This is a genomic window from Caballeronia sordidicola (assembly GCF_001544455.2).
In the GTDB taxonomy this organism is placed as follows: Bacteria; Pseudomonadota; Gammaproteobacteria; order Burkholderiales; family Burkholderiaceae; genus Caballeronia; species Caballeronia sordidicola.
Genome location: NZ_FCOC02000010.1, coordinates 114,694 through 170,927, shown reverse-complemented (window position 1 = coordinate 170,927; position 56,234 = coordinate 114,694). Strand labels below are relative to the sequence as shown.

Below are 56,234 nucleotides of genomic sequence, written 5' to 3'. Positions count from 1 at the left end.
AGCCGATGTATGCCGGAGGAATACTGTAAGCAGTCCGGTTTCGATACCTTGCTCGCCGATCCAATTACGGGTCTCGCGGGTGATTTCGTGCAGACCGCGCGTGCGCGTGGTCACGCTCAGGTGATGGAGCGCCTGTTTCATACGGATGTCTCCAGAGGAAGGTGCGTTCGCCTCTGGAGTTTACCGGTTCATGCGAAGTGGCACAGGCGAGGCCGCTCATTCAGTGACCGAAGTAGACCGGTTTTGCCGCGTCACGAGCAACGTCAGCCCGTGCGCCCGACGCCGATGTGCTGCCTGTAGACGATCCATACGAACGCGTCGCAATGCCTTGTTGTTCCCAGACTTTCTGCTCGGCGGCCTGAATGTCCTGCGGATAGTTCACGTCTTCGCCGCCCGGGCTATAGCCGGCCTTTTCGAGTTGAGCGAGTTCGGCCTTGACCTGCGCGCGCGTCACGGGGCCGTTGCTCTGGGCGAACGTGAAAGCCGGTGCTGCCAACGCCGACGAGAGAACCAGTGCGGAGATAAGGAATTTTTTCATGATGACCTCAATAAAGTTAGTGATCCGATGTATTTAGCCAACTGCTAAACATGTTTTTCGATGCCTGGGCTCAAGGGCTCAATATGGGCGCGCGAGCGTTAGTTGGTTTCGCTGGCGCTTGCCGGCGTTGTGTTTGCCACTGCGTTGTTTGCCCGCTCTTGAGCAAGGCGCGTTTGCTGTTGCTCGAGTTGATGCGCGAAGATTGGATTGACGTCGGGGTAAGAGGTGTCCGTCACAAAATCGCGGCCGTCTTTCTGTGCCTGAATCAATTCCTGATAGACCTGCGCGCGGGTCTTGGTCTGTGCGAATGCGCTAGCTGAAGCAATAGTTCCAAGGGCTACGAGAGCGATGGCGAGGACTTTCATGTTCTTCTCCAAAGAGATTAAAAGGGTTAAGTGTTTTTGCGCTGTGTGCATTGGAGAGAACCCGGCAAAAGCCCGCGATATTCCCGACAAAGCCGATTATTTTCATGAACGGAAAAATTTGAATTTGACGGGAATAAGCCGTGATGGATTGTGTTTACGCGCTCAGGGACGCTTTTCTTTTCCGGCTGGCGGGGTGTTCTGGCGCGTAGCCTGAGGCCATGCGCAAACGGAATAAATCGCTTCATACTGTGTTCGCCTTATACCGACAGCAATTTTCCAATCAATCATGTCCATAGCAAAACCACCTTCGGAATCCAGGCTCTCCGAGTCCGATGTCCAGGCTTACGCCGACGGCATGCTCGATCCGAAACGCGCGTCCAGCGTCCAGCGCTACTTGCAAAAGCGGCCTGACGAGGCGCATCGTGTAGCGTTCTATGGACGGCTCAACCAGCAAATGCAGAATGCCTTTCACGAACCTGCCGACGAATCGCCCCCGCGCAAATCTGCTCCTCCGGCGCCAAGAAGATCGATCAGCACTGCGCTGATCGCCGCTGCAGCCGCGCTGGCGCTCGTCGCAGGCGGACTGTTCGCCTTCGACATCTCGGATTCCGCGCTCGACAATGCGTCGATCATGGCGCTCGAGCAGGCGGTCGCGTCGCAGGACATGGCGACCGGCGCGAGCGGTTATGCAAGCTCGGCGAAGGCGCTGGCGGACGCGCCTAACTTATATGTCGTAGGATTTCATCCGGCTGCGCGCCGCGACATGTCCCTGGGGCCGTTTGCCTCGGCGTCAGAGTATGTGTACCGGAATGCGGCGGGCGACGCAGCGGTCCTGCTGGTTGCGCCCGGGATCATGGCAAAACCGCAGCCGCAGTGGCGGGCGCATCGCATAGGTGAAACGCGCCTGCTCGAGTGGACTGCGGGCGGAAAACGCTACGTGCTGGCCGGGCGCGCGAACACGCGCGGTCTGATGCGCGCTGCGGACTTGATGACGGGCAACTAAAAAAGACGCGAGGAAAGGGAATAACCCGCAAAACGCGGTGTTAGCCCGATCATTCACAGCGGCGTTTTTTGCTCAGCGCCGGCACAAGCTTACAAAATGAAGGAAGGCCGATGGGCGTCCGTGACGAGTTAATGGAACATGTACCGCGATTACGCCGCTACGCGCGAGCGTTGATCAATAATCGCGACCTTGCCGACGACCTGGTTCAGGACACGCTCGAACGCGCGCTCCGGCATACCGAGAAATTCCAGACTGGCACCGACATGCGCGCGTGGCTTTTTACCATCATGCATAACGTATTCGCGAATCAGGCGCGCCGCGCGGGCGTGAAGGCGGTGCATGTTTCCGTCGATGACGAGAATATTTCCGAGCGCGAGTTCGCCGTGGCCGGCACGCAAACGCAGTCGCTTGAAATGCGCGATCTTGATTTCGCGCTGCAGCGGCTGCCGCTCGATCAACGCCAGGTCGTGCTGCTGGTTGGGCTGGAAGAAATGAGTTATTCCGATGTCGCGCAGGCGCTGGAAATTCCCATAGGGACCGTCATGTCGCGGCTTTCGCGCGGACGTGAGAGACTGCGCGCGCTGATGGCGGGCGCGCAACCCGGCGCTAAATTACAGGTGGTGCGATGAGCGAACAACAAACACCGATTACCGAAGACGAAATCCACGCCTACGTGGACGGATCGCTGGCCGAGCATCGCCGCGATGAGATCGATCGGCTGCTGGAACACGACGAAGGACTCGCCACCAAGATCAGCGACTATTTTTCGTTGAACAGCATGTTCCACGACCGCTACGATCGCGTGCTGAGCGAACCCGTGCCGCAACGGCTGTTGCCGCCCGAGCGCCGCCGCTGGCGCGACGCTGCAAACTGGCCGCAGTTCGCCGGAATGGCGGCGGCGCTCGTAATAGGCGTGGGCATTGGCGTGGGCGGCATGATGAGCAACGTGGGCGGTCGTGCGTTGATGCCGGGCAGCGGTGGCAGCGGGCATGTGGAACGCGCGAGCTTCACGCCCGGCGAATCGTTCGCGCGCCAGTCTGCCGTTGCGCACGTGATGTATGCGCCCGAAGTGATGCGGCCCGTCGAAGTTGGCGCCGATCGCGAGCAGGAACTGGTGACGTGGGTCTCCAAGAGGCTTGGCACCGACGTCCGGCCGCCTGTGCTCACGCGTGTCGGTTTCGAACTGATGGGCGGGCGCCTGTTGCCCGGCGACGATGGTCCGGTCGCGCAGTTCATGTATCACGACGCGAAGGGCGAACGCATTACGCTATGCATTTCGCATAGAAAGATCAGCTCGGACACGACCGCGTTCAAGCTGTATCAGGATGGCTCGGTGAATGTGTTCTATTGGATCGATGGCGACTTCGGCTATGCGGTTTCGGGCGCGATCGACCGCAAGGTATTGCTCGAGCTTTCGCATGACGTCTATTCGCAGTTGACACAGATGGGCGACGTTAAGCCGCGGACGTCCACTCAGTAAAACTTCTGGCTGACTCCGGCGTGATGCGCCGGAGTCGCCGTCGACATCAAAGTGAAATCCTGGTCCATCAGGATATCGAATCAAAAAATCAGCCATGAACAAACATCCTCCCCCTTCGGACCGGCATCGCTCACGGCAATCCATTCCGCTATTCCGGCTGGCGGTCATAGGCGCGGTTGTGGCTGCAATGGGCGGCGCTTTTGTGTATGCATCGGGCTTCGCCGCGCCCCAGCGCCTGACGCCGCAACGTATTGTCAATACGTTCGAAGCGAATGCGGGCGTTCATCCGGGATTTCGCCGCAATCACGCTAAAGGCGTTTGCGTGGAGGGGTATTTCGAAGGGAACGGGCAAGCGTCGGATATATCGAGTGCAAGCGTGTTCACTGCAATGCGTACTCCGGTTGTAGGCCGTTTTGCGATTCCCGGAAGCAATCCCTCCGCTCCGGATGCCAGCGTTCCGGTGCGCAGTCTTGCGCTTGATTTCAAGCTGCCCGACGGCCAGCAATGGCGCACCGGCATGAATAATACGCCGGTGTTTATTGTCAATACGCCGCAGGCTTTCTTTGCTCAACTGGTCGCATTGCAACCGGATCCCGCGACCGGCAAACCCGATCCCGCCAAGCTCAAGACGTTTTTTGCCGCGCATCCGGAGACCCAACCGTTTCAGGCATGGGTGAAAAACCATCCGCCGTCATCGAGTTTTGGAAACGCCGCGTACTACGGCATCAATGCGTTTCGCGCTATTGATGCAAGCGGCAAGACGCATTTCATCCGCTGGTCCATGGTGCCCGAGGCGCAGTATTCGCCGGTCACTGCCGACCAGAAGGGCGAGCACGATTTCCTCGATGCCGAATTGCGCGGCCGCCTGGCAAATGGCCCGTTGCGCTGGCATCTCGTGCTGACTGTTGCCCAACCCGGCGACGTGACCAACGACGCAACCCAGGCGTGGCCCGAAGACCGGCCGCACATTGACGCGGGTACGCTTGTGATCGAACGCGAAACGCCGCAAGCCGATGGCGATTGCCGCGATATCAACTACGATCCGACCATTCTTCCCACCGGCCTGAAACCGTCCGACGATCCGCTACTGGCGGCACGCTCGTCGGCCTACGCGGTCTCTTATAATCGCCGCACGCATGAGGAAGCGCGTGCTCAGGTATCCGCTCAGGCGTCCTCTCAAGCATCGACACGGAATCCCCAATGAGCGCCGAACATCGACATTTCAGTCCCGCCGCGCGTTTTTTCCACTGGCTGATGGCGCCGCTTGTCATAGCCATGTTGTTCATTGGCGTGGGAATGGTGGCCACGTTGTCTTCATGGCATCAGACGCTGATTGCAATCCACAAGCCGCTCGGCATTGCAATCCTCGTGCTGGTGAGCATGCGGTTCATCGTTCGATTGACGCACCGCACGCCGCCTTTGCCCGATGACATGCCGCGTTGGCAGCAGCACATCGCCCATCTTTCGCACTGGGTCTTTTATGCGCTGTTGTTCGCCATGCCGCTCGTCGGCTGGTCGATGCTGTCGGCGGGCGGCTTTCCAGTCCATCTGTTCGGATCGGTCTACTTGCCGCCCATCGCGCCACAAGACGTGCGGCTCTACGCGTTCTTGCGCTCGGCGCATACGACCCTTGGGTTATTGCTGTTCGCGACCTTCCTCGCGCATTTGGGCGCGGCCATGTTCCACGGCCTGATCAAACGCGATGGCGTGTTTTCGAGCATGGCGCGAGGCCGCGCGCGAGGTCACGAGTAAGCGGGCGGCTTCATGACATAGGGTCATGCAGCCTGCTCGACAGGCGTGACCTCCAGCTCGAGTTTTTGCGCGCCGCGCAGCACGGTGACGTTCACGACGCGGTCAATACGCGTTACATCCAGGCTCCGCTGCAAGCTGTCGACGCTGTCCACGGGCAACGCGTCGATAGCGACAATGCGGTCGCCCGTGCGCAATCCGCCGGTTGCTGCGGGACTTGCTTTCACCACTTCCATCACATGCACGCCGCTGGCCGAAGGCAAGCCGAAGTAGCGCTGCACGCGTCGCGAGATGGGCGACGTTGTCCCCGCTACGCCTATGTACGCGCGCCGCACGCGTCCGTGAGCGAAGAGCTGCATGATGACCCACTTGGCGGTGTCGATGGCGGTCGCGAACGAAATGGCCTGCGCGCCCGCGATGATCGCCGTGTTCACGCCAATGACCTGTCCCGCCGAGTTGATCAGCGGACCGCCCGAATTGCCCGGGTTCAGCGCCGCGTCGGTCTGGATCACGTCGTAGATCATGCGTCCGGAATTGGATCGCAAGGAGCGGCCGAGCGCCGAGACAACGCCGGTCGTAACGGTCTGGGCGAGGCCAAGCGGATTCCCCACGGCAATCGCGATCTGTCCAACGCGAAGCTTGCCGGATTCACCGAGTTCGACATGCGGCAATACTTCGGCTGAGCCGATGCGCAGCACCGCGAGGTCGCTGTCGGGGTCGTCGCCGACCAGATCGGCGTCGAACGTACCCCCGTCGGCGAGCGTGACGCGAATATGCGTCGCGCCGTGCACGACGTGGCTATTGGTCAGGAGATAGCCGTCGGGTGTGAAAATGAAACCCGATCCGGTTCCACCTTGCGTACCGCGTGGATTGCGGCCATTGGCTCCGCTAGCCACGTGCCGTTCGACTGAGATGAACGCAACTGCTTGCTGCACGCGTTCAAGCGCGCCGATGACCGTGCGCGAGTATGCGTCGAGGAGCGCTTCGTCGCCGAGGGGAGTCGAAAGGGCGGCCTCGGCGGCGCCGCGCGACATGTCATCGATAAATTGGGGACGGCTTCCCATGGTCGTGCTCCGGATAAATGGAACTTGAGATGCGGGATCAGGCCGCCGATTTCAAGCGGTGACCAGACAGCTTCCGTTTGGAAAGCCACCGTCAGCATTTTCGATGCAATCGATATCAGGAATGATCGTTTAGTCGCGCCTGCGTGCATTGCTAACATCATCGGCTGGCTTCCTTTCCTGCTCGTCTCCATGAAAATCCTTAACCGCCTTGCCGCCTGCGTTGCAATGGCGTTATTGGCTTCCTTTGCCATTAACGCGGTTGCGCAAACGCCATCGGGCGACCCCGTCAAGCTGCGCATCGGCTTTCAGAAATCGTCCACGCTGATTGCAATCCTCAAGGCGCGCGGCACGCTGGAAAAGGCGGTCGCACCGCTGAACGTGCGAATAGAGTGGAGCGAGTTTGCAAGCGGATTACCGCTTACGGAGGCGCTGAATGCCGACGCCGTGGACGTTAGCGCCGACGTGGCTGACACGGTTCCAGTCTTCGCGCAGGCGGCGAACGCCAATTTTGTTTATGTCGCGCAGGAAACGCCGTCGCCTTCGGCGCAGGCAGTAATTGTTCATCGCGATGCACCCATTCATTCGCTCGCCGACCTCAAGGGCAAGCGTATTGCCGTGACCAAGGCGGCTGGCGTCCACTATCTGTTGCTGTCCGCGCTTGCCCGCGCGAAGCTGACGCCCGCCGATGTCAAGATCAGCTATCTCGCGCCCGCCGACGCGCGAGCGGCTTTCGAGCGCAATGACGTGGACGCGTGGTTCGCATGGGACCCGTACGTGGCTTCGGTGGAACTGGATCCGGGCGCACGCATTCTGATCCGTGGCGATGGCCTCGCGTCCTATCAGCGCTATTACCTCGCATCGACTCCGTTCGCGCAAAAGTACCCGCAGATCGTCGATATCGTCTTCAAGCAACTGGTCGCGGCCGGTGTCTGGACCAAGGCGCACCCGCAAGATGCGGCCAGGATTCTAGCGCCGGTGTGGGGACTCGATCAGGCGACGGTGGAGCGCGCCAATTCACGCCGCACGTATGCAGTGCGCGCGGTTGCGGCGAAGAATTTCGGCGAGCAACAGGCCATAGCCGACAGTTTCTACCAGGCGAAGCTCTTGCCAAAGCCCGTCGATACCGCGAGCGCACTCGTCTGGGACTTTGCATCGCGCAAGGCGGTTGCGGCGAATACGGCAACCAGCGCCAACGTCGCCGCGGAAGGTGTTGTCAAACAACCTTAGCGAATGACCAATCGACAAAGCCGTGTTCCCAAAACCGCCCGCGCTTGCAGGCGGTTTTGCTTCAAGTGAACCCGGCTTTCCGACCACACCGGCCTGAGCATTCATTCATCCAGGGAGGCATTCCCATGCCCGATAAAAAATCACTTGCCATTGCATCGCGTCGTAAAGCATTGCTCAAACTCGCGGCGCTTGGTGCAGGCGCAACCAGCGCGTTGACCGGAACCGCGGCGCTCCTTACCAGCCAGAACGCGGTTGCCGACGGTTCGGAAAAGGTGTTTCGTATCGGCTATCAGAAGTACGGCAACTTCGTGGTTCTGAAAGCCCGCGGCACGCTCGACAAGCGGCTTGCCGCGCAGGGGATCACGGTGCAATGGCTTGAATTCCCGGCGGGTCCGCAACTGCTCGAAGGACTCAATGCAGGCGCGGTCGATGCAGGCACGGTCGGAGAAACGCCGCCTATTTTCGCGCAGGCAGCGGGCGTGGATTTTGTCTATGTGGGCAACGAACCGCCCGCGCCGCAGGGCGAGGCAATCGTCGTGCAGCAGGCTTCGCCAATCCGCTCCGTAGCGGATCTGCGCGGCAAGAAAGTGGCTTTGAACAAGGGTTCGAACGTCCATTACCTTCTTGTTGAAGCATTGAAGAATGCCAAGCTTTCCTACACCGATATCCAGCCGGTCTACCTGGCTCCTGCCGACGCACGCGCTGCGTTCGTGCAAGGCAGCGTGGATGCATGGGTGATCTGGGATCCGTATCTCGCCGCCGTGGAACGGCAGGCAAACGCGCGGGTGATCGCGGACGGCACGAATCTCGTGCGCAACACGCAGTATTACCTCGCGACGCGCAAGTTCGCGACGGCCCAGCCGCTTCTCGTGCGCGCGCTACTGGAAGAACTGGATCACGTCGATCAATGGGGCCGGGACAATATCCCCGATGTCGCCAAACTTTTATCGCCGCTGGTCGGGCTAGACACACCCACGCTCGAACGCGCGCTGAAACGTACGGCCTATGGCGTGCAGCCGATCACGCCGGAGACGATTGCGTATCAGCAGCAAATCGCCGACGTATTTACGGACCTTAAGCTGATTCCGAAAAAGCTGGCCGTCGCCGATGCACGCTGGAACGTCGGCTAATGCGTTCACGGAACCATCGCTAAGGCGTCACTTGAGACGCGTAAGCAGAATTGGCGAGAACCTTAGCTCAAATAAATCGTTCATGGGAAAAGTGCGCGTCGCTAAGATGATTCATCGGAACGGGCGCGGGTCCGGCGCATGCACTCGCATTTACGGCTACTCATTTCCGCTTGGCGGATAGACCGCACGGCACGCGCTGAACCTCGATTCAATAAGCAAGGCAGGAGCACGACAATGAATGTTTTCTGGTTCATTCCGACGCACGGCGACAGCCGTTATCTCGGCACGACCCAAGGCGCGCGCGCCGCGGACTATGACTACTTCCGCCAGATCGCGGTAGCTGCCGATACGCTCGGTTATGAAGGCGTCCTGCTGCCCACGGGCCGTTCGTGCGAAGACGCGTGGGTCGTGGCGTCGAGCCTGATTCCGGCAACGAAGCGCCTCAAGTTCCTGGTGGCGATCCGTCCGGGGCTGAGTTCGCCGGGGTTGTCGGCGCGCATGGCGTCCACGTTCGACCGCTTGTCCCATGGGCGTTTGCTGATCAATGTGGTGACGGGCGGCGATCCGGTCGAACTGGCGGGCGACGGCGTGTTCAATGATCACGATACGCGCTATGAAGTCACGGACGAATTCCTGAGCATCTGGCGTGGCTTGCTGGAGTCGTCGCACGAAGGCGGTTCGATCGATTACGAAGGCAAGCATCTGACGTCGAAGGGCGGCAAGGTGCTTTATCCGCCCGTGCAGAAAGCGCATCCGCCGCTGTGGTTTGGCGGTTCCTCGCCGGCAGCTCACGAGATCGCGGCCGATCATATCGATACGTATCTGACCTGGGGCGAGCCGCCCGCGGAAGTCGAAAAGAAGATCAGCGACATTCGCCGCCGCGCCGCAGAAAAAGGCCGCACGATCAAGTTCGGCATCCGCCTGCATGTGATCGTGCGCGAGACGGAAGAAGAGGCATGGGCGGACGCGGACAAGCTCATCAGCAAGCTCGACGACGAAACCATCCAGCGCGCTCAGGCGTCGTTCGCCAAGATGGATTCGGAGGGCCAGCGACGCATGGCGGCGTTGCATGGCGGCCAGCGCGACAAGCTCGAAGTCTATCCACACTTGTGGGCCGGCGTCGGTCTCGTGCGCGGTGGCGCGGGCACGGCGCTTGTCGGCAATCCGGAGCAGGTCGCGGGCCTGATGAAGGAGTACGCGGCGCTTGGTATCGATACGTTCATCCTGTCCGGCTATCCGCATCTTGAAGAGTCGTACCGGTTCGCCGAACTCGTGTTCCCGCTGCTGCCGCGCGAGCAGAAAGAGCGCGCGGCGGGTCCGTTGTCGGGACCGTTCGGCGAGATCGTGGGCACGTCGTATCTGCCGCGTGCATCGCAGAGCTGAAACAGGGAAGCACAATGAACGGACTTCCATTTCTTCGTCGTGCCGGCGTGCAGGCAGCGCCATGGCTCGTGCCCATCCTGATCCTCGTTGCATGGGAACTGGCGGCGCGAACAGGCGGCCTGTCGTCGCGTGTCCTGCCTGAACCGCTCGCGGTCGTCAAGGCCGCCTGGGAACTGATCCAGTCCGGCGATATGTGGGCGAACGTGAAGGTGAGCGCGTGGCGCGCGTTGACGGGTTTTGCGATCGGCGGCGGCATTGGTTTTGTGCTCGGACTGGGTACGGGTCTCTTCAAACCGGCCGAAGTCGCGCTCGACTCGACCGTGCAGATGATCCGCAACATCCCCGCGCTCGCCATGATTCCGCTGGTGATCCTGTGGTTCGGGATTGGCGAGGAAGCGAAGCTGTTCCTCGTTGCGCTTGGCGTGTTCTTTCCGGTTTACACCAATACATATCACGGCATTCGTTCTGTCGATGCAGACCTGATCGAGATGGCGCGCAGCTACGGACTCTCGGGTTTCTCGTTGTATCGCGACGTGATACTTCCGGGAGCGTTGCCGTCCATTCTCGTGGGCGTGCGTTTCGCGTTCGGCCTCATGTGGGTAATGCTGATCGTGGCGGAAACCATCTCGGCGCAATCGGGGATTGGATACATGACCATGAACGCGCGTGAGTTCCTGCAGACCGACGTAGTGGTGGTCGGCATCTTGCTGTACGCGTTGCTCGGCAAGCTCGCCGACATGCTCGCAAAATCCATCGAGCGCGCGACGCTGCGCTGGCATCCTGCTTATCAGAAGGGAGCAAAATCGTGACATCGGTTCTTTCATCGGGCAACGTCGCGTTCGCCAATGACCAACCGCGGGTCGTTGCACGCGAGCGCACGCCGGCGTCTCCTTCGCCGCGTTCGAATCCCGCGGACATGGCCGTCGCGCTCCAGGGCGTCGATAAACATTTCGGCAGCCGCAAGGTGCTCTCCAATTTCGATTTCGCCATTGAGCGCGGCAGTTTCGTGTCCATAGTCGGACGCAGCGGTTGCGGCAAGTCCACGCTGCTGCGCCTGATTGCCGGGCTTGAGAAAGCCACGGGCGGTGTCGTGCGCCGCAACGCGGCTGAAGGTTCGAGCGAATTGCAGACGCGCATCATGTTTCAGGACGCACGTCTGTTGCCATGGAAAAGCGTGCTGCAAAACGTGATGCTGGGCTTGCCGAAATCGTCGCGTGAGGACGCGCGGGCTACGCTTGCGGAAGTTGGCTTGAGCGCGCGCGAGGGCGACTGGCCGGCGCAATTGTCAGGTGGCCAGCGTCAACGCGTGGCGCTTGCTCGCGCGCTTGTGCATCGGCCGGATTTGCTGTTGCTGGACGAACCGCTTGGCGCGCTCGATGCGTTGACGCGCATCGAAATGCACGCGTTGATCGAGCGGCTATGGCGCGAGCATGGTTTTACGGCGCTTCTGGTCACACACGACGTTCAGGAAGCCGTGGCGCTGGGCGAGCGCATCGTGCTGATCGAAGAAGGCAGGATTTCCTTCGACGCCGCCATCACGCTCGCACGTCCGCGCACGCGCACGGCGGAAGGTTTTGCAGAGCTGGAAGAACAGGTTCTGTCGCGCGTGCTCAAGCATGGCGTGCAGGTTGCCTAGGTCATGGTCGATTAAGCCATGGCAACACTTTGCCGATGTCGACCGGCCCCGGCATGACTCGTTAAAAAAGGGAGCATCACATGGGCATCACAGCAATCAACGTACGCAACCAGTTCAAAGGCCACATCAAGGAAATCATTCGCGGCTCGGTGGTATCCGAGGTCGATGTGGAGACGCCGCATGGCATTGTGACGTCGGTGATCACCACGCGCTCGGTCGACGAACTCGAGCTCAAGGTGGGCAGCGAAGTCATCGCGTTCGTGAAGTCGACGGAAGTCTCGATTGCACGGCTCTAATGCAAACGGGGCGAACCTTGGTTCGCCCCGTTTTACTTGACCCCCGTTCAGATCAGAAGGCCGGAATGATGGAACCTTTGAACTGCGTATCGATGTAGTTCTTCACATCGGGCGACTCATAGGCCGATACCAGTTTCTTGACCCAGGGTGCATTGCGATCCTTCTCGCGAACGGCGATCAGGTTGGCGTACGGGCCCTTCAGGTCTTCAATGGCGATAGCGTCTTTGGTTGGCTGCAAGCCGGCCTTCACTGCGTAGTCCGTGTTGATCGACGCAGCGGTGAGGTCGTCCAGCGAACGCGGCAACTGAGCCGAATCGAGTTCAACCAGCTTGATACCCTTCGGATTTTCAACCACGTCGAGCGGCGTTGCATTCACGCCGTCCTTGCCCACGCCCGCCTTCAATTTGATCACGCCGTTCTTTTGCAGCAGCAATAGCGCGCGATTGCCGTTCGACGGATCGTTCTGGATACCGACCTTGGCGCCTTGGGGCAGGTCCTTCAGCGACTTGATCTTCTTTGAGTAGAAGCCCATGGGCGCGACATAGGTCAGGCCCACGTTGACGATCTTGTAGCCGCGCTGCTTGATCTGGCTATCGAGGAACGGCTGGTGCTGGAAGCCGTTGGCGTCCAGGTCGCCCGCGTCGAGCGCCGCGTTGGGCTGGATGTAATCGTTGAATTCGATCACCTTGATCTTGAGGCCTTCACGGGCCGCGACCTTCGACACCTCGGTCCAGATCTGCGCGTCCGGGCCGCTCATGGTGCCGACGCGCAGGGGCGCGTCTTCCGCATGGGCCGTGCCGAATACTGCGCCAAGCGCGGCGAACGCGACGCTTGCAATGATAGTTCTGCGATGCATGTGGAAACTCTTTCTGGTTAGCAGGGCCGCATCGTCTCACGACTTTCGCGGTGTTGGAACGAATCTGTTTTCATGTCGTTATGCAAATTTGAAAGGATGCATGGAAGCTCGCATCACGCACGCGACAAGCGCCGGTTATCGATCCACATGCGCGCCCAGCGCGCCGCGTAGGCCACGGCGAGGTCGGATTCGAAGAAGTAGTCGAGCGCGTCGAAAACATAAGCGCGTTTTTGCAGCGACGCTTCGTCCTGAATGACCAGGTTGGCGGCGAACAGACCGCTCGGCAGCGGTTGTGCGGCGGGAGCGACTTCATAGCCCTTGTAGTGCATGCTTGTTTGACCTCCGGTATTCGATGCAGTGAATTGCACGCACCCAGATTAGCCAGCGCCGCTTGACAAGGGAAACAAGCAATTGGCAGAAGCAAAGCCGCTCGAAGAGGGGATTGGAAAGAAGCAAATGTGGTGAAGGCGATGCGCAGGACGCAAGCGTTCAATCCGGACGCCACTGCTTTGGATAACGAACGTAGGCCACGGTATCCCGGCCTTAGCTACAGAATGATCGGCAGATATGCAAATGAATAAAAGATGGTATCCGCACGATTAACTTTCGCCTACCTTATAAATGCGGTGGCCGGAGCGCGCCGCGCCGGTCAGGCGTTCAAGGAGAACAGCGATGTCCGAACAGAAAGCCATCTTCAGGAGCTGGGGCAGTGAGGTGCTGCGTCAGTGGCGTGCACGGCGCGCTGCGGCCGCCAGTCTCGCGCGAGAAACAGCGCGCGAGCCGTATCATCTCGAACGCATCGCCACATGCGCGTGCAGCGGGTACTTCCATATGGGATATGTGGTCGACTCCTTTGTATTTACCCCGGAATTGCCGTTCAAGGACTAGTGCCACCGGCGTGCATCCTGAACAATGATCAGACTTTTATGCCCCGAGACTCATTTGATCGATGTATGAAAAAGCGCTGTGACCTGGACCGCCTGCTTTCTTCCGTTCCGACTCGCGGGAACGCGTTCCAATGAAGTTGGATGATATCGAGGCATTTGTCGCGGTCGTACGTTGCCAGTCGCTCACGCTTGCGTCCGAGTGGCTTGAAACAACGCAGCCCGCCGTCACACGGCGCATCCAGAGCCTGGAAGAAGCGCTCGGCGTTGAACTGCTCGACCGCAGGACCAAGCCTCTGAAACCGACATCGGCGGGGCGCGCGCTCTACGAGCAGTGCCGGGTGATCGTTCGCGAATCTGGCGTGTTGCGCGGATTGGTCGCGAGCAACGCGCCGCTTGCCGGCCCCTTGCGTATCGGCGTGGTGCAAACGGTCGCGGAACTCGCATTGGTCGATGCCCTGCGTGAACTCAAGCGCGTGCATCCCGATCTGAAAGCCCGCGTCTCCACCGGTTGGGGCGGTCAGTTGCTTCAGCAAGCGGAAGACGGCGCATTCGATGCGGCTGTCATGCTGCTGCCTTCCAATCAGCATTTCGCAGCGCCGCTCGCGGCACGGTCGCTAGGCCGTATCGAGGTGGTGATCGTCGCTCAGAAAGGTGCGTTGAAACCGCGCGTGCATCGCCTGAAGGATCTGCATCAGCATGGCTGGGTGCTCAATCCGGACGGTTGCGGTTTTCGTGCCGGACTGCAAAGGACGCTTGCCGCGCAGGGTCTGCCGCTCAAGATCAACCTGGAAACGCTCGGGTCCGAGTTGCAGCTCGGACTTGTTGCCGACGGCGTAGGCCTGGGTCTCGTACCCTTGCCGTTGCTCGAAACAAGTGAACACGCCGGGCGCCTAGAAGTTGTGAAGGCGGCGGATTTCGACCCGGCCGTCGACATCTGGCTGGTCCAGCCGTATGAACCGGGGAAGCTCCAGGCTGCTGTCGACGTATTGGCGTCAAGCATTCAACGCAGCTTCGACGCCGCCCGGATCACGCGAATGAGTCTGCCGGAAACCCGTTCGGTCGCTTGAGAATTGCGGCGCCAAAAGCAAAAAGGCAAAAGGCAAAAAGCAAAAAGCCTGGCGCGGTGAACGGGCCAGGCGTTTGTGCTTTCGTCGCGCAGCAAACTCAACGCGCCGTATCGAGTTCGGCGATTGCCTCGCGGGCATTGAACGCCAGCGCGAATTGCGCAGCTTGCCGGCCTACGGTTGCGAGTTGCTCGGCGACCTTCGGATCGGAGCAGGTATCGATGGTCTCAAAGCGTGTTTCCAGCGAGTTCACGGCCGCGCCATAGGGCGTCGGCCAGCCGCGCAGCGCATGGACAATGGAACGCAGGGATGTCAGCACGGCACCGCCGCCTTGCCATCCATACGCCGTCACCACGCAACCAACCGCCCGGCCGTCGAGATAGGGGCGCCGGTCGTTGCTAAGCTCTTCCAGCGTGTCCAGCGCGTTCTTGACGAGCCCCGAGACCCCGCCGTGATATCCCGGAGTGCCGATGATCACCGCGTCCGCTTCACGAACGGCTTCGATCAGTTCGACCTGGGCCGCGCTGCGTTCCTTGTGCTCTGGTGCGTAGTGCGGCAGGCTGTGCAGGAAGGTGCCGCCGAACAGGCGCGTGCGCGCGCCCTCGGCCTCGGCGCCGAGCAATGCAAGACGGAGTGCGCGTTCGGTCGATGAAGCCGCGCGGGTCGTGCCGCCAATGCCAACCACGAGCGGGCGGCGAAATTCGAAGCTCTTCAACGAAATACTCCCAGGAGTGCGGTGGGGCTGCGGCCGGCCGAAACAAAGCGAGCCAAAGAAACGCAGCGGATCATTTCTTCATCTTAGCGACCGATTTTCTCCGATGGAACCGAGCTTTGCTTGAATCGATATGCATTTTGCGTATTTCAACGCACATTTCTCCCCTGCCAAGCCTCGCCGCAGGGCACTCATACGCTTAAGTAATTAGCGCTTCGCAATTGATTATTAAGGCGATCACACCGGTTACGTTAAACTTTCGCCTCTCTAGAACCAGGGATGAACGGCGGCCGGCTTGCCCGAGCGATGTTGCTCAATGGGGAGTTCGTCGCTTTTTTTCGTTTACATGATCGAAATACGCAATCTGTCGCAACGTTTCGCAGGCCCACGAGGCTGGATCGAAGCATTGCATAACGTCAACTTGACGATACCGCCGGGCGAAGTGTTCGGCATCATCGGGCGCAGCGGCGCCGGGAAAAGCACGTTGGTGCGCACCATCAACCTGCTGACGCGGCCGAGCGAAGGCAGTGTGATCGTGGACGGCCACGACCTCACCACACTCTCGGCCGCGCAGTTGCGCACGGCGCGCCGCGATATCGGCATGATCTTCCAGCATTTCAATTTGCTGTCGTCGCGCACCGTCTTCGACAACGTCGCGCTGCCGCTCGAACTGGCCGGCATGAAGCGCGGCGAGATTGAAGCGACCGTGTTGCCGCTGCTGGATCTCGTCGGCCTGACGACGCAAAAGGACCGGTATCCGGCGCAGATCAGCGGCGGCCAGAAGCAGCGCGTAGGCATTGCCCGGGCGCTCGCCAGCAAGCCGAAGGTGCTGCTCTCGGACGAAGCCACCTCCGCACTCGACCCCGAGACCACGCGTTCGATTCTCGATCTGCTGCGCAAGATCAACAAGGAACTCGGCCTCACCATCGTTCTGATCACGCATCAGATGGACGTGATCAAGCAGGTCTGCGACCGCGTTGCCGTGCTTGACGCAGGCCGCGTGGTGGAGGAAGGCAACGTGGTCGATGTCTTCATGCAGCCGCATCATGAAGTCACGCGCGCGCTGATTGGCGATGTCATTGCGCACGAGCTGCCGCCCGCGTTGAAAGCACGCGTGGCCGAGCGCCTGAAGACCGGCGGCCATTTGTTGCGGCTCGCGTTCACCGGGTCGGGCGTGGACCAGCCGATTCTCTCCGAGACCATCCGCCGCTTCGAACTCGATTTCAATATCCTGCACGGGCAGATCGACGAGATCCAGGGCCAGGCGTTCGGCTCGCTTGCCGTGCTCGCGGGCGGCCAGCCGGCGAACGTGGCCGAAGCGATTGCGTACTTGCGTGAACAAGGTGTGGTGGTGGAGGAGATGTCCCATGTTGAGTGAAATGTTCGATATGTTCGTCCAGTCGTTCTGGGAAACGCTCTTGATGGTGGGCATTTCCGGACTCGTCGGCGCGGCGCTGGGCGTGCCGCTCGGCATACTGCTTTATCTCACCGACCGCGACGGCGTGTTGCGCAATCTCGGCGTGAACCGTGTCATGGGCGGCATTGTGAACGCCGTGCGCTCGACACCGTTTATCATCCTGCTGGTCGCGGTGATTCCGTTCACGCGGCTGGTGGTCGGTTCGTCCATTGGCACCATGGCGGCCGTCGTTCCGCTGACCATCGCGGCCGCGCCGTTTGTTGCGCGGCTCGTTGAAACCGCGCTGCGCGAAGTCGATCGAGGCTTGATCGAAGCAGCGCAAGCCATGGGCGCCACGACAAGCCAGATCGTATTCAAGGTGCTGCTGCCGGAGTCGTTGCCGGGCGTGGTCGCGGGATTGACGATTACGTTCGTGTCGCTGGTCGGTTATTCGGCGATGGCGGGCGCAATTGGCGGCGGTGGTCTCGGCGACCTGGGGATTCGTTACGGTTACCAGCGTTTCCTTCCAGAAGTGATGCTGACGGTGGTCGTAATCCTGATTGTGTTCGTGCAACTGGTGCAGTCATTCGGCGACTGGCTCGTGCGTCGTCTTAGTCATAAATAAGTTTTCATATAAAGCTCAGGGGTTGGTAATGCAACGTCGATTCATCTTCAAGCTGGCCGCCGTGATTGGCGCAGCAGCGCTTTTCGCCAACGTCGCTCAAGCCGACGAAACCATCAAGGTCGGCGTGACCGGCGGTCCGCATGCGCAGGTCATGGAAGTAGTCAGGCAAGTGGCCGCGAAGAATGGCCTGGACATCAAGATCGTGGAATTCGCGGACTACGTGCAGCCGAACGCGGCGCTGGCATCGGGCGATCTCGACGCCAACAGTTATCAGCACGCGCCATATCTGGACGCGCAAGTGAAGGACCGCGGCTACAAGATCATCAAGATTGCGGATACCGTCACGTTCCCCATGGGCATCTATTCGAAGAAGTTCAAGTCGCTCTCGGCGTTGCCCGCGGGCGCGCGCATCGCGGTGCCGAACGATCCGACCAACGGCGGCCGCGCTTTGTTGCTGCTGCAGAAGAACGGCTTGCTGAAATTGCGCGCGGACGCCGGCTTGAAAGCGACACCGCTCGATATTGTCGAGAATCCGAGGAAACTGAAGATCGTTGAACTCGATGCCGCGCAAATCCCGCGTTCGCTCGCCGACGTCGACGCAGCCGCGATCAATACGAACTTTGCGATGGAAGCGGGGTTGAAGCCCAAGCAGGACGCAATCGCAATTGAAGATCCGAATGGCCCGTATTCGAACATCATCGCCATTCGCGCCGCCGATAAAGACAAGCCGTGGGTAGCAAAGCTCGTCGCGGCTTATCACTCGGCGGAGGTCAAGCAGTTCATCGAAGGGAAGTACGCGGGTGCGGTGATCGCTGCCTGGTAATCAACGTATCGACGTATCGACGTATGAAAAAAAACGCGCGGCCATGACGGCCGCGCGTTTTGTTTCAACTGAAAGCGGGTCTTGCGCCTCAGCTCTCTTCGGCCCACGCCATGTTTTCCCGTGCCATCAAGGCCGACGACGCCGCCGGTCCAAACGTGCCCGCCGTATAGGTACGCGGACGATCGTTCAGTTCTTTCCAGCCGTCGAGAATCGGTTCCACCCACGCCCACGCCGCTTCCAGTTCATCGCGACGCATGAAGTGCGTCAGCCGGCCGCGCATCACGTCGATCAGCAGACGCTCGTACGCTTCCGCGCGACGTTCGGTGAACGCCTGCTGCAAGTCGAGATTCAGGTTCACGGGCAGCATATGCATGCCGCTGCCGGGCTCCTTGGCGAGCATCTGCAACTGGATCGATTCTTCCGGCTGCAACTGGATAATCAGGCGGTTGCCGTAGTTACGCGGACCGCTTGGGATAATCGAAAACGGCAGGTCGGCGAATTCGATCACGATCTCCGATTGCTTCTTCTGCAGCCGCTTGCCCGTGCGCAGGAAAAAGGGCACGTTCGCCCAGCGCCAGTTGTTGATATGCGCGCGAATGGCCACGAAGGTTTCCGCACGGCTCTCCGTTGGCACGTTGTCTTCTTCCAGATAACCCTTGACCGGCTCGCCGCCAATCGCGCCCGGGCTGTATTGACCGCGTACGGTATCGCGGGCGATATCGGCAACGGTCATCTTGCGCAGCGAGCGCAGCACCTTGAGTTTTTCGTCGCGCACCGCGTCGGGATCGAGCGACACTGGCGGTTCCATGGCCACGATGCACAACAGTTGCAGCAGGTGGTTCTGCACCATGTCGCGCAATGCGCCGGTCTGGTCATAGAAGCCCGCACGGCTGCCCACGCCCACTGTTTCCGCTACCGTGATCTGCACGCTCTTGATGTACGGCGCTTGCCACAATGGCCCGAAGATCGCGTTGCCAAAGCGCAGCACCATCAGGTTCTGCACCGTTTCCTTGCCCAGATAATGATCGATGCGATAAATCTGCGCTTCGTTGAAATGACGTCCCACCGACGCGTTGATAGCCTGCGCCGAAGCAAGGTCGTGACCCAGCGGTTTTTCCAGCACGACGCGCGAATTCGCATCGACAAGGCCGGACGCCGCAAGGTTGTCGCAGATGGTCGTGAAGAGTTCCGGCGACGTCGCGAGATAAAACACGCGGCAGACATCCTTGCGCGCGGCTTCGGCGAGGTTCAGGTAATCGCCCGGCTGGTCGATGTTGATGCGCACGTATTCGAACAGGCCGAGAAACGTGTCCCACGCCTGCGGGTCGAGCGCCTTTGCATCGACGAAAGGTTTGGACTGTTCCTGGACGAACTGCACGTACTGTTCGCGCGACCAGTCGCGGCGGCCAATGGCGATAATGCGCGTCTGCGCCGGCAGGTTATCGTGCAGATGCGCCATATACAGCGCGGGCAGAAGCTTGCGTGCGGACAGATCGCCGGCGCCGCCGAAAATGATCATGTCGACAGGGAGGTCGGGCGCAGCGGAAGGAGTCTGAGTGGTCATGGTGCGTAGGAAATCGCGGGTTGATGCAGCCAAGTTTGCGCTCCGTGGGAGCGGCCTTTTACGACGCTAAGTATGTCGTTATACCAGTTACGCTCCAATCGGGCTTGCCCGGCTTGCGGCCAGGGAACCCGATATCTTTCGCACTTGGCCCGATTTTCCGGCGTGCCTGCTTCGAAAGCGGCTAACGGACAAACTATTTCCCGAATGTTCGTCGAAATACCGGAAACACTTCAGCCGTATTGTGCAATAAAGCCATGTCTTTTTAATTTCCTGTTCCCATGATCAAACTTGAAGACCTGCTTATCTTCGTGACAGCGGCAGATAGCAGCAGCTTGTCGGCGGCCGCGCGGCAACTGAACTTGACGCCGTCCGTAGCGAGTGCCGGGCTCAAGCGGCTGGAAAACGAGCTAGGCGTCCGGTTGCTGGCGCGCTCGACGCGCAGCTTGCGGCTCACGCCGGATGGCGAGCGATATCTTCAGTACGCGCGCAATGTCATTGGGGAAGTCGAAGCCGGGCGGCACGCTGTGGCGCGGGGTCGCCAGGCTATAGGCGGGACAGTGTCGCTCTCTATTCCATCGGATCTTGGACGACACGTGCTCGCGCCCTGGCTCGATGAATTTCAGACCAAATATCCGGACGTCACGCTGCAGGTTCGTATTGGCGACCGCGTGACCAACATGTTCAGCAACGCGGTCGACCTCGCGGTCCGCTATGGAACGCCCGAGGATTCGACCCTGATTGCATTGCCATTGGCCCCGGAAAACCGGCGGGTGTTGTGTGCGTCGCCGACTTATTTATCCCAGCACGATTACCCGCTTGTCCCGGAAGATTTGCTCAAGCACAACTGCCTGCGCTTTTCGCTAAGCGATACGGTGCACGATCATTGGACGTTTTATTCCGGCGGCGAACCGGCTTCGGTCAATGTGCGTGGCAATCGCAGCAGTGATGACGGCGAACTGGTCCGTCGATGGGCAATCGCGGGGCATGGTCTCGCATATAAATCGAGAATCGATGTGCTTGGCGACCTGCGCAGCGGCGCGCTTCAGGCGTTGTTGACAGAGCTGGAAGGCGAGCGCGCGCCGTTGAGTCTGGTTTGCGCGCACAGGCTGATGCTTTCTCCCACGATCAATGCGTTGCGCGATTTCCTGCAGCAGCGGATCACGGGCTATCTGGCGGGACCCGCTTGAAAATATAAACAGATGCCCGGAACACTCTGGGCATCTTCATCGGACATGCAGTCAGATGACAGCCGCAAGACCCAGCGTAAATGCCAATGCTGTCACGGAGATAATCGTTTCACAGACAGTCCATGTCTTGAAGGTCTGGGTGACGGTCATGCCGAAATATTCCTTGACCAGCCAGAAACCGCCGTCGTTCACATGCGACAGGATCAGCGAACCCGCGCCCGTGGCAAGCACGAGCAATTCGGGACGCGCGCCGGTCGCCGTCGATGCCGCCGCTGCCGCTATGGGCGCAATGATGCCCGCTGCGGTCGCCATGGCGACGGTGGCGGAGCCGGTCGCAACGCGAATCAGCGCAGCCACGAGCCAAGCAAGGATCAAGAGGGGCACATGCGCGCCGGTCGCGACATCCACGATAGCCTTGGACGCGCCGCTGTCGATCAGGATACGGCCGAATCCCGCGCCCGCTCCCACCACGAGCGTGATACTTGCCGTGGGCGCGAGACACTCGTTGGTGAACTTGAGAATGGACTCCCGGTTGAAGCCGCGCGCGGAACCGAATGTATAAAAGCTGAGCAGCACCGCGAGCAGCAACGCCATGTCGGGATGGCCGATCAAACGCAAGACGTTGTTCACCGTGGACTGCGGCGGCGCGATCAGATCCGCCCAACTGCCAACCAGCATCAGCAGCACTGGCAACAGCACGGTCAGCAGCGTGATGCCGAAGCCCGGCAGTTTTTGTGTGGCGCGTGCCGCGTCCTGTTCGATGAACTGCTTCGCCATCGGATTCACGCCTTCCAGCACCACGAACTTCGCAATCAGCCTGGAAAACAAGGGGCCGGCGATGATGGCCGTGGGAATGCCGACTATCAGCGCATAGAAAATCGTATGCCCGATATCCGCGTTGTACGCGGTCACCGCCAGCAACGCGGCCGGATGTGGTGGAATCAGGCCATGCACGACGGAAAGACCCGCGACCATTGGAATGCCGACGCGGATCATCGACGTGCCGGTGCGCTGCGCGACGTTGAACGCGATCGGAATCAGCAACACGAAACCGACTTCAAAGAACACCGGCAAGCCGACAAGGAACGCGATACACATCATCGCCCAATGCACGTTCTTCGGGCCGAACAAATCGATCAACGTGCGCGCAATGCGTTCGGCGCCGCCGGACTCGGCCATCATCTTGCCGAGCATGGTGCCCAGTCCCACGACGATCGCAATGTGTCCGAGCGTGCCGCCCACGCCCGTCTCGAACGACTTGAGAATGGACGTCATCGGCATGCCGACGGCGAGCGCGAGCGCGACCGACACCACCATCAGCGTAATAAACGGATTGAGCTTGAAACGCGCGATCAGCACGACGAGCGCGATGATCGCGACCAGCGCGTAGACAAGTAACAGACTTCCCTGGACAGTCGCCATAGAGGCTCCAAGATATCGATCGTAGAGAAACCGGACCGTGCAAAGCGCACGGTCCGGCATACGGGATTAGAACTTGTGACGAATGCCCGCAACGGCCACGATCTGGCCGTTGTTGCTCGAAGGATTCGTGACGCCTTCAACCCATGCCTTGGCGCCCGATGAACGCTGGTAGATGCCGTTCAAATAAAGATCGGTGGTCTTCGACAGGAAATATTCGCCGCCCAGTGCAAGCTGGTTGTAGTGGGCGTTCGCTGCCGCGGCGGAGCTGCTGTTCTGGCTCGTATAGATATAGCCGAGCGACAGCAGCGTGGCCGGCGTGAACTGATAACGCACGCTCGCCTCGTAGTTGGCGAAGCGCAAGCTGCCGCCGGTCAGCAGGTCGAAGTGTGAATTCGTATAAAGCAGTGCGACGGTCGCGGGGCCGAACGCATACGCGCCGCCCGCACCCCACACCTGATTGCGCGCCACGTTGCTGATAATGGACGAACTGGTGCTGTAGTAGTTGTCCGATGGCGCCGCGCCCGCCGTGTTCGACGCGGGGTGATTGACGAGCGAGTAAGCAGCGTCGAGACGCACCGGCCCGGCGGCATAATCGGCGCCTACGCTCCACGCCCGGTTGTTCGCAAAGTCGCCCGCGGTGTTTGAAAACGCGTACATGGCGTTGGCGGTCAGACCGGCGAACGTCGGTGTGGTGTACTTGACCGCATTGCTCGTGCGATACGTGTTGTTCAGGTCGTCGTTGTCATAGATGGCGTTGCCGTACTGGCTGAGCGCGCCAACGCCGTTGATCTGCAGGTTCGACAAATAATCCTGCACGCTGTTGTATTGGCGTCCGAGCGTAATCGTACCCGCCTTGTCATTGCTCAACGCGACCCATGCACTGCGGCCGAAGATGCGTCCGCCCTGGCCCGACGCGCCCGATTCCAGGCTGAAACCATTCTCGAGCCTGAACGACGCCTTGTTGCCGCCGCCCAGGTCTTCAGTGCCGAGCAAGCCCCAGCGGGATCCTTGCACGTTGCCTTGCGTCGCCTGGTAGGCGCTGCTGCCTTTCTGGTTGTTGGTATAGGTAAAGCCTGCATCCACGATACCGTAGAGCGTCACGCCGCTTTGCGCAAAAGCGGTATGCGCGAAGCTTCCGGTCACGGCGACGGCAATCGCCGTGCGAAGAATCTGCTTGTGCATCTGGGTTTCCTCTGGTCGAAAGAAGGGCGTCCGTCGACGAATTTTTATTGTCTTCAACGGGCATAGGGATTACTAAACATGCAGGGCGAAGCAACGCCGGAAATTACTCCGGCGAAGCGGTCATACAAGAAAAGTCGTGCAGGAAAAGCTCAGTCAGGCCAGTTGCGGCGGCCCGAAAGACGTCGCGCATCGCGCTGATAAAACGGCGTAATCAACGGTTCCGGCGCGCGTTGCGCGCGCTCGAGTTCCGCGAGCAGGCGCTCAAGAACAACATGTTCCTGACCGGGATGCAAATTGCACGGATCGATGAAAAAGAAGTTCAGTTCGGCTTCGTGGTCACGAACGATCACGGGCATGCTGCCCGCCGGAGGATGCGAGAGCGCGTCGGCGAGATCCCACGCGCTGATACGCGCATTGCGTGGATCGATGGAAAGCTTCAGGCGATCGAGCGGATTGCCGGTCGGATCGGCATCGGTTTCTGCACGTATGCCCGGACGGCCGCTCAGTCCGGCGATCCACAGGTCCAGATAGCCGCGCTCGCGTGCGCGTGCCGCCGCATGATCGCGGTGCTGCCATTGTTCGAGCGCGGCGATCGCTCCCGCGATGCCTTCCTTGCCGACTTTCATGCCCCGCCCGATGCCGCCATTCTGGAAATACGCGGCACGCACGAGTGTTTTCCGGCCCGCCACGATCCCGGCCGTCAAGCCGCCAAGAAACTTGTGCGCCGAATACAGCACGAGATCGGCGCCGGCTGCAATGAAACGCGTGAGGTCGTATTCGGAGGCTGCATCGACAATGACCGGCACGCCCCTGGCATGCGCTTCGGCAATGAATTCCTCGACCTGGATCAGCCCGAACTGCACCGTGTGATGCGAGACCACGTATAGCGCCGCGGTCGTGCGTTCGGTGATGGTGGACGCCAGTTGATAGCCATGCGCTTCGGTCGCGGCGCCCACCGGCACAACGCGCGCGCCGGCGAGGCGGATCGCCTGGTCGATGGGTGCGCCATAATTGACGAGATGACCCGTCTGGATGACAACTTCGTTACGCATGCCGCTGGTATCCGGCAGGCGTTCGATCAGGCCGGCGTCGTCGCCCGTCATGGTCGCGGCGATGCCGAGGGTGATCGCTGCCGAACACGACGCCGTGACGTAGCCGCCTTCGCTGCCGCAAGCTCGAGCGATTGCGGCCGACGCCTTGCGCTGCAAGTCGTCGATCTCGACGAACTGCGGCAGGATCGAAGCCACGGCTTCAATCACCGGCGGCGCCACGATGGACGCGCCAAGACTCGTCATCGTGCCGTTCACATTGATGACGGGGCGCAGGCCTAGGCGAGAATAAAAATCCATCGTGCGGCTCCTGATGTTCCTTTATTATGGAACATATGTTGTAATTGTGTATTAGATTAGCATACGATTTCCCTGCGTCAACTAGACAAAAACAATCAGCCCTGAGGAGTGCAATGACTCGCAAGCCCCGTGATCCCGTGCAGGAACCTGACGCGAACGTGGCGCGAACCAGTCAGGATGTCGCCGCGCCGCGTACTCGCACCAGTGCGATCGACCGCGCGGTGCAGATCCTCGACGCCTTGCAGGAAGCCGGCCGGCCGACCACTGCGTATGAAATCGCGCGCAGTGTCGGCGCACCGCTTTCCACTGTGTATTCCATCATCAATGACCTGGTCGAGAAGAACCTGCTTGCACGTACGCCCGATGGCGCCATCTGGCTGGGCTCGCGCTTGTATGGTTATGGTTTGACGTATGCCAGTTCGCTCGATTACCTCGCGGTCGCGCACGAGGAAATGAACCGCCTCTCGGCGCAGGTTGGTGAAACCGTGCAGGTCTGCGGGCTCGAAGAGGGAATGATGGTCGTGCTGCAAATGGCGGAAGGACCGGGACATTTTCGCGTGACGTCGCGTGTGGGAAGCCGCGTGCCGCTCAATTGGACAGCATCCGGGCGATTGCTCGTGGGGCATTTGCCGGATGCCGAACGTGTTGCGTATTTCGCGCGGCATGCGAAATCGTCGCCTACCGCGCGCGCCGAAACGAGGCCCGATGTACTCGCACGCATGGCCCGCGAAGCGCTGGATGCGCGCTTGTCCATCCAGATCGGCGAATCGGATGCATCGGTTGCGTGCCTCGCTGCGCCCGTCCTCGATCAGGCTGGCGACTGCGTTTTCACCATTTCGATTGTGATGCCCGAGGCGAAAGCGCTTCAGAGTACTGAACAATTCGGCGATGAACTGAAGGTCGTCGCCGCACGCATAGAAACGCGCCTCGGCTGGCATCGCCGTGCATCGGAATCCGTGGCTTGAACGCCGGCGGTCCGGCTTTTTTCCCTTGTCTTCCCCACTGAAAGAGAACTGACGCAACATGGTATTTTCGACTGAGATGAACTGCTACGACCGACTGCGGGCTCGCGGATTGAAGCTTCAGGACGTGCCCGCGCCGATAGGCAACTTCACTCATTGCACACGCGAAGGCAACCTGCTGTTCTTGTCCGGGCAAGGGCCGCTCGACGACTCCGGCCGTTTGATGAAGGGCAAGGTCGGCAATGACGTCTCCACCGACGAAGCGTACAACCACGCGCAGCTTGTTGGCCTCAATCTGCTCTCCGTGCTGCATGCGGAACTGGGCGATCTCGGCCGCGTGACGCGCATCGTGAAGCTGCTCGGCATGGTCAACGCAACGCCGGATTTCGCCGACCATCCGCGCGTGATCAATGGCTGCTCGGATCTTTTCATCGACGTATTCGGCGAGGCTGGGCGGCATTCGCGTTCAGCTGTCGGCGTTGGATCCTTGCCGGGAAATATCACGGTGGAGATTGAAGCCATTGTCGCGGTTCGCGATTAGGCCGTCGTCTGCTGAAAGCACTGTATGGGTGTACAGTATCGACTTCATCTGCGGTTATCTCACCCATGCATGCCTTGTCATGGCGGCTGTCAAGCGAGCCGGATTGTTGAAGGGCGCACGGGTGGACGATCTAACTCATTGAACCGGTTAGGAAAAATTGGCATCCAACAACGCAATCCGCATTCGCGGCGCTCGCCAGCACAATCTCAAGAACATCGACCTGGACCTGTACACGGGCCAGATGACCGTGGTGACCGGTCCTTCGGGCTCCGGTAAATCGAGCCTCGTTTTCGATACCCTCTACGCCGAAGGCCAGCGCCGCTACGTCGAGACTTTCAGCGCGTATGCGCGGCAATTCCTGGACCGGATGGATCGTCCGCAGGTCGACCGCGTGGATGGCGTGCCGCCGGCCATTGCCATCGACCAGACGAATCCGGTGCGCAGTTCGCGCTCGACGGTCGGCACAATGACCGAGTTGAACGATCACCTCAAGCTGTTCTACGCACGCGCCGCCGAACTCTTCGATAAAAAGACCTCGCATCAGGTCCGGCATGACACGCCCGAAACCATCTACGTGGAATTGCTGGAGCGCACGAAGGCGAACGACCCGCGTATTGCGATTACCTTCCCCGTTGAGCTGCCGGAATCCGCGAGCGACGAAGAAGTCGCGCAGTGGCTTTCCGCAAGCGGCTATACGCGCGTGCAGGCGAAACGGCATCAGGACGGACGGCAGATGCTCGACGTCGTCGCCGACCGGTTCCGTTTGCAGAACACGGAACGCTCGCGAGCGCTCGAGGCCATCGAAGGTGCGTTGCTGCGCGGCACGGGGCGCGTGAACGTTTATGTGCTGCCGGAATCGGGCGAAGAAGCGCCTGAAAAAGCGGACGTTCCGACGTGGCGTTTTTCAACGGGCCTGCACAGCCCGGAGAGCGATATTCGCTACGCCGATCCACAACCCGCATTGTTCTCATTCAACTCGGCGTACGGCGCGTGCGAAACGTGCCGTGGTTTTGGCCGCGTGATCGGCGTGGATCTCGGCCTTGTGATTCCCGACGAGCGCAAGACCCTGCGCGGTGGCGCGATCAAGACGTTGCAGACACCCGCATGGCAGGAAAACCAGGACGACTTGTTGCGCTATGGCGCGAAGGCGGGTATTCGCCTTGGGGTGCCATGGAGTGAACTGACGCAGAAGGAGCGCGACTGGGTCATCAACGGCTCGCCGGACTGGACGGGCAAGTGGCAGAACCAGTGGTACGGCGTGCAGCGTTTCTTCGATTATCTCGAGTCGAAGGCTTACAAGATGCACATCCGCGTATTGCTGTCGAAATATCGCAGCTATACGAAGTGTCCGGTGTGCGAAGGCGCGCGGCTGAAAACCGAAGCGCTGCTATGGCGTCTCGGCACGAAGGAGCAGGCTGACGCCGTGCTGAATCCGGCTGACCGTTTCCTTCCGGCCGGCGTGGAATGGACGCGTCCGCAACTGGAAGCGCTGCCCGGGCTGACGCTGCATGACCTGATGCTGATGCCTATCGACCGGATTCGACGGTTCTTCGATTCGCTCACATTGCCGAGCACCTTGCTCGACGACGCGCTCAAGCTGCTGCACAACGAAGTCCGCACGCGACTGAAATATCTCTGCGATGTCGGCCTGGGTTATCTCACGCTGGATCGTCAGAGCAGAACGCTTTCGGGCGGCGAAGTGCAGCGGATCAACCTGACCACCGCGCTTGGCACGTCGCTCGTGAACACGCTGTTCGTGCTCGATGAACCGAGTATCGGCCTGCATCCGCGCGATCTGAACCGCATTGTGGAGGCCATGCACCGGTTGCGCGACGCGGGCAATACGCTCGTGGTCGTGGAGCACGATCCGTCGGTGATGCTCGCGGCGGATCGTCTTATCGACATGGGTCCGGGACCGGGCGAACGCGGCGGCTCGATTGTCTATGACGGTTCGCCGAACGACATCGAACACAGCGAAACACTCACCGGCGCGTATCTCGGCGGCCGCAAGCACGTGGCGCACGCGTCGAACTGGCAGCGCCGCGCGGTCGATGCAAAGACGCCGCGGCTCGTGCTCGAAGGCGCGACGGAGCACAACTTGCGCGACGTCACGGTCGAGATTCCGTTGCAGCGTCTGGTATGCGTGACGGGCGTATCGGGCTCGGGTAAATCGACGCTGATTCAGGACGTGCTCGCACCGGCCTTGCTGCGCCATTTCGGCAAGGCGACGGAAACGCCGGGTGCGTTCCGCGCGTTGCAGGGTGCCGACGCGCTGAGCGAAGTCATCTTCGTGGATCAATCGCCTATTGGACGCACGGCGCGTTCGAATCCGGCAAGCTACGTTGGCGCATTCGATGAAATCCGCAAGCTGTTCGCAAAGGCGCCGCTGGCAGCGCAGCGCGGCTACAGCGCGGGCATGTTCAGTTTCAACTCCGGCGACGGACGCTGTCCGACTTGCGGCGGGTCGGGCTTCGAGCACGTCGAGATGCAGTTCCTGAGCGACGTCTACTTGCGTTGCCCGGATTGCGATGGCCGGCGGTATCGGGCGGAAATCCTGGATGTGCAGATCGAGCGCGATGGACGCTCGCTGAGCGTCGCCGACGTGCTCGACCTGACTGTGAGCGAAGCCGTTGCGTGCTTTGCGCAGGACAAGGAAGTGCTGCGCGTGTTGCAGCCCATTGTGGACGTTGGACTCGAATACGTGAAGCTTGGGCAACCCGTCCCCACGCTCTCGGGCGGCGAAGCGCAACGCCTTAAATTAGCGGGATTCCTCGCGGAAACGGCGCAGGCGAGCGGCAACAAGCCGGGGCGCCTGTTCATGTTCGACGAACCGACGACCGGTCTGCATTTCGACGATATCGCCAAGCTGATGCAGGCGTTGAGACGGCTGCTCGAGCGTGGCCATTCGCTGATCGTGATCGAGCACAATCTCGATGTGATCCGCGCCGCCGACTGGATCATCGACCTGGGTCCAGAAGGCGGCGACGCCGGCGGCCTGGTGGTTTGCGTCGGCACGCCGGACGATGTTTCGGCATGCGAACAATCGCATACCGGCAAGGCTCTGCTCGATTATGAAGAAGCAATGGCGCCAGGCGCCGCGCAAAAGCGCGCTTCTGGCGTACCGTTACAACTCGCGGCTGAAGTTGCTGCCGCGCGGCGCGCGTTGCAGGGCGAGGACGTGGTGCGTATTGTCAATGCACGTGAACACAATCTGAAGTCGCTCGATGTGGATATCCCGCACGGCAAGTTCAACGTGATTACGGGCGTATCGGGTTCGGGCAAGTCCACGCTCGCCTTCGATATCCTCTTCCACGAAGGGCAGCGCCGTTATCTGGAATCGCTCAACGCGTATGCGCGTTCCATTGTGCAGCCGGCGGGACGGCCCGAAGTCGATGCCGTCTACGGCATTCCGCCGACCGTTGCCATCGAGCAGCGTTTATCGCGTGGCGGGCGCAAGAGCACGGTCGCCACCACGTCGGAAGTCTGGCATTTCCTGCGGCTTCTGTATGTGAAGCTCGGCATTCAGCATTGCATTCACGACGGCGCGCCGGTCACGGCGCAAAGCGCTGAATCGATCGTCGCGCAGATCCTGCGTGACTTCAAGGGCCAGCATATCGGCTTGCTTGCGCCGCTTGTCGTGAACCGCAAGGGAATCTATACAGACCTCGCAAAATGGGCAAAAACCCGCGGCCATACGCACTTGCGCGTGGATGGCGAGTTCCTGCCGGTCGACCCGTGGCCGAAGATCGACCGGTTCAGGGAGCACACCATCGAGTTGCCGGTTGGCGACCTGATTGTCAGCGTGAACGACGAAGCATCGCTCAGGAAGATGCTCGAGGACACGCTCGAACTCGGCAAGGGCGTGATGCATCTGCTCGCGCCGCTCGACGACCTGCATGGCGCGCTCAATGGCGGCAAGAAGGGCACGAAGCACGTCGGTGAAATCCGCGTGTTCTCGACCAAGCGCGCATGCCCGGTGTGCGGCACGAGCTACCCGGAACTCGATCCGCGCATGTTCTCGTACAACAGCAAGCATGGCTGGTGCCATACATGCGTGGGAACTGGCGTCAAGCTCACGCGCGAGCAGCGCGAGGCGTATGACGACACCTTGCTGTCCGAAGACGTTCGCGGCCGGGAACAGACGATTCCATCGGCGCAACAGGAGCCCGATGACGTCGGCGACCAGCCGTGCCCGGATTGCGAAGGCACGCGCCTGAACGAAGTCGCGCGCGCGGTGACGTTCGGTAATCAGCCGATCACGGAAGTCGGCCGATGGACGGTCAGCGCCACGCGCGGCTGGGTCAACAAACTGAAGCTCAAGGGGCGCGATGCGGATATTGCGCGCGACGTTGTCAGCGAAATCGAAGGACGCCTGCAATTCCTCGAAGAAGTTGGCCTCGGTTATTTGAGCCTCGACCGCGCGGCGCCCACGCTGTCCGGCGGCGAAGCGCAGCGCATCCGTCTCGCGGCGCAGCTCGGGAGCAACCTGCAGGGCGTGTGCTACGTGCTCGATGAACCGACGATCGGACTGCATCCGCGCGACAACAAGATTCTGCTCGACGCGCTCAAGAAGCTCGGCGACAAGGGCAATACGCTGGTTGTCGTGGAGCATGACGAGGACACTATTCGCCGCGCGGATCACATCATCGACATTGGTCCGGGTGCGGGCAAGCGCGGCGGCACGGTCGTGGCGCAAGGCGTGGTCGCCGACCTGTCGGCGCAGCCTGATTCGCTCACGGGCCAATATCTGGCGAACCCGATCCAGCATCCGCTGCAGCCGCGACGCGACGTAAAGACGGCAACCGCAAAACGCGCCGCCACGCCGGAAAACTGGCTCACGGTGCATGGCGCGACGTTGCACAATCTGCGCAACGTCACCGCGAGCATGCCGCTCGGACGCCTGATCGCCATCACCGGCGTGAGCGGTTCCGGCAAGTCGACGCTCGCTCGCGACGTGCTGATGACCAATCTGCTCGATGCCGTCGGGCGCTCGGTGTTGTCGTCGCCGGCTACCCGCCGCGCCCGCAAGACCGCGCAGGCCGATATGCCGGCGCGCAACCGTTCGAGCGTGTTGTCGCGTGAAGCGCCGCGTCCGAAATTCGATGTCACGCATCGTTGGCAAGGTTGCACGGAAGTGACCGGCTTCGAGACCATCGACCGGGTGCTCGAAGTCGACCAGACGCCGATCGGCAAGACGCCGCGTTCGTGCCCGGCTACTTACATCGGCATGTGGGACACCATCCGCAAGCTGTTCGCCGACACGCTCGAATCGCGCGCGCGCGGCTACACGCCGTCGCGTTTCTCGTTCAATACCGGCGAAGGACGCTGCCCGGCCTGCGAGGGCCAGGGCGTGCGCACCATCGCGATGAGTTTCCTGCCGGACGTGAAAGTGCCGTGCGACGTCTGCCACGGACAGCGCTTCAATCCCGAGACGCTGGCGGTGACGTGGCGCGGGAAGAACATCGGCGAAGTCCTGACCATGGAGATCGACGAAGCCGTCGAGTTCTTCTCGGCAATGCAGAGCATCGCGCATCCGCTGCAACTGATGAAGGATGTCGGGCTGGGCTATCTGACGCTTGGCCAGCCGTCGCCTACGTTGTCGGGCGGCGAGGCGCAGCGGATCAAGCTGGTGACGGAATTGTCGAAGGTGCGGGACGACATCGGCCGCCGTGGGCAGAAAGCGCCGCACACGTTGTACGTGCTCGATGAGCCCACCGTCGGGCTGCACATGGCCGACGTTGCAAAGCTGATTCGCGTGCTTCACAGGCTGGTGGACGGCGGCCATTCGGTGGTTGTGATCGAGCACGATCTGGACGTGATCGCCGAGGCCGACTGGGTCATCGATCTGGGACCGGAAGGCGGCACGGAAGGTGGATCGATCGTGGCATCGACCGATCCCGAGACGCTGTCCAGGAATCCGCGCAGCCACACCGGCGCGGCGCTGCGGCCGGTTCTGGAGCGTGGCACGGCAGTTCCGGCCGAGGAAGTTCAGTAACTTTTGTAGGGCAGGAACTTGCCCGATAAAACCACGTTGACCCGGTCCCCCTTGGGATCGGGTTCGCGCTGGATGTCCATCGAGAAGTCGATGGCGCTCATGATTCCATCGCCGAATTCCTCGTGGATCAGTTCCTTGATCGTCGTCCCGTAGACGTTCACGATCTCGTACCATCGGTAGATCAGCGGGTCGGTCGGAACGGCGGTTGGCAGCGAGCCTTTATAGGGCACAATCTGCAACCAGGCGACGGCTTCGTCGGAGAGATCGAAGCATGCGCCGACGACTTCGGCCTGCGCCTTGGAAAAGGTCATCTGCCCCAGGCAGCCGGCCGTCACCCATTCCTTGCTCAAGCCGACTTTCTCCGCCACGTCGGCCCATTTCAGCCCTTTGCTCACCTTGGCGGCGAGAATCATGCGAGTCACTTCGCTGCGATCGGAAATCATGTCTGTCACTCCTCGAGGGTTGCCTGAAGCGAGTGTATCGATCAATCGCGCGGCCGGCTGGCGGACAAAAATACTGCGGGAGGTTCAAGTCATGTCGAAGCCGGTCAGCGATCTCAACACATTGCTTGCATCGATGTCGCCGGAATTGCAGCCGGGCGTCTATGTGTATGCGAGCGTGCCGTTCGACATCGATTTATCCGGCCTGACGCCGGTCGCGACCTTTCGCGAGCGCGAAGGCCTGACGGTCATCGTGGAGGAAGCCGAGGCGTTGAAGGCGGGGTTCGAACCGCTGTTCCGCGCGGCCTGGATCACGTTGACCGTGCACTCGGATCTCCAGGCGGTCGGGCTGACGGCGGCGTTCGCGACCGCGCTCGGAAAGGCGAATGTCTGTTGCAACGTGGTCGCGGCGGCGTATCACGATCACGTGTTCGTGCCTGTCGAGTCGGCCAATGCCGCGATGGCCGCGTTGCGGCAACTTCAACGCGACGGGCTGTGAGATATCGCCTTTGCGCTGGTATGCTGGCGCCCTTATTCCACTGAACATCACCATCGAACCGCAATGGCAACGCAGGACAAAGCAGTCGCATTGAAGAAAATGAAATGGTTCGCCACCGGCCTGTTGCTGGCGGCGGCCGCGCTGTTCGTGCTCGCGAGAAGCCAGCACGAGGCGGGCGCCTGGGCATGGGTCGCGGCTTTTGCCGAAGCGGCCATGGTCGGCGCGCTGGCCGACTGGTTCGCGGTCGTTGCGCTGTTTCGTCATCCGCTCGGTTTGCCGATCCCGCACACGGCCATTCTTCCGGCGAACAAGGCCCGCGTCGCGGACAACCTCGCGGAATTCGTCCGGGATAAATTCCTCGGCACCGACGCGCTGGTCGCCCGCGTGAACACCTTCGATCCCGCGGGCCGTCTCGCCGTATGGCTTGCCGAACCGGCAAACGCGGCGCTGCTGGGCAAGAAGGCGGTCGCGGCGGCAAGCCAGATGCTTGAGTTCATCGACGACGAACGCGTCAAGTCGATGCTCCACGAAGCACTGCGCCGTCGCGCCGGACAGTTCGATCTGGCGGGCGCGGTCGGCGCTTTGCTGTCGACCATGACGGCGGATCGCCGCCATCAGATGCTGCTCGACGAAGGCCTGCGCGAACTCGCGCAATGGCTTGACCGCGAAGAAGTGCAGGGCATTCTCGCCGGGAAGATCATTGAAGTGGCCGGTGAGGAATATCCGAAACTGATCGGCATGCTGGGCTTTGTGGGCCTGAGCGCCGAAGACCTCGGCAACAAGTTTGCCGGCGGCTTGGTGCGTGGCGCGAACAAATGGCTGCATGACATCAGCGACGACCCGGAACACGAGCGACGCAAGGCGTTTGACCGCTCGGTGGAAGGGTTTATAGAGAGGCTGAAATCGGACCCGGCGTTTCGCGAGCGTATCGATCAGCACAAGCGCGAATGGCTCGAACGTCCGGAATTGCGCACCTACGTAAATGGCCTGTGGGACGAATTCAAGGACTGGCTGCGCCGCGATCTTTCCCAACCTGATTCCACCCTGAACAGGAAGGTGACGGGCGCGGCTTCGTCGTTTGCGTCAGCGTTGAGCGACGATCCCGCGCTGCGCGAATCGATCAACGAGCATATGCGCGACGCGCTTCGTTCGCTCGCGCCGGAACTGCGCGAGGGTATTGCCAGGCATATTGCTGCGACCGTACGCAACTGGGATGACGCCACGCTCGTGCGCGACGTGGAACTGAGCGTGGGCCGCGACCTGCAGTTCATCCGCGTGAACGGCACGCTGGTCGGCGGCTTGGTTGGCCTGATCATCCACGCCGTGTCCATGTTGATGGTTTAAGCTTTCGACCAGCAGTGCTCTGATTCTCCTTGACGAGACCGAACATGACGGACCCGAACGCCGCCTTGATCCAGCGTTTCTATGAAGCCTTCCAGCGTTGCGACGCTGAAGCGATGGCCGCTTGCTACGCGCCCGACATCGAATTCAGCGATCCCGTGTTCGGCATGCTGCGCGGCCGAGAAGCCTCCGACATGTGGCGCATGCTGCTCGCGCGGGCAGCCGAGTTTTCGCTGACCTTCGGCGACATCAAAACCATCGGGCAGACGGCGACGGCGAACTGGGTCGCGACCTATCGCTTTTCTCAGACCGGCCGCATGGTCGTGAACCGCATCAACGCGCGCTTCGTGATTCGCGACGGCCTGATTGTCGAACATCACGACAGCTTCGATCTCTGGGCCTGGAGCCGTCAGGCGCTGGGATTGAAGGGTTTGCTGCTTGGGTGGACGTCGCTCGTGCAAAACAGGATTCGGGCGCAGGCGGCGAAGGGTCTCAGAACATACCGGCAGCAACCGAAGACATGACGCGCATCGATTCTCCCGCTCGCGAAGGACGTCTCAACGACGAATGGCTCGAAGCCGAAGGGTTCGGCGGCTTCGCTTCCGGGACGGCGAGCACCGAGCGCACCCGCCGATACCACGCGTTGTTGCTAAGCGCCACGCAACCGCCCACGGGACGCATGGTGCTCGTGAACGGCGTGGAAGCGTGGCTGGAAGATGCATCGGGAAACACCCGCATTCCGCTTACCATGCAGCGCTATGGCGAAGGATCGGTGTGGCCGGACATATCGGCGAGCCTGCTTTCATTCGACACCGAACCGTGGCCCACATGGCGCTTCCAGATCGGCGACGCGCAGACACTCACGGCCGAGGTTCTTGTCGGGAAGGCGAGCGCGCGCACGGTGCTTCGCTGGCGGCTCGATAACGGCGCGCTGACGTTGAAAGTGCGGCCTTTGATGTCGGGCCGCGACTATCATGCGCTGCATCACGAGAATGCCGCGTTCAATTTCGACTACGTTCAAAGTGGCGATCAGATCCGCTGGCAAGCCTATGGCGATGTGCCCGCCGTGGTCGCGGCATCGAATGGATCGTATGTCCACGCGCCCGACTGGTATCGCAACTTCTGCTACACGGTCGAGCGCGAACGCGGCATGGATTTCAATGAAGACCTCGCGACACCCGGCGTTTTTTCCTTCGATTTATTGCGTGGGGATGCGGTGCTCGTGTTGAGTGCGAATGAGGGCGCGGCTGCAAGCGCTGAGGCAACCGCCACGCAAATTGCGGAGACCGAGCGAGCGCGCCGCGCGACTTTTTCCTCCACGCTTGAACGTTCCGCCGACAGCTACGTCGTGGCGCGAAACGAAGGCACCACCATCCTCGCGGGATTCCCATGGTTCACCGACTGGGGCCGCGACACGTTCATCGCAATGCGCGGCTTGTTGATTGCGTCGGGCCGTCTCGGCGACGCCGAATCGATCCTGCTCGAATGGTCCGGCACGATCTCGGAAGGCATGCTGCCCAACCGGTTTCCCGACAGCGGCGGCGCGCCGGAATACAACTCGGTCGATGCCTCGTTGTGGTTCGTGATCGCGGTTCACGACTATCTGGCAACGGGACACGCCGGCGAAAAAACAGTTGAGCGCTTGCGGCAGGCCGTGGATGCAATCCTCGACGGCTACACCAGCGGCACGCGTTATCAGATCGCCGCCGATCCCAAAGATGGCCTGCTGCGCGCCGGCGTTCCCGGCGTCCAACTGACGTGGATGGACGCGAAAGTGGCCGACTGGGTGGTGACGCCGCGCATCGGCAAGCCGGTTGAAGTGCAGGCGTTGTGGATCAATGCATTGCGCGTTGCCGCTGCGTGGAATCCGCGCAGAACCGAAGCGGCCACACGCGCGACGCACGCGTTTCAACAACGTTTCACCGACCCCGCCAGCGGCGCGCTTTACGACGTCGTGGACGTCGACCACGAATCCGGTGAAATCGATCATTCCGTTCGGCCGAACCAGCTTTTTGCGGTGGGCGGCTTGCCGTTTTCGTTGATCGACAACCCGGACAGCGCGCGTGCCATCGTCGACCAATGCGAGCAGCTTTTGCTTACGCCAATGGGCATGCGCACCTTGTCGCCGCAAGACCCCGCTTACAAGGGCCGATACACCGGCACGCCGCTCGAACGCGATGGCGCCTATCATCAGGGCACCGTATGGCCGTGGCTGCTTGGGGCCTTCGTGGAGGCATGGCTGCGCGTGCACGGCAATGACGCAGCGTGCAAGGCGCAGGCCCGCGAGCGCTTCCTGAAGCCGCTGCACGATCATTTGCACCGGGCGGGGCTCGATCATGTCTCGGAAGTCGCGGACGCCGATGCGCCGCATACGCCCGGGGGCACGCCGTTCCAGGCGTGGTCGCTCGGCGAACTGATGCGCATTGAACGCCTGCTTGTTACCGATACCTGACGATTAAAGACGATGCCGCGAGAAACGCGCTAGATTATCGGTCTTACTGTCACGCAAAACCAAAGGACGCACCATGCCGCCACTGCGCGCCACCAAGTCGCTCGATACCATCGAAGGATCGCGTCTTCATTCCACCGACTGTTCGCGCTGGCAACGCTGGGGTCCGTATCTCAGCGAGCGTCAATGGGGCACGGTGCGCGAGGATTACAGCGAGAACGGCACGGCCTGGGACTATTTTCCGCACGATCATGCGCGCAGCCGGGCATACCGATGGGGCGAGGACGGCATTGCGGGATTCAGCGACGACAAGCTCAACTGGTGCGTGTCGCTCGCCATGTGGAACGGTCGCGACGCCATCCTGAAAGAGCGTTTATTCGGTCTGACGAACGCGCAGGGCAATCACGGCGAGGACGTGAAGGAGATTTATTTCTACGTCGACGGCACGCCCACGCATTCCTATATGCGCATGCTGTACAAGTATCCGCACGCGGCTTTTCCCTATGACGATCTCGTTGCGGAAAACGGCCGGCGCGGCGCGGACATGCCCGAGTATGAAGTGCTCGATACAGGAGTCTTCGAGGACAACAAGTACTTCGATGTCCACATCGAATATGCAAAGCATACGCCCGAGGACATCGTGATGCGGGTGACGGTCGAGAACCGCGCGGATCATCCGGCGGTCATCGACCTGTTGCCGCAGATCTGGGCGCGCAACACATGGTCGTGGAAAAACGCGGAGAAGCCATCGCTGAAGTTGCAGTCCGATGCGAAAGGCACACGCGTGATCGCGCATTGCAACGGCCACGCGCCCATGGTCGTGACGGCGCAAGCGCGCGGCGCAACTGTCGACTGGGTGTTCTGCGAGAACGAGACCAACGTCAGGCGTCTTTTCAACTCAGAAGGCGCGGGACCGTTCAAGGACGGCTTCAACGATTACATCGTTCATGGCGAGGAAAACGCCATTCGCCGCGATGCCGGCACGCGCGCCGCTGCGCACGCGCATATTGAAGTGCCCGCGTATGGCCGCTCGATTATCACCCTGCGCTGGCGTCCCGAAGCCGATGCCGATACTGACCGCCAGCCGCTTGATATCGATGCACTGTTCGCCCGCCGCATTGCGGAAGCGGATGCGTTCTACGCTGGCCTGCAGCACGAAATGGACGACGCCGACCAGCGCCTCGTGCAGCGTCAGGCGCTTGCGGGCATGTTGTGGTCCAAGCAGTTTTATATGTTCGATATCACGCGCTGGATGGACGGCGACCCGTTGCAGCCTACGCCACCCGCTGGCCGCAAGCGTGGCCGCGACGCCGACTGGCGGCATTTGTGCAACGCGGACATTGTTTCCATGCCCGACAAATGGGAATACCCGTGGTATGCATCGTGGGATCTGGCCTTTCATGCAGCAGCGTTCGCACTGATTGATCCTGCGTTTGCAAAGCGCCAGTTGCTGCTGCTGGTCAAGGATCGCTACCAGCATCCGAACGGGCAATTGCCTGCTTACGAATGGGCTTTCGGCGACGCCAATCCGCCGGTCCACGCATGGGCCACATGGCGTGTCTACGAAATCGATCGCGCCATTACGGGCAAGACGGATCGCGACTTTCTCGAACTCGTTTTCCACAAGCTGCTGCTGAACTTCTCGTGGTGGGTGAACCGCAAGGACACCGATGGCCGCAACATTTTCCAGGGCGGTTTTCTCGGGCTGGATAACATTGGCATCTTCGACCGGTCGGCGCCGCTGCCAACGGGCGGCCGTATCGATCAATCGGATGGCACCGCGTGGATGGCCGCTTACGCGCTCGACCTGATGCGCATCGCGCTCGAACTTGCGGTCGCGAATCACGTTTTTGTCGATATCGGCGTGAAGTTCTTCGAGCATTTTCTGTACATAGCCGAAGCCGTCAGTTGCAGCGATACCTGCGAAACCGGTCTCTGGGACGAACGCGACGAGTTCTTCTACGACGTGCTGCAACTTCCCGACGGCACCAGCGTGCCGATGCGCATTCGCTCTATCGTGGGCCTGATTCCGTTGTTCGCAGTGCATGTGCTCGAAGAACATCTGCACGGTCACTTGCCTGGATTGCGCGATCGCCTCACATGGTTCCTCGAGCATCGTCCGGATCTGGCGAAGCTCGTGTCGCGATGGGACGAACCGGGCAAGGGCAATAGCCTGCTGCTTTCGGTGTTGCGCGGGCATCGCATGAAAGCGCTGCTCAGGCGCATGCTGGATGAAACCGAATTCCTCTCCGACTATGGCGTGCGCGCGTTGTCGCGGGTGCATCAGGACGAGCCGTTCGTGCTGCAGCATAACGGCGACCGTTTTTGCGTGAAGTATTTGCCCGCGGAATCGGATTCACGTGTGTTCGGCGGCAACTCGAACTGGCGCGGCCCGGTCTGGATGCCGGTCAACTATCTGCTGATCGAATCGCTGTACGAGTTTCATCGATATTACGGCGATGATTTTCGCGTGGAATATCCAACGGGATCGGGCGAAAAGCTTTCGCTGAGCGCAATCGCCGACGAACTCGCGAAGCGCCTGACACGCCTGTTCCTGAAGGACAAGAACGGCCGGCGTCCGGTGATGGCTGCGTACCCGCAATTGCAGGCGGATCCGCGTTCGGATGATCTCGTGCTGTTTCACGAGTATTTTCACGGCGACACGGGGCGCGGCGTGGGCGCGTCGCACCAGACCGGATGGAGCGGGCTGGTTGCATTGCTCCTGCAGCCGCGCGTGACCGACGTAGCGGGCAGCATGCCCGTTGGCGGCGCGGCTGTTCCTCAGGAAGCCGAGCTCGTGACGAAGTAGTTACTCGTTGCAGAGCATCAGCACTTTTTCGGCATCGGTGCAGGCGCGCCTGGGTGCGCGCTGTGTCACCGGCGGGGTGCTGGCCGATGCGGTCTTCTTGATGCACGCGCGCAAATGCTTTTCTATCGGCGGATAATATTTCCATCCCCGGCTCAAGGGCGGCAGTTCCAGCTTCACTTGCTTCCATTTCGGATGACCGTTGGCTTGCAGTTCATCGAAGTGAGTACAGAGCGAATCCGCGAACTGCGTCATTGCTCCAACCGTACCGCGCAGGTTGTAGTCGTAGGTCACGAGGAACGCCTTCACCGTCAGTGTCGGCGAGTCTTCCTTGATCCAGTTCGGATAGCTCGTCGTGCGGATCGTCGCCGGAAAATAGGTCTGCTCGGCGCGCGCCGTCTCGGGTACTGACGGATCGAGCTTGAGCAGCTTGATCTGGCTCAGCAACTCCGGATTCAGATCCTGAAAAAGCTTCGCCGGCTGACCCGCGACGATGATCGCCACGTCGAGCTTGCGAACGATCAGCTTGGCGAGCGCGTCCTCATTGCTGTAGTGCTGCGCCTGCGCTTCCGGAATAGGCTGGTTGAACATCAGCTTGTAGAGCGTGGTTGCCGATTGCGCGGTGCCGCTTCCGATCAGTCCCACGCTGATGTTCTTGTCCTTGATCTCGTGGATGTAGTTGATCGGCGAATCGGAACGGACCACGAAGTAGATCTCTTCGTTATAGAGCGGCATGATGAGGCGCAGCGGCTCAATGATCTTGCCCGCTTCGGCGTTGCCGGCTTTCGCCATATCCAGATAGGCCTGGTACACGTCCGATTGCACGAGCGCGAATTTCACGCCCGGCTCGTAACGCATGCGTTGCACGTTCTCGGCGGAGCCCTTCGACGCCAGCACGTCCAGGCTCATGTTGATGGGATCCGCGACCCATTTCGCCAGGTCCTGGCCGATCTGGATATAGGTGCCGCGTTCAGGTCCGGTGACGATCTTGTAATCGGCTTGCGCGTGGGCGCTGCCCACGAAGCCCGAGAGCCCGAGCAGGGCGACGAGCATGAGTACGGTCTTGCGCATGATGTCGTGTGAGTCTTTTTAATGTGTTTGGCTACGTTTATTGCACGCATTGATCAGTGTGGCTCGCGTCTCCTGGCACGGCCGTTTTGTCTCCTCCAGGTCTCCTTGTTTGATCGTGTACTTCTCGTATGCCGTGCGTCTCAGGTCTATTGCGATTGAGAAGGTGGCTTCTGCGATTGCCCCTTGGTCCAGCCGGATTCGAGGATCGCGCGCTCTTCGGCGTCGGGATCCGTGGTGTTGCGGACGGGCGCGGCCGAGGTGGACGGTATCGACGGCTGGACCACTGCCGCACGCACGGGAGTCGACTCGGTGACGGGCGCGGGCTGATTCGCGGTGCGAGACGTTGCGGTGTCCACCGACGGTGTACGGACGGCCGCCGGTGCGGCAGGTGACACAGCGCGTACGGTCGCCGCTTCCGGGCCATCGGGCATCGGAATGAATGTCGATGTTGAAGGCAAGGACGCTGGTTGAGACGCCGGCACATATCTGGATGAAGCCAGCGGCGCATGCGATCCCGTGCTCACACGCGTCGAGTCCGAGGCGACCGGCGCCGGTTGTGTAGTGGCTGTCACCGTGGCGGGCATGACGGGGATGGGACGCGATTGCACGGCAGGCGGCGGCACAACTTTTCGCGCAGGCGCGGGTATTGATGCCGTCGCGGCGCCGGGGTGTTGTCCCGCGACAAACGCGGGTGAAGTCGCCGTTGCCAGCGGCGTAGTTCCACCTGATTTCGGCGCAGCATGCGCCGTCGCGGGCGGCGTCTTGTTCAGCCAGCCCGAACGCGTGATCGCGTGCTCGACAAGCGTTTGTGCTTCGACATTGCTCGCATCGATTGCCAGCACGTCACGCGCATTCTGGCGCACGCATATCCACGAGCCCGTTGCCTCGCAACCGCGCGCTGTTTGCAGAAGGCTGTCGCGGGTGTGCTCCAGGCTCGCAAGCTCGGACTGGGTGCGCTGGATGTTGCCCGCGCCCAGTTGCGCCGCCGGAATCCTGGAGAAACGGCGGCGGGCGGTGCTCAGGTCGCCGCGTTCCATGGCGTCGCGCGTGGCCTGCAGATTGTCTATGGTCGCCGCCGGTATGGCTACGACCGTGGGCGCCGCGGCGGCCGGCGTCTGCGTCTGCGCTGCCGGTTTTGCCGGCGGTGCGGCCGCGAAACGGTTTACAGCCGCCGATTCCGGCGCGGACGCGCCTTGCGCTGCTTTCATATCGATGGCGCCATAGGCACTGTGACCGGTTGGCGCCGGCGTGCTTGTGCCTTCACGCTCGCCAGTTTGCGAATAAATCACGCCACCGGCGATCAATGCCAACATGACAGCGGCAAGCGTGATGCTCTTCGAGTTGTCCCAGCGATGCTCGCCGGTCCCGGCGAGTTCGGCTTCTTCAGGCAGACTGGGATAGGGCGAGGGCGCCGCCAGCGATCCCCGGCGCGCCACGAGCGGCAGGCGCAGTCCGTTTGAGAACGTTGCGGTCTTCCCGGCCACGATGGAGCCGCCGCCGTGATCGGCGCCGCAATGCGGGCATGTCTCGGCGTCGTCTGGCATGGAATTGCCGCAACGCATGCACGTCGCGGATTTGACAGAAGAGGGAAAGAAAAGACGGGCCATGCGAAAAACCTCCCGGGACACAAGGGTTGTCCATACCGCTTGCGCGTCCGGTTAATTCAGACGAATCGGCGCTCGTACGATGATATTGCTTCGGACTCCCTAGGCTGGACATGCGCCAAGCGAGCCGGAACCAATATGTGACATCTCCGCGATGCCGTCAACACATCGTCCATGACGTCGTCCATACGCGGCTGGCGCGCGAACACGGCCGGTAAATGCCCGTGCTGGCTTTGTCGCGCAAGGCGCGCATCGACATGTAAAAGCGACCTGCGGATTCGTCGTCAGCGAGCTAGGTTCTGTCCGATTACGCCGGCTCGGAGCAACGCCATGCGTTGCGCAGCACGCAAATGTGCGCGGTCAAAACTGGATTTTTTTTCAGAGGCATGCGCTGGAGGGGAAGGTGTAGACGTGCGCTCGTGGAGATTCCGCACACGAATGGATCGGCGTTCGGGGCAGCAGTCGACCGCCGCCCCGAAGCCTGGAACAACTTTATTTGCTCAACTGCAGCTTGCCGTCGATACGACGATTCAGGCCAAGCGGGTTTTCCGTCTTGAGCGCATCGGGTAACAGTGCATCGGGCATGTCCTGATAGCTCACTGGGCGCAGGAAACGATCGATGGCGAGACTGCCGACCGACGTGGAACGTCCATCGGCGGTGGATGGAAACGGACCGCCATGGACCATTGCGTGGCCCACTTCCACACCTGTGCCGAACCCGTTCACGAGAATCCGCCCCGTACGGCGTTCGAGTGCGGGCAGGATCTTGGCGGCATCGGCGTAGTCGGCTTCATCGATGTGCAGTGCTGCCGTCAACTGACCTTCCAGTTCTTCGATCAGATCGAACAGGGTGGCAAGGTCAGGGCAACGCACGATCAGCGAAGCCGCGCCGAAGATCTCTTCCTGCAATTCCGCGTTCGCGCGAAATGCTGCGGCAGTCGTCGAGAACAGCGCCGCTTGCCCCTGCGTTGCGCCCTTGGCTTCGCCGCCGCGCGCGAGCGTCTTGACATCGCTGTGTTCGGCCGTCTTGCCGAGCGCCGATACATACGCGCGGTGAATGCCCGGCGTCAGCATGGTCGCCGCGGGAATATCGGCGAGCGCGGCCGAGGTTGCTTGAATGAAAGCGTCGAGATCGGGTCCATCGACCGCGAGGACCAGTCCCGGGTTCGTGCAGAACTGACCGGCGCCCAGGGCGAGCGAGCTTGCGAACGCCTTGCCGATTGCCGCACCGCGATTCTTCAGCGCGTTCGGAAAAAGCAGGACAGGGTTGATGCTGCTCATTTCCGCGTAGACGGGGATGGGTTCGCGACGCGCGGCCGCGAGCTTCATCAGCGCCGTGCCGCCTCCGCGCGAGCCGGTGAAACCGACTGCCTTGATGCGCCGGTCCGACACCAGACCCTGGCCAATATCCCGGCCGCTATCGAAGAGAAGGGAGAACGTGCCTTCAGGCAAGCCGCAATCCGCGACCGCTTTTTGCACGGCCGCGCCGACCAGCGCCGACGTACCCGGATGCGCCGAGTGCGCCTTCGCGATCACGGGGCAACCTGCGGCGAATGCGGAAGCGGTGTCGCCGCCAGCCACCGAGAACGCCAGCGGAAAATTGCTCGCGCCGAATACGGCGACCGGACCGAGCGGCACGTAACGCAGGCGCAGGTCCACGCGCGGCAGCGGCTGACGCTGCGGCTGCGCCGGATCGATACGCACGCCAAGGAAATCGCCTTCACGCACGACTGCCGCGAACATGCGCAACTGGCCGACAGTCCGGCCGCGCTCGCCTTCAATGCGCCCACGCGGCAAGCCGCTTTCCGCGACACACCGCTCGATCAGCACATCGCCGATATCAAGGATGTTCTGCGCGATCGTTTCGAGGAATCTGGCGCGTGTCTCGAGCGGCAATTCGCGATACACATCCGACGCTGCCCAGGCAAGCGCGCATGCGTCTTCAAGCTGCGCCAGCGTCGCGCCACCAAAGGCCGGGGCGAGCGGTTCACCGGTGGCCGCATCGACGCCCTTGATCGCGCCGTTCGTGCCGTGAACACTCTGTTTGCCGATCAACAGATCGCTGGAAATTTCCATGATGATTCGAATCCTTGGATAGTGTCAGTGTGTAAAGAGGCGTGGATGCATGCGTCATTTGCCCCAGCTCAGGACGAGCGGGTCGAGCCGGCGTGCGACTTTAAGAAGGCCGGCGCGCGTGGCGGGGTGCATCGGCGCGAATGGGTGGCGCGTTGCGTCCGAACGGATCACGCCGCCTTCCATCATCAGCGTCTTGCAGGCTGCAAGGCCGCACTGGCGGTTTTCGTAATTGATCAGTGGTAGCCACTGCTCGTAAAGGTCGGCGGCGCGTTCCGTGTCGCCGGCCGTGTACGCATCGACAATCTTGCGGATACCGTCCGGATAGCCGCCGCCGGTCATTGCGCCGGTTGCGCCTGCATCGAAATCCGGGATCAATGTGATCGCTTCCTCGCCATCCCACGGGCCCACGACCGCGTCGCCGCCGAGTTCGATCAGTTCACGCAGCTTGGATGCCGCCTGCGCCGTCTCGATCTTGAAGTACGAGACGTTCTGCACTTCCTTCGCGAGCTTGGCAAGGAAGGGCGCAGAGAGCGGCGTGCCGGCGACGGGCGCATCCTGAATCATGATCGGGATATCGATTGCGTCTGAAACCCGGTCAAAGAATTCGTAAATGCCGCGCTCGCCCACGCGGATGGTCGCGCCGTGATATGGCGGCATGACCATGACCATCGCGGCGCCCGCGTCCTGCGCCGCGCGGCTGCGGGCCGCGCAGACGTCGCTGCTGAAATGGGTGGTCGTCACGATCACCGGCACGCGGCCGGCCACGTGTTCGAGCACCGTTTTCTGCACGGCGGCGCGTTCGTCGTCGGTGAGGGCGAACTGCTCGGAGAAATTGGCGAGGATGCATAGGCCGTGCGATCCGGCGTCGATCATGAAATCGATCGCGCGGCGCTGGCCGTTCAAATCAAGCCGTCCGGCGGAATCGAAGACGGTGGGCGCGACCGGGAACACGCCGCGATAGATCGGTTGGGTCATGAAAGTCTCCAATTCTGATTTGGGGCCACTATAGGGCGAGCGTGCTGGCGTTGTATAGTGAAACCTTTCCATCTCGTGATCGCTTTCGCGACTCACCCAAAACCTTCCGGTTATCGCCATGAAATCGACGCTGGACGTATTGATGAGCCGCCTGCGCATGAAGCAGCTTCAACTGCTCATTGCGCTTGACGATCACAAGTCGCTGCACAAGGCATCGAGCGCGATGTCGATGACGCAATCCGCCGCGAGCAAGGCGCTTGCCGAACTCGAATCCATGCTCGAAGGGCCGCTGTTCGAGCGCGCGAAGAAGGGGCTCGTGCCGAACCAGTTCGGGCATTGCGTGATCCGCTACGCGCGGTTGCTCGCGGCCGACCTGACCGCGTTGTGCCAGGAAGTCGCGGATATTCGCTCCGGCACGGGCGGGCGGCTGGCGGTAGGCGCCATCATGGGATCGGTGCCGGATCTGGTCGTGCCGGTCCTGAACAGTTTGCAGGAGAGCAACCCGGGGTTATCGATAGAAATCGTCGAGGACACGAGCGCGCGCATGCTGTCGCTGCTCGATGAAGGACGCCTGGATCTCGTGGTCGGCCGCTCGATCGTGAGCGACGAGCCGTCGAAGTATCACTATCAGCCGCTTGGGGACGAGCCGTTGTCGGTGGTGGTGGGTTACGACCACCCGCCGTTTCCTTCCGGTGACCTGAGCTTTGCGGACCTCGCCGGGCACAGGTGGGTGACATACCCGAGCGCAATGCCCATGCAGGCGATGCTCGCGCGCGAGATGGACCTGGCCGGCGCGCAAGTGCCGATGAGCGCGATTTCCACGGCGTCGACCTTTGTCACAGTGACTTTGCTTCGATGCAGCGCCGACCTGGTTTCGGTGTTGCCCGCGGGCGTGGCCCGGGTTTTTTGCGAGCATGGGATGCTGCGTATCGTGCCGATCGGGTTCAAGTCGAAGTCGCAGACCTTCGGCATCGTTACGCGCCGTGTAGGCGTATTGTCGCCAATGGGCAGGCAATTCGTTCAGATGGCGCTGGCGCACGGGCGGGCGGTGGAGGGTTGAAGTCTTAGCGCGGCACGCGTTCTAAGCATAGAAGTTTTATGTGGTTCCAGTATTTTTCCTTTTGTTTAACATCGTGTGGCTAGTAGCTTGTTGCTGCTGGACTATGGACAAAAGGAGTCTTCCACCCATGGCAGAAGTATTCGCCCGCGGGTCATCCGTTCTCCATGCCGCCGATGATCGCGATGCCGATGTGCTGCCGCCGATCGCCCGCAAAGCCAACCATGCCGCCGCGCTAGCGCCGTGGCTGCGCTATGTGTCCTGGGGCATGCCCGTCTTGTTGCTGATCGTATGGGAACTGTTCGCACGTCTCGGCGCGTTGTCGCCGAACGTGTTGCCGGCGCCATCGAAGGTCGCGCTCACGGCATTCCAGCTTGTCAAGGAAGGGCGTCTTCTCGGCGATATGGCGGTCAGCCTGCTGCGCGCCGCAACAGGATTCGTGATCGGCGGGTCGATTGGTTTTGCGCTCGGTACAGCTGTCGGCTTTTCAAAAGTCGCGGAGGCTTTTCTGGACCGCAACGTGCAGATGCTGCGCGCCATTCCGTTTCTCGCCGTGTTGCCGCTGGTGATCGTATGGTTCGGCGTGGGCGAGGCGGGCAAGATCTTTCTCGTCTCGCTGGGCGTGATGTTTCCCATTTATATCAACACGGTGCTAGGCATTCGACAGGTCGATCCCAAGCTGATCGAACTTGGCCGCGTGCTCGGGCTGTCGAACCGTACGCTGATCCGCCGCATCGTATTGCCGGGCGCGTTGCCTTCGGTGCTGGCCGGCGTTCGTTATGCGCTCGCCACCGCATGGCTCGCGCTGGTCGTGGCCGAGACGATTGCGACCAGCACGGGTATCGGTTTTCTCGCCATGGACGCACGCGAATTCCTGCGTACCGATGTGATCGTGATGACCATTGTGATCTATGCCGTGATCGGCGTGCTGGCCGATGCGTTCGCGCGCTTCCTCGAGCGCCGCTTGCTGTCGTGGCACGTGAACTTTGCAAAGGCTCCGCGCTCATGAATGCACCGTCGACACCATCGGGCGCGGCCGTCGTCGTTCGTAACCTGCGACGCTTGTATGGCAAGCGTGTTGTGATCGATAGTCTGAATCTGCGGATCGAACGCGGCGAATTCGTCGCGCTGCTCGGCGAAAGCGGCTGTGGCAAAACCACGTTGCTGCGGGCGCTGTCGGGACTCGATCCCGTTGATGGCGGTTCTATCGACGGGCCGCGCCTGCCTGCCATCGTGTTTCAGGAACCGCGCCTGCTGCCATGGGAAACGCTTGAGCAAAACGTCGCGCTTGGTCTCGCGCCTGGTCCGCAAAGCCGTGCCGCCGCACAAGCCGCGCTCGCGGAAGTGGGCCTTGGCGAACGCCTCGAAGACTGGCCGCGCAATCTGTCTGGTGGTCAGGCGCAGCGCGTTGCCCTCGCGCGTGCGCTTGTGCAGGAGCCCCAGTTGCTGCTGCTCGACGAACCTTTTGCCGCGCTCGACGCGCTCACGCGAATCAGGATGCAGCGGCTGGTGAAACATCTGATAGAACGCCATCAGCCCGGTGTGTTGCTCGTCACGCATGACGTCGATGAAGCCATCGCGCTCGCCGATCGCGCGTTGATCATGCGTGACGGTGCGATTGCCGCCGAGTATCGGGTGACGGAACAGACCAGGGCGGCCTTGCGCGACACGCTGCTCGCGCAACTCGGTGTTGACGCCGATACTGCTGCTCATTAGCCCATTCAACTTGTTTCACTGTCGCCTCTCGCCCGCAAAAACGCCGGGCGCGATCCCGTTCACCCGTTCCAGATAGAACCGCCATGTCAATTGCAAGCAAGTCTCCGTGGTCCCGCCGCCGTTTTCTTCAAAGCACCGTCGCTGCATCGGCGTTGGCAACCGGACTCGCTGCGTGCGGCAGCCGCAAGACCGATACCGTGCGCCTTGGATGGGGACTCGGCGGCCTGCCGATGCTCGCGAAGGTCCGCGGCGAATTCGAAAAGACGCTGGCCAGGGACAACATCAAGGTGCAATGGATCGGACCGTTTCCGAATCACGCGCCGTCGCTCGCCGCTGTGACCGGCGGCAGCGCGGACTTCAGTTTCGGCGGCAGCACGACGCCCGCGCTCGCGGCCATGATCGCGGGTTCGCCACTTGTGTTCACGCAGTTTTGCGTGGTCGATCCGCGTAGCACGGCGATCATTGCGAAGGATGGGTCGGGTATCGATAAGGTCGAGGATCTCGTCGGCAAGACCGTTGCGGTGAATCGCTCGGGACTTGGAGAATTCCTGCTGGTGGCCGCGCTCGAAAAGCACAAGGTGCCGCGCGATGCCGTGAAGATGGTGTACCTCAATCCGCCCGATGCAGCGCCGGCGTTCTCGCAAGGCAAGATCGATGCATGGTCCATGTGGAGTCCCGGCGTCGATATTGCGCGTGCGAACTACAAAGGCCATAACATCTTCCTGGAAGGGCGCGACCTGGATTTCCAGATCGATTTCAACTCGTACGTGACCACGCGCAAGTTTTCGGAAGACAACGCCGATATCGTGAAGGCGGTGAACGCAGCTTATCAGCAGGAGGCGAAATGGGCGTCGGACAATTCGCAGGAAGCCGAGACCATTGCGCAGCAGCAAGGTCATTACAGCGACGAGGTCCGCAATACGCTTGCGGGCATGAAGCGCAAGTTCAACATGCATGGCGTCGCCGATAAGGCCTTTGTTCAGGACCTGCAGAAAGCGGCGGACTGGCTCGCGGCACGCAGCGTCTTGCCGCAGAAGATCAACGTATCGGACTATCTCGCGAAGGTGTGATGATCCGGGCAGGAATCCTGCCCGGATCATTGGTTTCACAGTGCCTGAATCAGGCGTGGACCGTCTCCCGTTCCTCCACGGCGCCCGCGCTTTCTTCTTTCGCCACGGCGGCACGCACGAGCGGCAAAAGATCGCGTCCATAAGCAAGCGCGTCTTCAAGCGGATCGAAACCGCGAATGAGGAACGTCGAGATCCCAAGACGGTAGTACTCGATCAACGCTTCGGTCACTTGCGCGGGCGTACCCACCAGCGACGTGGAATTGCCCGCCGCTTTTGTCAGCGCGGCGATCCCTGTCCACAACCGTTTATCGACTACCGTGCCTTTCGCCGCTTCGGCGAGCAGACGCTGAGAACCGATGTTTTTCGGCTCGCTCGGACGGCGCGTGAAGTTAGGATTGCTCGTTACCACTTGTTTCGCCCGTTCCAGGATGGATTCGGCGCGCGCCCACGCAGCATCCTCCGTGGCGGCAATGATCGGCCGCAGCGAGAGACTGAAGCGGATTGCATGCTCGCGTCCATGCACACGGGCCGCGGCACGCACGCGTTCGATGGTCTCGGCGACTTGCGCAAGCGACTCGCCCCAGAGCGCGAACACGTCTGCATGTTTGCCTGCAACCTGTATGGCGGCTTCCGACGATCCGCCGAAATACACCGGCAGGTGGGGCTTTTGCACAGGGCGGATCAACGAGCGATGGCCACGTACCTTATAAAACTCGCCATCGTGATCGAATGGTTTTTCGCTTGTCCACGATTGCTTGACGACGTCGAGATATTCGTCGGTGCGCTTGTATCGGTCGTCGTGTTCGAGGAAATCGCCGTCGCGTTGCTGTTCCGTATTGTCGCCGCCGGAAATGATGTGGACCGCCGTGCGTCCCGCGCTGAAATGATCCAGCGTCGCGAGCTGGCGTGCGGCGAGTGTCGGCGCAACAAAGCCTGGCCGATGCGCAAGCAGGATACCCAGCCGCTTCGTCTGCTGCGCCACGAACGATGCGATCTGAAAGCCGTCCGGCGACGCACTCGAATGCGCAATCAGCACGCGGTCGAAACCGCCGTATTCATGCGCCTGGGCAACTGCCGCGATGTACGGCGGATTGACTGCGGGTCCTTGCGGCAAGTGGATTTCGCTCGATTCCTGATGACTGACATAGCCGATGAATTCAACGCTCATGATGACGTTTCCTCAAAAATAGTATTGAAGCGTGGCGAATGCGGTACGGCGAATGCTTTTCGGCAAATGCGCGCCGGGTTGTTGTGCAAGCGCGAACAGAGGGTCATGAGGGGACCCGTCAGTGCGCGGTGAATTGGGTATCGAAGCTTGGCGTGACATCGAGCGTGGTCTTGATCACGCCCGCGCGAACGTACAGGTCGGCGGTGCGTTGCTGTTCGGCGATCACGGCTTTGTCGATCACGATCGGCTTCAACTGCGCGCGCTGATAAACGACCTTGAGCACATCGACCGGCAAGTGCGTCACGCGCGACTGGATTGCCGCGACTTCATCCGGATGCGTCAACGCCCAGCGCTGGCCTTCCGCCACGCGATGCACGAAGTCATCGATTTGCGCGCGCTTGGTTGCAAGCGATGCATCGGTTGCGGCCTGAAAGCTCAGACCCGACGAGAGGCCCACGCCATTCGCCACGCTGCGGTTCTTGTCACGCAATTCGCCGAGCGCAACGTAAGGGTCCCACGTGGACCATGCGTCCACGTTGCCTGATTCGAGTGCCGACTTGGCGTCGGCAGGCTGCATGTATTGGAACGTGACGTCGGAGAGCTTGATGCCCGCGCGTTCCAGCGTGGCGACGGCAAGGAAATGGCCGATCGACCCGCGTGTGGTTGCAATGCGTTTGCCCTTCAGGTCGGCCGCGCTTTTGATCGGCGAGCCTTCCGGCACGAGGATCGCAAGGTCGACAGGTTGAGAGCGCGTGGCGGCCACGGCGCGAACGCGTGCGCCTGCCGCGTAAGCGAAGATCAACGGCGCGTCGCCCAAACCGCCGACATCGATTGCGCCTGCATTCAATGCTTCACCCAGCGGCTGTGCTGCGGGAAAGTTGAACCACTCGATCGTGTAAGGGACGTCTTTCAACTGTCCCGATGCCTCAAGAATGCCGCGCGTCTGCAACTGCTGGTCGCCGACTTTCAAAACGGTTTCGGCGTTCGAGACAAGCGGCGCGAGCGCCGTGAAAGCAGTCAGGGCGGCGCTAAGCAGAAGACTGCGTCGTTTCATGAATCATCCATGCAAGAGAAAAGATTCACAATACGGATCGCCGGGACATTAGACAAACGCATAGTTCTGCTTTGCTAATCGTCGCTCTTGGAATGACGCGCGTCACGCCCGCGCGCGTCATTCCTTTTACTTCAGATCACGAAAAAGCCGTGCGTGCCGTCGCGTTCCAACTGCGCGACGAGGCCGTATTCCCATTCGAGATACGCGTTCATTGCTTCGTGCGGCCCGTCGGTGCCTTCATACGGCCGCCTGTATCGATCGATGCGCGGCGAAGCCAGACGTGTCTCGCCTTTTTCGAGCGGCAGGCCGGCCGCAATCCATGACGCCGTGCCGCCCTCAAGCAGCAGGACAGGCTTGCCGGTCAGCGCCGCAACCTCGGGGCCGGCGTAGGCTGCCAGCGCGCTTGATGCGCAGGTGACGACGTATTGCTTCGCGTCCGGCAATGCGGGCAAGTCTTCGGGCAGCCGCGAGCGCACGGCCCACCATGCGCCCGGAATGTGTCCCTTCACATGATTCGCGCTTGCGGTGAAGTCGAGCACGATCGTCTGGCTCGATGGATCGTCCAGCAGCTTGGAGAGATCTTTCGCGGTGATCGCCGGAAGGGCGGAGGGCTGCGGTTTTGCACCGCGCCACGGGCCGTGTTCGGTGAGCGGGGCGCTGCTTGCGTCATCGATCACATAAACGTCGTTGTTCATCTGCGCGAGCCACGACGCCGTCATGTTGGCGCGCACGCCGTCGTCGTCGAAGAGCACGATGCGCGCGCCGCGAACGGGCGCGAACATCTCCGTTTCCTGCACGAGCTGGCCGCCCGGCGCGCCTTGATAACCGGATGCGTGCGCGTGTTCGTATTCGCCCGGCGTGCGCACATCGAAGCGATAGGTCGTGCGGTTCGTGTCTTGCGCCCAGCGTTGCGCGTCGGCGTAGGTCGTGCGCTTGACACCGGCGCGATCCGCCACCGAACGCGCCGATTCCCGCGACGCTTCATGCAGTGCTTCGTCCGCGCGGCCGTCGGTGGCGGCGAACTGCGTGGCGCTGCCATGCGCGAGCGTCTGGCCTGCAAGCAGCCAGCCGATCGTGCCGTTACGCAATGCCGATACAGGATTGGGAAGCCCCGCATTCACGAGCGACTGCGTACCGATAATGCTGCGCGTGCGCCCCGCGCAATTCACGATCACGCGCGTCTTCGGATCAGGCGCGAGCGCGCGTGCGCGCAATACGAGTTCAGCGCCCGGCACGCTGATGCTGCCGGGAATGTTCATCGTCTGATATTCGTCGTAGCGGCGGGCGTCCAGCACGACGACATCCTCGCCGCTTTTCAGCAAGGCATTGACGGCTTCGGCCGATAACGCCGGCGTGTGCCGCTTCGCTTCCACCAACTCGCCGAACGCCTTGCTCGGGACGTTGACGTCGCGAAAGACTTCGCCGCCAGCACGTTCCCAGCCTTTCAGCCCGCCGTCGAAAACTGACACATCGGTATAACCGAGCGCTTCGAAACGGCGCGCCGCGCGTGGTGCGAGACCTTCGCCGTCATCCAGAAGCACGATCGGTACGCTCTGGCGCGGCAACTTGGTGAAGGCATCCAGCTCGATCTTCGAAAGCGGAAAATTCGCGGCAAACAGCGGATGGCGCTGCGCGTGCGGATCTTCTTCGCGTACATCGAGGAAGGCGATTTCGCGCTTTGAAATAAGGGCTTCGCGCACGTCGTTGAAACTGCGCAGAGGGGTGGCGCTCATGAATGAAGTCGTTCCTTCGAGAGGTTCCAGAGATTGGGAAGCGTGTCGTTGGTGTAGCCGGAGACGAACGGTTTCGGCGGACCATCGGCGGGATAGACATGCCGCGAAATGCTGCCGATATTCGCACCGTACACGTGGATGCTGATCGATACGCGGTCATCGAACGCATTGCTCACGCGATGAATATCGCCAATGTGCGGAGACACCGCTGCGACCGCGCCGCGTTCGAGCAGCGCGTCCTCGCCTTTCGTGATCAGCGCGCCATGGTCATCGCGAACGTAGGAACGCGCGAGCTCGGCGCCGCGCAATACGCCCACGAGTCCCCAGACCGTGTGATCGTGAACCGGGGTTTGCTGCCCCGGTCCCCAGACGAAGCTGACGACCGAAAAGCGCTGGCGCGCATCGGCGTAGAGCAGAAATTGTTGATACCGGTCAGGCGACGGTTGCGCGTAGGCATCGGGCAGCCAGTCATCTTCAGCGATCAATGCGCCAAGCAATGCCGCGCCGCGTTCGAGCAATTGCGCTTCGGGCAAACGGTCATCGACAAGCTGCGCAATCTCGCCGATAAACCCCCGCAACTTTTCAAGCGGCATGTGCAACCCGCGATGTCAGCTCGCGGGTGAGCGGGATCAGTTCGCGGCCATAGTCGAGCGCGTCTTCGAGCGGATCGAAGCCGCGAATCAGGAATGTGGTGACGCCCAGCGCGTGATACTCGGCCAGCGTTTCTGCAACTTGTGAAGGCGTGCCTACGAGCGCTGTTGAATTCGAACGTCCGCCAATTTCTTTTGCGACACCGGTCCAGAGGCGGTCATCGGCGCGCACGCCGTCTCCCGCCGCCGCGAGCAGGCGGCGCGCGCCTTCGCTCTGCTGAGGCGTCGCTTCGCCCAGACCTTGTTGCGCGCGCAGCCGCCGTGTTTCTGCGAGGATATGGTCGGCGCGTTCCCATGCGGCCTTTTCGGTGGCCGCGAGAATCGGCCGGAACGATACCGAGAAGCGCACGTCACGCCCGTGTTTGGCCGCTTCGGCGCGAACGCGTGTCACCTGCTCGTGAACCTGATCCTTCGACTCGCCCCAGAGCGCGTACACGTCCGCATGCTTGCCAGCCACTTCAAGGGCTGGCGTCGATGCACCGCCGAAGTAGATCGGCACGTATGGCGCCTGTTTTGGCTTGACTTCGGAGAACGCTTGTTCGAAGCGGTAATAGCGGCCTTCGTGATCGAAGGGTTTTGATTCGGTCCAAACGCGGCGCAGCACATGCAGATATTCGTCGGTGCGGGCGTAGCGTTCGTCGTGCGAAAGAAAGTCGCCGTCGCGGCGTTGCTCAACATCGCTGCCGCCCGAGATGAAGTGCACCGCAAGGCGGCCGCCGCTCAACTGGTCGAGCGTCGCGATCTGGCGTGCGGCAAGTGTGGGCGCGACAAATCCCGGACGATGCGCAAGCATGAAATGAATGCGCTCCGTGACGCCGGCCGCGTAGGCGACCGTCAGCATGGCGTCGGGGCTGGTCGACTGATAGGGGACGAGAATGCGATCGAAGCCGGCTTTCTCGTGGGCCTGCGCGAAGTCGCGCGTGTAGCCAATATCGACAGCCGGGCCGCGCGCCAGATGGGTTTCCGAGACCTTGTGCTGCTGGATCATGCCGATGAATTCGACGCTCACGAATGACGCTCCTCGCTAAATGACACTGACAGGCAGTGCGCGAAGAAATGCTTCATGACGCCTGCCGATTGCCTTGAAGGCTAACATCGGCATATGCGAATCTTAAATATCGATCCGAGCTAAACATATCGGAAAGGTAGGGTTGGCAGAACGCAGACCCTCCTAGTATTCACGCTCCTTCAAGCGCCTTTCCTTGAACTCGATTTTGCGCTGGCCGGCGAGCGGGCTTTCCAGCGAAGGGTGGTCTCGCTGCCCACGACTTCATCCATTGCCGATGCAATCAGCTCGACCCGTTCCTCGCGCGTGAAGCTGGAATATGCAACGCCGTCCACCACGCCATGTTTCTTGAGCAAATGGATGGCGGCCGAGCGGTTCGCTTTCTCCAGTTCCAGATCTTCCTGCGCCTGCATCAATGCCGCGGTGAGGCTGGCAACCGCGGCTTTCTCCTGGGTGACATCGAACTGCATGAGATCCATCTTGACCTGCAGTTCCGGCGCACTTGCCGCTACCCGCGTTTTCAATTGCGCCAGTTCACGCCGCAGCGCGCTTTCCCGCTCCAGCGTCCGCTCAAGCCTTTGGCTTACAGCAGGATTTGCACGCGCGTCGCCGCGAAAGAAAGTAAAAAGGGTGTTGTCCAGGATTCCCATGGCCGCTCACCTCGAAGGCTGATGTTTCAAGCTTCTACGGCATGGCAAAAGGAAACTTTAGATTTCCTCAGAGGATTGGTGAGGAAAAACTGAGAAAAAACGCGGGAAAAGCAAAACGCCCGATAATCAATCGCATCGCGATTATCGGGCGGTCCGGTAAAGCTGAATACCTAGCGGATTAATATCCGGCCGGCAATAAAATTAAAATCACGCGACCGCTTCTTCAGCACCTGCTTCGACTTCATCTGGCACTGAATTGCGGATCAGATAATCGAACGCGCTAAGCGATGCTTTCGCGCCTTCGCCCACTGCAATCACAATCTGCTTGTACGGCACCGTCGTGACGTCGCCAGCGGCGAATACGCCTGGAACTGACGTTGCGCCCTTTGCGTCGACCACGATTTCGCCGTGGCGCGACAATTCCACCGTGCCC

At 61.1% G+C, this 56,234-nt stretch carries 53 protein-coding genes (2 of these 53 only partly in view); 30 read left to right on the top strand and 23 right to left on the bottom strand.

The genetic code is table 11. From position 1 onward, the window contains the following. From AWB64_RS17525 to AWB64_RS17515, 3 genes are all read right to left on the bottom strand, one after another. Positions 1-141, bottom strand: the beginning of a protein-coding gene (locus tag AWB64_RS17525) for a secondary thiamine-phosphate synthase enzyme YjbQ (RefSeq protein WP_060856699.1). It extends 279 nt beyond the left edge of the window; the window shows 141 of its 420 coding nt (coding positions 1-141); the start codon lies at positions 139-141; the stop codon falls past the left edge of the window. Positions 142-220: 79 nt separating this feature from the next. Continuing rightward, positions 221-538, bottom strand: a complete 318-nt coding sequence (locus tag AWB64_RS17520) for a DUF4148 domain-containing protein (protein WP_060856698.1) — start codon at positions 536-538, stop codon at positions 221-223. A gap of 98 nt (positions 539-636) precedes the next feature. Further along, positions 637-903 carry a DUF4148 domain-containing protein gene (locus tag AWB64_RS17515; RefSeq protein ID WP_060856697.1) on the bottom strand — a complete coding sequence of 89 codons (267 nt, stop codon included), beginning with the start codon at positions 901-903 and terminating at the stop codon, positions 637-639. On the opposite strand from AWB64_RS17515, the gene AWB64_RS31605 reads away from it, so the two are divergent. The 6 genes from AWB64_RS31605 to AWB64_RS17490 all read left to right on the top strand — a co-directional run bounded on the left by AWB64_RS31605 (position 902) and on the right by AWB64_RS17490 (position 5,138). Then, positions 902-1,117: a hypothetical protein gene (locus tag AWB64_RS31605; RefSeq protein ID WP_157766650.1), complete on the top strand. Its 216-nt coding sequence runs from the start codon at positions 902-904 to the stop codon at positions 1,115-1,117. The genes AWB64_RS17515 and AWB64_RS31605 overlap by 2 nt on opposite strands. Positions 1,118-1,189: 72 nt before the next feature. Then, positions 1,190-1,906, top strand: a complete 717-nt coding sequence (locus tag AWB64_RS17510) for an anti-sigma factor family protein (protein ID WP_063493230.1) — start codon at positions 1,190-1,192, stop codon at positions 1,904-1,906. 110 nt (positions 1,907-2,016) lie between these two features. Beyond that, positions 2,017-2,535: an RNA polymerase sigma factor gene (locus AWB64_RS17505; protein WP_060856695.1), complete on the top strand. Its 519-nt coding sequence runs from the start codon at positions 2,017-2,019 to the stop codon at positions 2,533-2,535. Then, a complete protein-coding gene (locus tag AWB64_RS17500; protein WP_060856694.1) occupies positions 2,532-3,386 on the top strand; it encodes an anti-sigma factor family protein in 855 nt (284 codons plus the stop codon). The genes AWB64_RS17505 and AWB64_RS17500 overlap by 4 nt, the downstream gene beginning before the upstream one ends. A gap of 94 nt (positions 3,387-3,480) precedes the next feature. Continuing rightward, the gene (locus AWB64_RS17495; RefSeq protein WP_060856693.1) at positions 3,481-4,590 is read left to right on the top strand and encodes a catalase family peroxidase; all 1,110 of its coding nucleotides are present in this window, start codon (positions 3,481-3,483) and stop codon (positions 4,588-4,590) included. Then, entirely contained in the window at positions 4,587-5,138 is a 552-nt protein-coding gene (locus tag AWB64_RS17490; RefSeq protein ID WP_060856692.1) for a cytochrome b, read from the top strand. Before AWB64_RS17495 ends, AWB64_RS17490 begins: the two co-directional genes overlap by 4 nt. 23 nt (positions 5,139-5,161) lie before the next feature. On the opposite strand, the gene AWB64_RS17485 is transcribed toward AWB64_RS17490, so the two are convergent. After that, complete coding sequence (locus AWB64_RS17485) at positions 5,162-6,199, bottom strand: S1C family serine protease (RefSeq protein WP_060856691.1); 1,038 nt, start codon at positions 6,197-6,199, stop codon at positions 5,162-5,164. Between the two features lie 189 nt (positions 6,200-6,388). Between AWB64_RS17485 and AWB64_RS17480 the strand changes: the two genes are divergently transcribed. The 6 genes from AWB64_RS17480 (at position 6,389) to AWB64_RS17455 (ending at position 11,871) form a co-directional block, all read left to right on the top strand. After that, positions 6,389-7,426, top strand: coding sequence for an aliphatic sulfonate ABC transporter substrate-binding protein (locus tag AWB64_RS17480; RefSeq protein ID WP_060856755.1), 1,038 nt, complete (start codon positions 6,389-6,391; stop codon positions 7,424-7,426). A 125-nt stretch (positions 7,427-7,551) separates the two neighbouring features. Next, positions 7,552-8,556, top strand: a complete 1,005-nt coding sequence (locus AWB64_RS17475; protein ID WP_060856690.1) for a sulfonate ABC transporter substrate-binding protein — start codon at positions 7,552-7,554, stop codon at positions 8,554-8,556. A gap of 234 nt (positions 8,557-8,790) precedes the next feature. Next, complete coding sequence (gene ssuD / locus AWB64_RS17470) at positions 8,791-9,939, top strand: FMNH2-dependent alkanesulfonate monooxygenase (protein WP_060856689.1); 1,149 nt, start codon at positions 8,791-8,793, stop codon at positions 9,937-9,939. Between the two features lie 14 nt (positions 9,940-9,953). After that, entirely contained in the window at positions 9,954-10,748 is a 795-nt protein-coding gene (gene ssuC / locus AWB64_RS17465; protein ID WP_060856688.1) for an aliphatic sulfonate ABC transporter permease SsuC, read from the top strand. Further along, entirely contained in the window at positions 10,745-11,575 is an 831-nt protein-coding gene (locus tag AWB64_RS17460; protein WP_075643298.1) for an ATP-binding cassette domain-containing protein, read from the top strand. Before ssuC ends, AWB64_RS17460 begins: the two co-directional genes overlap by 4 nt. A gap of 80 nt (positions 11,576-11,655) precedes the next feature. After that, positions 11,656-11,871: a TOBE domain-containing protein gene (locus AWB64_RS17455; protein ID WP_056365821.1), complete on the top strand. Its 216-nt coding sequence runs from the start codon at positions 11,656-11,658 to the stop codon at positions 11,869-11,871. A gap of 52 nt (positions 11,872-11,923) precedes the next feature. Here the strand turns inward: AWB64_RS17455 and AWB64_RS17450 are convergent, their stop codons facing one another. Both AWB64_RS17450 and AWB64_RS17445 read right to left on the bottom strand, forming a co-directional pair. After that, a complete protein-coding gene (locus AWB64_RS17450; RefSeq protein WP_060856687.1) occupies positions 11,924-12,727 on the bottom strand; it encodes a MetQ/NlpA family ABC transporter substrate-binding protein in 804 nt (267 codons plus the stop codon). Between the two features lie 113 nt (positions 12,728-12,840). Beyond that, positions 12,841-13,056: a hypothetical protein gene (locus AWB64_RS17445; protein ID WP_060856686.1), complete on the bottom strand. Its 216-nt coding sequence runs from the start codon at positions 13,054-13,056 to the stop codon at positions 12,841-12,843. A 343-nt stretch (positions 13,057-13,399) separates the two neighbouring features. Between AWB64_RS17445 and AWB64_RS17440 the strand changes: the two genes are divergently transcribed. Further along, a complete protein-coding gene (locus AWB64_RS17440; RefSeq protein ID WP_060856685.1) occupies positions 13,400-13,615 on the top strand; it encodes a hypothetical protein in 216 nt (71 codons plus the stop codon). A 130-nt stretch (positions 13,616-13,745) separates the two neighbouring features. After that, positions 13,746-14,681 (top strand): LysR family transcriptional regulator, encoded by a 936-nt coding sequence (locus AWB64_RS17435; RefSeq protein ID WP_060856684.1) that lies wholly within the window; start codon positions 13,746-13,748, stop codon positions 14,679-14,681. A gap of 97 nt (positions 14,682-14,778) precedes the next feature. Here the strand turns inward: AWB64_RS17435 and AWB64_RS17430 are convergent, their stop codons facing one another. Continuing rightward, the gene (locus tag AWB64_RS17430) at positions 14,779-15,393 is read right to left on the bottom strand and encodes an NADPH-dependent FMN reductase (RefSeq protein ID WP_060856683.1); all 615 of its coding nucleotides are present in this window, start codon (positions 15,391-15,393) and stop codon (positions 14,779-14,781) included. 343 nt (positions 15,394-15,736) lie between these two features. Here AWB64_RS17430 and AWB64_RS17425 point away from each other — a divergent pair, with 343 nt between their 5' ends. From AWB64_RS17425 to AWB64_RS17415, 3 genes are read left to right on the top strand one after another with little or no spacing between them, the layout of a single operon-like run. Further along, entirely contained in the window at positions 15,737-16,768 is a 1,032-nt protein-coding gene (locus AWB64_RS17425) for a methionine ABC transporter ATP-binding protein (protein ID WP_060856753.1), read from the top strand. Then, positions 16,758-17,411 (top strand): methionine ABC transporter permease, encoded by a 654-nt coding sequence (locus AWB64_RS17420; protein ID WP_060856682.1) that lies wholly within the window; start codon positions 16,758-16,760, stop codon positions 17,409-17,411. Before AWB64_RS17425 ends, AWB64_RS17420 begins: the two co-directional genes overlap by 11 nt. 28 nt (positions 17,412-17,439) lie before the next feature. Then, the gene (locus AWB64_RS17415; RefSeq protein WP_060856681.1) at positions 17,440-18,234 is read left to right on the top strand and encodes a MetQ/NlpA family ABC transporter substrate-binding protein; all 795 of its coding nucleotides are present in this window, start codon (positions 17,440-17,442) and stop codon (positions 18,232-18,234) included. Positions 18,235-18,322: 88 nt separating this feature from the next. On the opposite strand, the gene zwf is transcribed toward AWB64_RS17415, so the two are convergent. Next, entirely contained in the window at positions 18,323-19,798 is a 1,476-nt protein-coding gene (zwf, locus tag AWB64_RS17410; protein ID WP_060856680.1) for a glucose-6-phosphate dehydrogenase, read from the bottom strand. A gap of 278 nt (positions 19,799-20,076) precedes the next feature. On the opposite strand from zwf, the gene AWB64_RS17405 reads away from it, so the two are divergent. Beyond that, entirely contained in the window at positions 20,077-20,985 is a 909-nt protein-coding gene (locus AWB64_RS17405) for a LysR family transcriptional regulator (protein ID WP_060856679.1), read from the top strand. 51 nt (positions 20,986-21,036) lie between these two features. On the opposite strand, the gene AWB64_RS17400 is transcribed toward AWB64_RS17405, so the two are convergent. The 3 genes from AWB64_RS17400 to AWB64_RS17390 form a co-directional block, all read right to left on the bottom strand. Next, complete coding sequence (locus AWB64_RS17400) at positions 21,037-22,407, bottom strand: GntT/GntP/DsdX family permease (RefSeq protein WP_060856678.1); 1,371 nt, start codon at positions 22,405-22,407, stop codon at positions 21,037-21,039. A 66-nt stretch (positions 22,408-22,473) separates the two neighbouring features. After that, the gene (locus AWB64_RS17395; RefSeq protein WP_060856677.1) at positions 22,474-23,589 is read right to left on the bottom strand and encodes a porin; all 1,116 of its coding nucleotides are present in this window, start codon (positions 23,587-23,589) and stop codon (positions 22,474-22,476) included. A 149-nt stretch (positions 23,590-23,738) separates the two neighbouring features. Next, on the bottom strand, positions 23,739-24,938 hold the full coding sequence (locus tag AWB64_RS17390; protein ID WP_060856676.1) for an aminotransferase class V-fold PLP-dependent enzyme: 1,200 nt from the start codon (positions 24,936-24,938) through the stop codon (positions 23,739-23,741). Between the two features lie 113 nt (positions 24,939-25,051). On the opposite strand from AWB64_RS17390, the gene AWB64_RS17385 reads away from it, so the two are divergent. From AWB64_RS17385 to uvrA, 3 genes are all read left to right on the top strand, one after another. Beyond that, complete coding sequence (locus AWB64_RS17385) at positions 25,052-25,903, top strand: IclR family transcriptional regulator (RefSeq protein WP_082850523.1); 852 nt, start codon at positions 25,052-25,054, stop codon at positions 25,901-25,903. Between the two features lie 76 nt (positions 25,904-25,979). Beyond that, entirely contained in the window at positions 25,980-26,441 is a 462-nt protein-coding gene (locus tag AWB64_RS17380; protein WP_060856751.1) for a RidA family protein, read from the top strand. Between the two features lie 157 nt (positions 26,442-26,598). Continuing rightward, positions 26,599-32,436, top strand: a complete 5,838-nt coding sequence (uvrA, locus tag AWB64_RS17375; RefSeq protein WP_060856675.1) for an excinuclease ABC subunit UvrA — start codon at positions 26,599-26,601, stop codon at positions 32,434-32,436. Here the strand turns inward: uvrA and cynS are convergent. Further along, positions 32,430-32,879 (bottom strand): cyanase, encoded by a 450-nt coding sequence (cynS, locus tag AWB64_RS17370; protein WP_060856674.1) that lies wholly within the window; start codon positions 32,877-32,879, stop codon positions 32,430-32,432. The genes uvrA and cynS overlap by 7 nt on opposite strands. A 91-nt stretch (positions 32,880-32,970) precedes the next feature. On the opposite strand from cynS, the gene AWB64_RS17365 reads away from it, so the two are divergent. The 5 genes from AWB64_RS17365 to AWB64_RS17345 all read left to right on the top strand — a co-directional run bounded on the left by AWB64_RS17365 (position 32,971) and on the right by AWB64_RS17345 (position 39,974). Next, positions 32,971-33,375 (top strand): ACT domain-containing protein, encoded by a 405-nt coding sequence (locus AWB64_RS17365; RefSeq protein ID WP_060856673.1) that lies wholly within the window; start codon positions 32,971-32,973, stop codon positions 33,373-33,375. 63 nt (positions 33,376-33,438) lie between these two features. Further along, positions 33,439-34,719 (top strand): DUF445 domain-containing protein, encoded by a 1,281-nt coding sequence (locus tag AWB64_RS17360; protein WP_060856672.1) that lies wholly within the window; start codon positions 33,439-33,441, stop codon positions 34,717-34,719. A gap of 44 nt (positions 34,720-34,763) precedes the next feature. Next, entirely contained in the window at positions 34,764-35,240 is a 477-nt protein-coding gene (locus AWB64_RS17355) for a nuclear transport factor 2 family protein (protein ID WP_060856671.1), read from the top strand. Then, positions 35,237-37,168, top strand: coding sequence for an amylo-alpha-1,6-glucosidase (locus AWB64_RS17350; protein ID WP_060856670.1), 1,932 nt, complete (start codon positions 35,237-35,239; stop codon positions 37,166-37,168). Before AWB64_RS17355 ends, AWB64_RS17350 begins: the two co-directional genes overlap by 4 nt. 73 nt (positions 37,169-37,241) lie before the next feature. Continuing rightward, positions 37,242-39,974 (top strand): MGH1-like glycoside hydrolase domain-containing protein, encoded by a 2,733-nt coding sequence (locus tag AWB64_RS17345; RefSeq protein WP_060856669.1) that lies wholly within the window; start codon positions 37,242-37,244, stop codon positions 39,972-39,974. On the opposite strand, the gene AWB64_RS17340 is transcribed toward AWB64_RS17345, so the two are convergent. The 4 genes from AWB64_RS17340 to AWB64_RS17325 form a co-directional block, all read right to left on the bottom strand. Further along, complete coding sequence (locus AWB64_RS17340) at positions 39,975-41,042, bottom strand: TAXI family TRAP transporter solute-binding subunit (RefSeq protein ID WP_060856668.1); 1,068 nt, start codon at positions 41,040-41,042, stop codon at positions 39,975-39,977. It lies immediately after the preceding gene. 146 nt (positions 41,043-41,188) lie between these two features. Continuing rightward, positions 41,189-42,586: a hypothetical protein gene (locus AWB64_RS17335; RefSeq protein WP_167353925.1), complete on the bottom strand. Its 1,398-nt coding sequence runs from the start codon at positions 42,584-42,586 to the stop codon at positions 41,189-41,191. A 552-nt stretch (positions 42,587-43,138) separates the two neighbouring features. Then, positions 43,139-44,722 (bottom strand): aldehyde dehydrogenase (NADP(+)), encoded by a 1,584-nt coding sequence (locus AWB64_RS17330; protein WP_060856666.1) that lies wholly within the window; start codon positions 44,720-44,722, stop codon positions 43,139-43,141. A 54-nt stretch (positions 44,723-44,776) separates the two neighbouring features. Continuing rightward, positions 44,777-45,697, bottom strand: coding sequence for a dihydrodipicolinate synthase family protein (locus tag AWB64_RS17325; RefSeq protein WP_060856665.1), 921 nt, complete (start codon positions 45,695-45,697; stop codon positions 44,777-44,779). 118 nt (positions 45,698-45,815) lie between these two features. Here AWB64_RS17325 and AWB64_RS17320 point away from each other — a divergent pair, with 118 nt between their 5' ends. The 4 genes from AWB64_RS17320 (at position 45,816) to AWB64_RS17305 (ending at position 49,540) form a co-directional block, all read left to right on the top strand. Further along, positions 45,816-46,757 (top strand): LysR family transcriptional regulator, encoded by a 942-nt coding sequence (locus tag AWB64_RS17320; protein WP_060856664.1) that lies wholly within the window; start codon positions 45,816-45,818, stop codon positions 46,755-46,757. 127 nt (positions 46,758-46,884) lie between these two features. Then, entirely contained in the window at positions 46,885-47,763 is an 879-nt protein-coding gene (locus AWB64_RS17315; protein WP_082850522.1) for an ABC transporter permease subunit, read from the top strand. Continuing rightward, positions 47,760-48,470 (top strand): ABC transporter ATP-binding protein, encoded by a 711-nt coding sequence (locus AWB64_RS17310; protein ID WP_060856663.1) that lies wholly within the window; start codon positions 47,760-47,762, stop codon positions 48,468-48,470. The genes AWB64_RS17315 and AWB64_RS17310 overlap by 4 nt, the downstream gene beginning before the upstream one ends. A gap of 83 nt (positions 48,471-48,553) precedes the next feature. Beyond that, positions 48,554-49,540: an ABC transporter substrate-binding protein gene (locus AWB64_RS17305; RefSeq protein WP_060856662.1), complete on the top strand. Its 987-nt coding sequence runs from the start codon at positions 48,554-48,556 to the stop codon at positions 49,538-49,540. Between the two features lie 49 nt (positions 49,541-49,589). Here the strand turns inward: AWB64_RS17305 and AWB64_RS17300 are convergent, their stop codons facing one another. The 7 genes from AWB64_RS17300 to ahpF form a co-directional block, all read right to left on the bottom strand. Further along, positions 49,590-50,708, bottom strand: a complete 1,119-nt coding sequence (locus AWB64_RS17300; protein WP_060856661.1) for an LLM class flavin-dependent oxidoreductase — start codon at positions 50,706-50,708, stop codon at positions 49,590-49,592. Between the two features lie 118 nt (positions 50,709-50,826). After that, entirely contained in the window at positions 50,827-51,762 is a 936-nt protein-coding gene (locus AWB64_RS17295; RefSeq protein ID WP_060856660.1) for an ABC transporter substrate-binding protein, read from the bottom strand. A 131-nt stretch (positions 51,763-51,893) separates the two neighbouring features. Continuing rightward, a complete protein-coding gene (locus AWB64_RS17290) occupies positions 51,894-53,495 on the bottom strand; it encodes a rhodanese homology domain-containing protein (protein ID WP_060856659.1) in 1,602 nt (533 codons plus the stop codon). After that, the gene (locus tag AWB64_RS17285) at positions 53,492-54,088 is read right to left on the bottom strand and encodes a cysteine dioxygenase family protein (RefSeq protein ID WP_060856658.1); all 597 of its coding nucleotides are present in this window, start codon (positions 54,086-54,088) and stop codon (positions 53,492-53,494) included. The genes AWB64_RS17290 and AWB64_RS17285 overlap by 4 nt, the downstream gene beginning before the upstream one ends. Continuing rightward, positions 54,078-55,154, bottom strand: a complete 1,077-nt coding sequence (locus tag AWB64_RS17280) for an LLM class flavin-dependent oxidoreductase (RefSeq protein WP_060856657.1) — start codon at positions 55,152-55,154, stop codon at positions 54,078-54,080. The genes AWB64_RS17285 and AWB64_RS17280 overlap by 11 nt, the downstream gene beginning before the upstream one ends. Positions 55,155-55,333: 179 nt before the next feature. Then, a complete protein-coding gene (locus AWB64_RS17275; RefSeq protein ID WP_060856656.1) occupies positions 55,334-55,801 on the bottom strand; it encodes a hypothetical protein in 468 nt (155 codons plus the stop codon). Positions 55,802-56,008: 207 nt separating this feature from the next. After that, a protein-coding gene (gene ahpF / locus AWB64_RS17270; RefSeq protein WP_060856655.1) for an alkyl hydroperoxide reductase subunit F crosses the window boundary here: on the bottom strand, positions 56,009-56,234 show its 3' portion. The gene runs 1,364 nt beyond the window's last position; 226 of the gene's 1,590 nt are visible here — the last part of the coding sequence; the start codon falls outside the window, past its right edge; its stop codon occupies positions 56,009-56,011.

Bases quoted from the DNA above. Each gene is read 5' to 3' on its own strand.
- AWB64_RS17435 (WP_060856684.1), top strand. From the start codon at position 13,746: ATGAAGTTGGATGATATCGAGGCATTTGTCGCGGTCGTACGTTGCCAG.
- AWB64_RS17355 (WP_060856671.1), top strand. From the start codon at position 34,764: ATGACGGACCCGAACGCCGCCTTGATCCAGCGTTTCTATGAAGCCTTC.
- AWB64_RS17395 (WP_060856677.1), bottom strand. From the start codon at position 23,589: ATGCACAAGCAGATTCTTCGCACGGCGATTGCCGTCGCCGTGACCGGA.
- AWB64_RS17275 (WP_060856656.1), bottom strand. From the start codon at position 55,801: ATGGGAATCCTGGACAACACCCTTTTTACTTTCTTTCGCGGCGACGCG.
- AWB64_RS17290 (WP_060856659.1), bottom strand. From the start codon at position 53,495: ATGAGCGCCACCCCTCTGCGCAGTTTCAACGACGTGCGCGAAGCCCTT.
- AWB64_RS17365 (WP_060856673.1), top strand. From the start codon at position 32,971: ATGTCGAAGCCGGTCAGCGATCTCAACACATTGCTTGCATCGATGTCG.
- AWB64_RS17455 (WP_056365821.1), top strand. From the start codon at position 11,656: ATGGGCATCACAGCAATCAACGTACGCAACCAGTTCAAAGGCCACATC.
- AWB64_RS17360 (WP_060856672.1), top strand. From the start codon at position 33,439: ATGGCAACGCAGGACAAAGCAGTCGCATTGAAGAAAATGAAATGGTTC.
- AWB64_RS17505 (WP_060856695.1), top strand. From the start codon at position 2,017: ATGGGCGTCCGTGACGAGTTAATGGAACATGTACCGCGATTACGCCGC.
- AWB64_RS17385 (WP_082850523.1), top strand. From the start codon at position 25,052: ATGACTCGCAAGCCCCGTGATCCCGTGCAGGAACCTGACGCGAACGTG.
- AWB64_RS17415 (WP_060856681.1), top strand. From the start codon at position 17,440: ATGCAACGTCGATTCATCTTCAAGCTGGCCGCCGTGATTGGCGCAGCA.
- AWB64_RS17350 (WP_060856670.1), top strand. From the start codon at position 35,237: ATGACGCGCATCGATTCTCCCGCTCGCGAAGGACGTCTCAACGACGAA.
- AWB64_RS17320 (WP_060856664.1), top strand. From the start codon at position 45,816: ATGAAATCGACGCTGGACGTATTGATGAGCCGCCTGCGCATGAAGCAG.
- AWB64_RS17345 (WP_060856669.1), top strand. From the start codon at position 37,242: ATGCCGCCACTGCGCGCCACCAAGTCGCTCGATACCATCGAAGGATCG.
- AWB64_RS17380 (WP_060856751.1), top strand. From the start codon at position 25,980: ATGAACTGCTACGACCGACTGCGGGCTCGCGGATTGAAGCTTCAGGAC.
- AWB64_RS17450 (WP_060856687.1), bottom strand. From the start codon at position 12,727: ATGCATCGCAGAACTATCATTGCAAGCGTCGCGTTCGCCGCGCTTGGC.
- ssuD (WP_060856689.1), top strand. From the start codon at position 8,791: ATGAATGTTTTCTGGTTCATTCCGACGCACGGCGACAGCCGTTATCTC.
- AWB64_RS17420 (WP_060856682.1), top strand. From the start codon at position 16,758: ATGTTGAGTGAAATGTTCGATATGTTCGTCCAGTCGTTCTGGGAAACG.
- ssuC (WP_060856688.1), top strand. From the start codon at position 9,954: ATGAACGGACTTCCATTTCTTCGTCGTGCCGGCGTGCAGGCAGCGCCA.
- AWB64_RS17295 (WP_060856660.1), bottom strand. From the start codon at position 51,762: ATGAAACGACGCAGTCTTCTGCTTAGCGCCGCCCTGACTGCTTTCACG.
- AWB64_RS17510 (WP_063493230.1), top strand. From the start codon at position 1,190: ATGTCCATAGCAAAACCACCTTCGGAATCCAGGCTCTCCGAGTCCGAT.
- AWB64_RS17285 (WP_060856658.1), bottom strand. From the start codon at position 54,088: ATGCCGCTTGAAAAGTTGCGGGGGTTTATCGGCGAGATTGCGCAGCTT.
- AWB64_RS17520 (WP_060856698.1), bottom strand. From the start codon at position 538: ATGAAAAAATTCCTTATCTCCGCACTGGTTCTCTCGTCGGCGTTGGCA.
- AWB64_RS17515 (WP_060856697.1), bottom strand. From the start codon at position 903: ATGAAAGTCCTCGCCATCGCTCTCGTAGCCCTTGGAACTATTGCTTCA.
- AWB64_RS17315 (WP_082850522.1), top strand. From the start codon at position 46,885: ATGGCAGAAGTATTCGCCCGCGGGTCATCCGTTCTCCATGCCGCCGAT.
- AWB64_RS17300 (WP_060856661.1), bottom strand. From the start codon at position 50,708: ATGAGCGTTGAATTCATCGGCTATGTCAGTCATCAGGAATCGAGCGAA.
- AWB64_RS17495 (WP_060856693.1), top strand. From the start codon at position 3,481: ATGAACAAACATCCTCCCCCTTCGGACCGGCATCGCTCACGGCAATCC.
- AWB64_RS17340 (WP_060856668.1), bottom strand. From the start codon at position 41,042: ATGCGCAAGACCGTACTCATGCTCGTCGCCCTGCTCGGGCTCTCGGGC.
- AWB64_RS31605 (WP_157766650.1), top strand. From the start codon at position 902: ATGTTCTTCTCCAAAGAGATTAAAAGGGTTAAGTGTTTTTGCGCTGTG.
- AWB64_RS17390 (WP_060856676.1), bottom strand. From the start codon at position 24,938: ATGGATTTTTATTCTCGCCTAGGCCTGCGCCCCGTCATCAATGTGAAC.
- AWB64_RS17325 (WP_060856665.1), bottom strand. From the start codon at position 45,697: ATGACCCAACCGATCTATCGCGGCGTGTTCCCGGTCGCGCCCACCGTC.
- cynS (WP_060856674.1), bottom strand. From the start codon at position 32,879: ATGATTTCCGATCGCAGCGAAGTGACTCGCATGATTCTCGCCGCCAAG.
- AWB64_RS17305 (WP_060856662.1), top strand. From the start codon at position 48,554: ATGTCAATTGCAAGCAAGTCTCCGTGGTCCCGCCGCCGTTTTCTTCAA.
- AWB64_RS17445 (WP_060856686.1), bottom strand. From the start codon at position 13,056: ATGCACTACAAGGGCTATGAAGTCGCTCCCGCCGCACAACCGCTGCCG.
- AWB64_RS17480 (WP_060856755.1), top strand. From the start codon at position 6,389: ATGAAAATCCTTAACCGCCTTGCCGCCTGCGTTGCAATGGCGTTATTG.
- AWB64_RS17500 (WP_060856694.1), top strand. From the start codon at position 2,532: ATGAGCGAACAACAAACACCGATTACCGAAGACGAAATCCACGCCTAC.
- AWB64_RS17475 (WP_060856690.1), top strand. From the start codon at position 7,552: ATGCCCGATAAAAAATCACTTGCCATTGCATCGCGTCGTAAAGCATTG.
- AWB64_RS17485 (WP_060856691.1), bottom strand. From the start codon at position 6,199: ATGGGAAGCCGTCCCCAATTTATCGATGACATGTCGCGCGGCGCCGCC.
- AWB64_RS17400 (WP_060856678.1), bottom strand. From the start codon at position 22,407: ATGGCGACTGTCCAGGGAAGTCTGTTACTTGTCTACGCGCTGGTCGCG.
- AWB64_RS17310 (WP_060856663.1), top strand. From the start codon at position 47,760: ATGAATGCACCGTCGACACCATCGGGCGCGGCCGTCGTCGTTCGTAAC.
- AWB64_RS17440 (WP_060856685.1), top strand. From the start codon at position 13,400: ATGTCCGAACAGAAAGCCATCTTCAGGAGCTGGGGCAGTGAGGTGCTG.
- AWB64_RS17330 (WP_060856666.1), bottom strand. From the start codon at position 44,722: ATGGAAATTTCCAGCGATCTGTTGATCGGCAAACAGAGTGTTCACGGC.
- AWB64_RS17425 (WP_060856753.1), top strand. From the start codon at position 15,737: ATGATCGAAATACGCAATCTGTCGCAACGTTTCGCAGGCCCACGAGGC.
- AWB64_RS17405 (WP_060856679.1), top strand. From the start codon at position 20,077: ATGATCAAACTTGAAGACCTGCTTATCTTCGTGACAGCGGCAGATAGC.
- zwf (WP_060856680.1), bottom strand. From the start codon at position 19,798: ATGACCACTCAGACTCCTTCCGCTGCGCCCGACCTCCCTGTCGACATG.
- AWB64_RS17490 (WP_060856692.1), top strand. From the start codon at position 4,587: ATGAGCGCCGAACATCGACATTTCAGTCCCGCCGCGCGTTTTTTCCAC.
- AWB64_RS17335 (WP_167353925.1), bottom strand. From the start codon at position 42,586: ATGCCAGACGACGCCGAGACATGCCCGCATTGCGGCGCCGATCACGGC.